This window comes from Salsipaludibacter albus, assembly GCF_019798055.1.
Lineage (GTDB): Bacteria > Actinomycetota > Nitriliruptoria > Nitriliruptorales > Nitriliruptoraceae > Salsipaludibacter > Salsipaludibacter albus.
Genome location: NZ_JAHOPH010000027.1, coordinates 1 through 50,266 on the forward strand (window position 1 = coordinate 1; position 50,266 = coordinate 50,266).

Genomic DNA, 50,266 nt, shown 5'->3' on the forward strand with positions numbered 1-50,266 from the left:
CTCCCACTCGTCCCCCGCCCACCGCGAGCAGCGCACCCACCGGCGCACCAGGAGCTTGCCATGGCCACCTCCCCGTCCACGGGCGACCCGCACCGTCCGGGTCGCCGCCACACGTCCCGCACCGCCCCGGTGATCCCACCGATCTACCAGACGACCACGTTCGAGCTGGACGACCGGGCCTATGCCGACATCCAGGGCACCGGCGGCCTGCACGAGACGTGGTACTCGCGCTTCTCGAACCCGACCGTGTCGGCGGCCGCCGAGGAGGTCGCACGGCTGAACGACGCGACCCACGGGCTCGCCACCGCCAGTGGGATGGCCGCCATCGCGACCACCCTGCTGACGCTGCTGCGGGCCGGCGACACGATCGTGGCGTCGCGCCAGGTCTACGGCGACACCGGCGACCTCCTCGAGCGCGACCTGACCGGACTGGGCATCACGGTGGTGCGGGTCGACACCTTCGACACCCCGGGCTGGCTCGCCGCGATCGCCGAGCATCGCCCCCGGGTCGTGTACGGCGAGACCCTGTCGAACCCCCAGCTGCGGGTGATGGACATCCCGACCGTGGCGGCCGCCGCACACGAGGCCGGCGCCACCGTGGTCGTCGACAACACCTTCGCGACGCCGTACTGCACGCGTCCGCTGGAGCTCGGCGCCGACGTCGTGGTCGAGTCGGCGACGAAGTTCCTGGCCGGCCACTCCGACGTGGTCGCCGGCACGATCGGGACGCGGGACGTCGCCCTGCACGAGAAGATCCAGCGCCGGATCATCACCTTCGGCGGGTCGCTGGACGCCCACGCCGCGTTCCTGGTCTGGCGTGGCCTGCGGACCTTCCGGGTGCGGCTGGCCGAGTCGGTCGCGGTCGCGACCCGGCTGGCCGACGACCTCGCCGGGATGGAGGACGTCACGGCCGTCATCCACCCCAGCCGGGCCGACCACCCCGACGCCGACGTGGTGCCGACCGTGCTGACGGGCGCGCCCGGGGCGATGCTGACCTTCGTCGTCGAGGGCGGCGACGAGCGCGCCCTGCGACTGGTGCGTGCCCTGGAGGTGGCGGTCGAGGCGACCAGCCTGGGCGGGGTCGAGACCCTGGCCAGCCTCCCCTTCAACTCCTCCCACTTCAACATGACCGACGACGAACGGCTCGCGGCCGGGATCCTGCCGGGGATGGTCCGGCTCGCGATCGGGCTCGAGGGCCACGACCTGCTGCTCGAGGACCTCACCCGCGCCATCAAGGCCAGTTCCTGAGCGTCGAGTGTGCGCATCGACCCCGCCCCGTGGAGCGGACGGCACACTCGACACCGATCGATGTCGTCCCGCCACCCGTCCCGGAGCCGTCCCGTGCCCGACGTCCCACGCTTCCACCTCGCCGTCCCGGTCGACGACCTGGACGCCGCCCGCGACTTCTACGGCGGCGTGCTGGGCTGCGATCCCGGGCGCAGCACCGACACGTGGGCGGACTGGGACTTCCACGGTCACCAGCTGGTGACGCACGTCGCCCCGCGCGGTGACGCGGCCCACAACCCCGTCGACGGCCACGACGTGCCGGTCCCCCACTTCGGGCTGTTGTTGGAGGTGGACACGTTCCACGAGCTGTCGGAGCGGCTGCGGGCCGCCGACACCACGTTCGTGATCGAGCCCTACCTGCGCTTCGCGGGCGAACCCGGCGAGCAGTGGACGATGTTCCTCCACGACCCGGCCGGCAACGCCATGGAGTTCAAGGCGTTCGCCGACGACGCGGACGTGTTCGCCACGTGACCCGCACCGCGGACCGACGCCCCGCCGCCGGCCCGTGCCCTCAGGCGCCGCGAGCCGTCCGGCGACGGGCGCGGTGGCACTCCACGACGTAGGGCATCGCGACCCTGGTCCGTCCGGCCAGCGACGGATGGTCCTCGGCGAGCCGGCGGATCGCGTCCAGCAGCACCGCCCGGCGCTCGTCGTCCAGCGCGATCGTCCACGACCGCGAGGCCGCCAGCGCCACCAGGTCGTCGGGCAGCGCGAGCTCGTGGCCGTGCTGGAAGGTGGCCGTCTGCCGGTCGGTGAAGGCCGACCCGAAGGTCGGACCATCGTCGGCGGTGAGCAGCTTGCGACCGGTCGGGTGGGCCTGCTCCTCGGCGATCGCGGACCACCGTTCGACCCAGTCGACCGACTCGTCACGCGAGTTCCACACGGCTGCGACCGTGCCGCCCGGACGCAGCACCCGGGCGACCTCGCGACCGACGGCCTCCTGGTCGAACCAGTGCCACGCCTGGCCCGCCACGACCGCGTCGAGACTGTCGTCCTCCAGTGGCAGGTCCTCGGCCGAGCCCCCGTGCACCTCCAGCGCCGGGTCGTCGCCGAGATGGTCGACCAGCCGGGCGAGCATGGACTCGTCGGGCTCCACGGCGACCACCCGGTGTCCGGCGGCCAGCAGCACGGCGGTGAGCTTGCCGGTCCCGGCGCCCAGGTCGGCGACGGTCAACGGTTCCGTGGGATCGTCCAGGCACCACGCGACGGCGTCGTCCGGGTACGTCGGGCGGGTGCGGTCGTAGACGTCGACCGCCTGCCCGAAGGCCTGCCGTCGTCGTGCGAACTCCTGGTCGTCCATGCCTGCGCCTTCCCACCCACGCGACGTCACCGCGACCTGCGGCGACGTCGGCCCCGACCGTACGCACCCACGTCCCGTACCGTCGCCCCATGGACGACATCCCCGACAACCATCCGCTCCGACTCGCCTTCGTGACGTCGGCCACCGACCACCACGACCTGCCTCCCACGCGGGCGGAGGTCGCCGTGGTCGGCCGTTCCAACGTCGGCAAGTCCTCGCTGCTCAACGCCGTGGCGGGCCAACGTGGGCTGGCGAGGACCTCCAAGACACCCGGCCGCACCCAGCTGCTCAACCTGTTCGCGGTCGACGACGGCGACAACGACCTGCAGCCGTCGAGCGCCGGCACCGTGGTCGACTGCCCGGGCTACGGCTACGCCAAGTCCTCGCGCGCCGACCGCAACCGGTGGCAGGACATGGTCGACCGGTACCTGCTCGACCGCGACGGCCTCGTCATGACGCTGGTGCTGGTCGACGGCGCCGTCGGGCCGACCGCCCTGGACGTCGAGATGCTCGACTGGTTGCGGGACTCGGGCATCCCGTTCACCGTGGTCGCGACCAAGCACGACAAGGTCAAGTCCTCGAAGCGGACCCGGCGCCGGCGTGACCTCGCAGCGGGCTGCGGCGTGGACGAGCGGGCCGTCGTGTGGACCTCCGCCGACCGCAACGTCAACGTCGGCATGCTCCGCGGGCTCGTCCGTGCCTGGCTGACCTGATCCGGTCCACCACGCGGGAGCCCTGGTCCGACCCTCGGCGAACCGGGACGTCGCCGATCGGGTCAGGCCGCGACCGGGGTCAGCCGTCCGCTCTCGACGTCCAGCACGAACCCGTGCACGTCGTCGGTGTGACGCAGGACCGCCGAGGCACGCAGCCGCTGCACGCCGGCCGCCACGCCGTCCTCGACCGTGGCCATCGAGCCCAGCGGGTAGTCCGGCCGGACCCCCCGCTGCTGCTCGACCCGTGCCAGGGTGGCGTCCTCGTCGTGACCCAGCAGGCCGCAGTCGGTGTGGCCGACCACCAGCACCGACGTGGTGCCCAGCGCGTACTGCGACAGCAGGACCGAACGCTCGACGTCGTCGGTGACGATCGCGCCGGCGTTGCGCACCACGTGCGCCTGGCCGACCTGCAGGCCGAGCTGGGCCGGCGCGTCGATCCGCGCGTCCATGCAGGTCACCACGGCCACCTGCCGGGTCGGCCGCTTCTCCGCGGGCACGTCCGGCCCCCGCAGCATCCACAGTTCGTTGTTGGCCAGCAGGTCCGTCACCAGGTCCGACATCGTCACTCCTCGATCGCGTCGGCCACGAGCCTACGAGGCGCTCCCGGGCCGCCACCCCCGCGTCCCGTCCCGCGCGCGCCCGGGGTCGCGGCGACCACGCGAGTGGCGACGACCGCCGGGCTCCGCCATCCTGTCGCACCGGCGGACGTCGTTCGACCTCCGTCCCCCGCGACCCGATCGGCGCCCCCGTGACCACCCGGATCCTGACCGTCTGCCTCGGCAACATCTGCCGCTCGCCGGTCGCCGAGGCGGCGATCCGGGAGGCCGCCGCGGCCGCCGACGTGGACGTCGAGGTCGACTCGGCCGGCACCGGCGCCTGGCACGTTGGCAACCCACCCGACGAACGCATGCAGGCGGCCGGGGCGGAGTCCGGGCTCGACGTCGGGGGCCGTGCCCGCCAGGTCACCCCGGCCGACCTCGACCACCACGACCTCGTGGTGGCGATGGACGCGTCCAACCTCGCGGACCTGCAGGCGATGGCGGACCAGCACGGCGCGAGCGCGACGATCCGGCTGTTCCGCAGCTTCGACCCCGACGCCGGGGACACCGACCTCGACGTGCCGGACCCCTACTACGGCGGGCCGGACGGGTTCTCGCGGGTGGTGGAGATGATGCGTCCGGCCGCAGCCGGGGTCGTCGACTGGGCGGCGAAACGCGACGGGGACTGACCCGCCCGGCGGTGCGCAGGCGCCCGTGCGGCCGGCGACCGGGCCGCGCCGAGGCCGGCTCGACGAGCGGGCACGACGCCTAGCGTGGCCGCGACCGACGACCCGGGAGCTCCCGTGCAGCCCGACGACATCCGCCACGTCCACACCCTCGACGACCCTCGGCTGCACCCGGACGGGGTCCGGGTCGTCTTCACCGTGTCACGACCCGACCTCGACGAGGACCACACGGACAGCCGGTTGTGGCTGTGGGACGGGCAGGCGGCGCGAACCTTCACCCACGGCCCCCACGACAGCCGCCCCCGGTGGTCGCCGGACGGCCGACACCTGGCCTTCCTGCGTCGTGAACCGGGCGACGACACCCATCCGCAGGTCATGGTCATGCCGGCCGACGGTGGCGAGGCCAGCGCCGTCACCGACTTCCCGTTGGGGGCCGGTGAGGCGGAGTGGTCCCCGGACTCGCGCCACCTGGCCGTCACCGGGTCCGAGTGGATCGACGCCCTCGCCGGCCTCGATGCCGACGAGCGCGCCCGACGCCCCCGCCGTCACACCACCTTCCCGTACCGCGAGGACGACCAGGGCTGGGTCGGCGACCGGCGGACCCACGTGTACGTCGTGGCACGCGACGGCTCCGACTCCCGACGTCTGACGCACGGCGACTTCCGCGACAGCACGGTGTCGTGGCATCCCGACGGCGCCTCGGTGGCGTTCCTCGCGGCGCGCCATCCCCGGGCCGGCCTGGAGGCGACCAGCCAGCCGCTGGCGGTCGACGTCGCCGACGGCGAGGTCCGCGAGCTCGGGCCACCCGGGATGTGGGACTGGCTGGGCCACGCACCGGACGGGACGGTGCTGCTGGGCGGACTGCGTGACCCGATGGACTGGCCGGCCCCGCTGCGGTACTGGCGACTGGACGACGGCGAGCCGGTCGACCTCCATCCCCGGCTGGACCGCACCACGACGGGGCTGCAACCACCCGCGCCGCTGTCCGTGGCCGACGGGATGCTGGTGGGACTGGAGGACCGCGGGACCGTGCGCCTGGTCGGCGTGCCCGGCCCCGACGTCGACGACGTGGGGCCCGAGGCCGCCCACGACATCGTCGCCGGGCACCTGGTGGTCACCGCGGCCACGGCCTCCGCCGACACCACCATCGACGGCTCCGACGGCGCGGTGTACGCGGTCGTCGCGGACCCGGGATCGCCGGGCGAGCTCGAACGGGTCGTCGCTGGTCGGCGCGAGCGGCTGACCGACCTCAACGCCGACCTGGCCGACGTCGGGCTGCGGCCGGTGGAGCGCTTCCCGGTCGCACGAGACGACGTCGAGCTGGACGCGTGGGCGGTGCTGCCGGACGGCGACGGTCCGTGGCCGGTGCTGCTCAACATCCACGGCGGGCCGACCGCGCAGTACACCAACGCCTTCTTCGACGAGTTCCAGGTGTACGCCAGCGCCGGCTACCTGGTCGTGGGCACGAACCCGCGGGGCTCGTCCGGTCGTGGCAGGGACTGGTGCCGTGCGGTCGTGGGGGCGTGGACGGACCCGGACTCGGTCGACATGCTCGACCTGCGCTCCGTGGTCGACGCTGCCCTGGAACGCTTCGACGCCGCCGACCCCGACCGGATCGGGATCATGGGCGGCTCCTACGGCGGGTTCTCGACCGCCCGGATCATCGCCCGCGACCACCGGTTCTCCTCGGCCGTCGTCGAGCGGGGGCTGCTGGCCTGGGCGTCGTTCGGTGGCACGTCCGACATCGGCCCGTTCTTCGACCGGATGTTCCTCCAGGCGACGCTGCCGCACGACTGGGAGGCGTTGCGTGCGGCCAGCCCGCTGGCGCTCGCCGACGACGTGACCACGCCGACGCTGGTGGTCCACTCCCAGGAGGACTGGCGCTGCCCGGTCGAGCAGGCCGAGCAGTACTGGGTCGCCCTGCTGCGGGCCGGGGTCGACACGGAGTTCCTCCGCTTCCCCGGCGAGGGCCACGAGCTCACCCGGTCCGGGTCGCCCCGACACCGGGTCGAGCGCTTCGAGGCGATCCTCGACTGGCACGCCCGCCACCTCGGCGGAGCGCCACCGGCCGGTCACGCGGCGGTCGGTGGGGAGGGGTCGGGAGGCGACGTCGACGGGCCCCCCGACCCGCAGCGTGCGCCATCGGCGCCGGGAGTGGGCTGAGGTGGCGATCGACAGCCATGCCCTGGTGCTGTGGCGTCGTCGCGGCGACACCGTCGAGGTCCTGGTCGGGCACATGGGTGGGCCCTTCTGGGCACGCAAGGACCTCGGGGCCTGGTCCTTCCCCAAGGGACTCGCGGAGGCCGGCGACGCCGACGGGCTGGCCACGGCCGAGCGCGAGTTCACCGAGGAGCTCGGCCAGCCACCTCCCCCGGCCGATCCGGACGTCCCCGACCTCGACCTGGGTTCCCACCGGGCCGGTGGCAAGCAGATCCACGCCCGTGCCCGCCACGGCGACCTCGACCCGGCAGCGGCCACCGGGGGGACGTTCACGATGGAGTGGCCACCCAGGTCGGGCCGTGAGCAGGAGTTCCCGGAGGTCGATCGTGCCGAGTGGATGCCCCTGCACGAAGCCCGCGAGGCACTGGCGAAGAACCAGCGGATCTTCCTCGACCGCCTCGCCGACGCCGCCACGTGACCGTCGAGTGTGCTGGTCGCGGCCACCCACGGCCGCGATGCGCACACTCGACGGTCAGGGGGTGATGGCGGCGCGGAGGAGCTCGTTGGTGGCCCGAGGGTCGGCCTGGCCCCGGGTCTCCTTCATGACCTGCCCGACCAGGGCGCCGATCGCCTTGGTGTTGCCGTCGCGGATGGTCGCGACGGTGTCGGGGTTGTCGGCGACGACCCGGTCGACGATGGCCTGCAGCTCGTCGGTGTCGGAGACCTGCTGGAGGCCCTCCTCCTGGGCGACGACGGCCGGCGAGCGACTCCCCCGGTCGGCGACCAGGTGCTCGACGACCTGCTTGGCGAGGTTGTTGGACAACGTCCCGTCGTCGACCAGGGCGACCAACTGGCCGACGTGCGCGCCGGTGATGCCCGAGTCCGCGAAGTCCACCTCGGCGGTGGACAGCTGGCCCGCGACGTCACCGACCAGCCAGTTCGCGACGGTGCGGGGGTCGGCCCCGGTCGCGACGGCCTCGTCGAAGGCGGCCAGCATGCCGGAGGTGCCGACCAGCGCGGCGGCCTGGGCCTCGTCGACGCCGGCGTCGGTCAACCGGGCGCGGGCCGCGGCCGGCAGCTCGGGCAGCTCGGCCCGGATCTCGTCGACCCAGTCGGCCGGGCAGTGCACCGGCACCAGGTCGGGGTCGGGGAAGTAGCGGTAGTCGGTGACCGTCTCCTTGACCCGCAGCGTCTCGGTCCGACCGGTCGACTCGTCCCAGTGGCGGGTCTGCATGACGATCTCGCCGCCGTCCTCGAGCACCTCGATCTGGCGCTGGGCCTCGTAGGCGATCGCGCGACCCAGCGACCGGACCGAGTTGAGGTTCTTGATCTCGGTGCGGATGCCCAGTGGCTCGCCGGGACGACGCACCGAGACGTTGGCGTCGACCCGCATGGAGCCCTGGTCCATCCGTGCGTCGGAGACACCCAGCGTCTCGACGATCCCCTGCAGCTCGCGGACGTAGGCCTGGGCCGTCTCCGCGTCGTGGATGTCGGGGTGCGACACGACTTCCATCAGGGGCACACCGGCACGGTTGTAGTCGATCAGGGAGGTGTCGGCGCCGTGCAGGCGGCCACTTCCCCCCAGGTGGGTCGACTTGCCGGTGTCCTCCTCCATGTGAAGTCGCTCGATGCCCACCGTCACGGGTGAACCCTCGACCTCTAGTTCAAGGTGACCCTCGGAGCAGATCGGGACGTCGTACTGCGAGATCTGGTAGTTCTTGACCAGGTCCGGGTAGAAGTAGTTCTTCCGGTGGAACTGGGAGGTCTCGTTCACCGAGCAATTGATCGCCAGGCCGATCAGGGCCGCCGCACGCACCGCCGCGCCGTTGACCACGGGCAGCGAACCCGGCTGGCCGGTGCAGACGGGACAGATGTTGGTGTTGGGCTCCTCCCCGAAGTGGGTGAGGCAGCCACACCACATCTTCGTGGTGGTGACGAGCTCGACGTGGACCTCGAGGCCCACGACCAGCTCCCAGCCCTCCTTGACGGTGGTCACCATGGTGGTCTCCTCTCAGGCCGGCGCGACGGCGTTGGCGCCGGACGGCACGGGGTCGAGCCCCAGGTCGGCCTCGAGCGCCCGCGCCACCCGGAAGCAGCGGTCGTCGCCCAGCAGCGGACCCATCACCTGCAGCCCGGTCGGCAGTCCCTCCGCGCCACGGCCGTTGGGCACCGAGACCGCCGGGACGCCGGCCAGCGACGCGGGCACCGTCGCGACGTCGTTGAGGTACATCGCGAGCGGGTCGTCGGTCTTGTCCCCCAGCGGGAACGCGACGCTCGGCGACGTCGGCGAGACCAGCACGTCGACCTGCTCGAAGGCGGTCGCGAAGTCGTTCGCGATGAGTCGTCGGACCCTCGACGCCTGGTTGTAGAACGCGTCGTAGTAGCCCGACGAGAGCGCGTGCGTGCCGATCATGATCCGGCGCCGCACCTCCGGACCGAACCCCGCCCCACGCGTGGCGGCGTTCATCTCCTCGGCGGTCGGCGCGTCGACCCGCAGGCCGTAGCGAACACCGTCGAACCGGGCGAGGTTGGACGACGCCTCGGACGGGGCCACCAGGTAGTAGGCCGGCAGGCCGTACGACGCGTGCGGGATCGACGCCTCGACGACCGTCGCCCCGAGGGCCTCGAACCGTCGCAGCGAGTCCTCGAAGGCCGCCAGCACGCCGGGCTCGTAGCCCTCGCCCTGCAGTTCGGTGACCACGCCGATGGTCAGCCCCTCGACGCCGGCATCGAGGTCGGCGAGCAGGTCGGGCAGGTCACGGCCGACCCGCACGGGGTCGATCGAGGTGGAGTCCCGCGGGTCGTGTCCCTGGATCACCGACTGCAGCAGGGCGGCGTCGGTCACGCTGCGCGCGAACGGTCCGGCCTGGTCCAGCGACGAGGCGAACGCGACCATCCCGTAGCGGGACACGGCGCCGTAGGTCGGCTTGGACCCCACCAGCCCGCACAGGGCGGCCGGCTGGCGGATCGAGCCACCGGTGTCGGTGCCCAGCGACAGCGGGGCCTGGAGGGCGGCGACGGCGGCCGCGGAGCCACCGGACGAACCTCCGGGAACGCGCCCGAGGTCCCACGGGTTGCGGGTCGGTCCGTAGGCCGAGTTCTCGGTCGACGAGCCCATCGCGAACTCGTCCATGTTGGTCTTGCCGAGCACGATCACGTCGGCGGCCCGGAGCTTCTCGGTGACGGTGGCGTCGTAGGGCGGGACCCAGCCCTCGAGGATCCGCGACCCGACCGTGGTCGGGGCGCCACGCATCGTGAACAGGTCCTTGAGTGCCAGCGGCACGCCCGCGAGCGGACCGAGGTCCCGACCCGTCACGCGCCGCTGGTCGACGTCGTCGGCGTGGCGGCGGGCGGTGTCGGCGACGACGGTCAGGAAGGCGTGGACGTCGGTGTCGGACGTCCCGTCACCGTCGGTCGCCTCGATCCGGTCGAGGTGGGCGTCCACGACCTCGCGCGCGGAGACCTCGCGCGCGGCCATCCGGGCGGCGAGCCCGGCAGCGGTGTCGGTGAGCAGGTCGGACGTCATCGGTGGGGTTCCTTCGACAGGTCGTGCCCGGGGCGGACGCGAGACGCGGCCGTGACGGGAGGTTCAGGCGTCCTCGGCGACGATCCGCGGCACGGCGAACCGGTCCTCGCGCGCGTCGGGTGCCTGGGACAGGACCTCGTCGCGAGGCAGGGACGCAGCCGGGTGGTCGTCGCGCATGACGTTGGTCACCGGGAACGGGTGGACCATCGGTTCGACGTCGTCGGCGGCGACCTCGCCGACCTGCTCGGCGTACTCCAGGATCTGGGACAGTTGCGGGGCCAGTTCGGCCACGTCGTCGTCGGACAGGTCGAGTCGGGCCAAGCGCGCGACGTGGCGGACCTCGGCTTCGGACAGGGCCATCTCGGACACCCTTCTGCGGGACGGACGGCGCACGACGGCGCCTCCGGGAAGGCTACCGAGCCGGGGCTGGGACCCACGAGCCGCCCCGGGGCACCTCGCCGTGCCCGCGTCGGTGTCCGGTGGGCGGACACGACCGGGGACCCCGCCCGCGGCGTCGCAGCACGTGGCTAGATTCCGGACCGGCAGCCCGCCGATCGTCGGCGCGGTCGCCAGGTCCCCCCGATCCCGTCCCACGAGGCACTCCGTGCACGCTTCCCCCCGATCCCTGCGCTCCCTCCTGCTCGTCGTGGCCGGCAGCGCCCTGCTGGCCGTCCCGGCCATCGGCGCCTCCGCCGCGCCACCGGGCCAGGCCGGCCCACCCGACGGCAGCCGCGGCCAGCAGGCCATCGCCGAGCTGGGTGACCGGCTGCCCGCCGTCGCCCGCGACAACGGCATGTCGGCCGCACGCCTGCGCACCCTGCTGCGGACCGACGACACCCTGTTCGTCGACGACACCGACCGCCTGTTCTACGTCCGTCCCGAGGCGCCCCGCGAGGTCCGTGCAGACGTCGGCGAGGCCCAGGCCGTCACCGCCCTCGCGCAGAGCTTCGAGCTGCACTCGCGCCCGGGCGCGAACCGGACGATCTTCCTCGACTTCGACGGCTACCAGTTGCCGGACGGCACGGCATGGTCCCGCAACGGCTACTTCGCCGACCCCTACGACACCAACAACAACCCCGGCACCTTCTCGTCCGCCGAACTGGCGGTCGTCCAGTCCGTGTGGGCACGGGTCGCCGAGGACTACGCCCCGTTCGACGTCGACGTGACCACCGAGGACCCCGGCATCGACGCCATCCGCCGCTCCAGCAGCGGTGACCAGGTCTACGGCACCCGGGTCGTCATCACCGACGAGGGCACCAACTGCGGGTGTGGCGGGGTCGCCTACCTCGGCGTGTTCGACGTGACCGGGTCGACCCACGACTACTACCAGCCGGCCTGGGTCTACACCCAGGGCGTCGGGGACGGCGCGCACAACATCGCCGAGGCCGCGTCGCACGAGGCCGGGCACAACCTCGGCCTGAACCACGACGGCACCTCGAACCAGGGCTACTACATCGGCCACGGCGCATGGGCCCCGATCATGGGCGTGGGCTACTACGAGCCCATCACCCAGTGGAGCCGCGGCGAGTACGCCGACGCCAACAACACCGAGAACGACTGGTCCGTGATGGCCAGCAACGGTGCACCGCCACTGTCCGACGACCACGGCACCCGGACCTCGCCGACCGACCTCGGTGGCAGCGGGACCATCGACGCCAGCGGGATGATCACCCCGCAGTACACCGGTTCGACGCCCAACGACGTCGACGCCTTCGCCTTCACTGCCGGCGCCGGGGCCGCGACGTTCACGGCCAGCCCGTCGGAGGTCCTGCCCAACCTCGACATCGCGCTGACCCTGCGCACCTCGTCCGGCACGGTCGTCGCCACGGCGGACCCGGTGTCCACCCAGGTCAGCGGGGACCGGGCCGATGGCCTGGCCGCATCGCTGTCGGTCGACCTTGCCGCGGGGAACTACGTGCTCGAGGTCGACGGCGTCGGGGCGCGCAACCCGTCCACGACCGGCTACAGCGACTACGGCAGCGTGGGCCCCTACACGCTGACCGGTTCGCACGTCGCCGGCGGCGGGGGGACCCCGGACAACCAGGCACCGACCGCGGCCGCGTCCGCCAGCCCCTCGTCCGGGACCGCCCCGTTGGCGGTGACCCTGTCCGCAGCCGGGTCCAGTGACCCGGACGGCTCGATCGTGTCGACGTCCTGGGACTTCGGCGACGGCTCGTCGGGCAGCGGCACGACCGTGTCGCACACCTACGGGGTCGGCACCTTCACCGCGACGGTCACCGTGACCGACGACGACGGTGCCACCGACACCGACAGCGTGACGATCACCGCGACCACGGGTTCCACCGGCCCACCGGCGGCGCCGTCGAACGTGACCGCCACCGAGTCGGGTCGTCGCGAGGCGACCGTCTCCTGGACCGACAACGCCACCAACGAGACCGGCTTCGTGGTCGAGCTGGAGAAGCAGCGTGGCAACGGGAGCTGGGGTGAGCAGGGCACGGTGCAGGTCGGCGCGAACACCACGTCGACCGTCGTGTCGGGTGGTCGCGGGACCTACCGCTTCGTCGTGCGCGCCGTGAACGGCGACGGCAGCTCCGCCGGGGTGACGTCCAACGTCGTCGAGTTGAGCTGAGCCGAACCGACCAGCACGTGCGGGCCGGGTCGACCATCGACCCGGCCCGCCGGCGTGCGGCGACGTTCAGGCGTCCGGACCCCTCTGCGATCGCAGGTCACCCGTCGCGGCGAAGGGACGGACCTCGATGGGCACCCCGAGGCACGACGTGACCCGATCGGCCCAGCCCAGCGCCTCGTCGAGGTCCGCGGCCTCGATCACGTAGAAGCCCGCGATGTGCTCCTTGGACTCCGCGAAGGGGCCGTCGGTGGTGACCAGCCGGCCGCTGTCGCGCCGCAGCACCGTGGCGTCGTCGGGGCCGGTCAGGCCACCGCTGAAGACCCACGTGCCGGTGACCTGCATGTCGTCCTCGACCTCCACGAGGGTGCGGAACCCGGCCTGGCGCTCCTCCGGGGACGGCTCGTGGTCCGAGGGTGGGTCGTCGGAGGTGTGGACGGCAAGCAGGTAGTGCGGCATGGGTTGCTCCTCGGGCGTCGGGCGGGCATCTCCCGCCTCACCATGGACGACGATCGACCCGGGGCCAGTCTCGACATTTCCATGGACGGCGACCGGTCGTGAGCGTCTGGCGCCCGCAGGTGCGCGCTGCGGCCCGGGGCCGAGCGGCGCAGGAACCGAGTGTCGCAGACCTATCCTCGCACGACGACCCGACCTCCGAGCACCGACGGGAGCACCCATGGCGTCCCCGCCGACCTCGTCCGCGGCCCCGTCCGACGAGGCGACCCTCCGCGAGCGGCTCCGCCGGATCATCTTCGAGGCGGACACCCCGGCCGGCAAGGCCTTCGACGTCGTCCTGCTGGTGTTGATCGTCGCCAGCGTGCTGTTGGTCATGTGGGAGACGGTCCCGGGGGTACGCGAGGAGAACCGCCAACTGATCGTGGCACTCGAGTGGGTCGTCACGGCACTGTTCACGCTCGAGTACCTGGCCCGGCTGTGGACCGCCCCGTCCGCACGCGGCTACGCGCGCAGTTTCTTCGGTGTCATCGACCTGCTGTCGGTCCTGCCGGTCTACCTCGCCCTGGTCGTGCCGGGTGCACAGTCCCTGCTGGTGGTGCGGTCGCTGCGGCTGATGCGGGTCTTCCGGGTCTTCAAGATGGCGCACTTCCTGCGCCAGGCCAACTTCCTGCTGGACGCGGTCCGGTCCTCGGCGCGCAAGATCGCGGTGTTCCTCCTGTCGGTCGTGCTGATCAACGTCATCGTCGGGTCGACCATGTACGTCATCGAGGGCGCCGCCAACGGTTTCGACTCGATGTTCCGCGGGGTGTACTGGTCGATCGTGACGATGAGCACGGTCGGCTTCGGCGACATCGCCCCCCAGACGGGCCTGGGCCAGGTGCTGGCGGCCGCACTGATGATCATGGGCTACAGCGTCATCGCCGTGCCGACCGGGATCGTTTCGGCCGAGGTGGCGTCGGCGCGGGCCCACGACGCGCCCCAGCCGACCTGCCCCGCCTGCGGGTGGGACGACCACGACGTCCGCGCAGTCCACTGCCAGCGCTGTGGTGCGGTGTTGCACACCGCACCAGCAGCGGACAGGTCACCAGCCGCCGACGACTAGAGACCGAAGAACTCCAGCAGGCTGGCACAGTCCGTCCACGGGACCCCGGGGAACGGCGCGACCGGCACCACCGCGTGGCCTCCCTTGTCGCCCAGCGCCGCGCCGGCAGTCCCGAAGTGCAGGTGGTCGTGCTGGGCGTTCAACCGCAGGGCCTGGTTGGCGGCGAGGTCGACGCATCGATCGACGCTGATCGGCGTCTCCGTCTCCTCGTCGAACTCCAGCCCGATGACCAGCACGTGCGGATGCTTCGGCAACTCGTGCTCGTCGGCTCCGGCAACCGTGCCCAGGAACATCAGCACGAGCGCGCCGAGCAGTATCGTGAACTTCTTCATGGTTGGACCCCTCACGAGACGCGCCTCGTCCCCCCGACCCCCTGTCGACGGCGGTACCCGCTCGTCGGACCACCCTGCCACGGTCCGGAGCCCGTTGTCAATAGCACGTGACACCCAGCCCGGATGGGCCACTCAGGTCCGGGCGAGCTTGGCGCGGATGTGGTCCCGGACCGTCGCGAGGTCGGCCGGGAGCACGGCCAGTCGCTCCTCCCGGTCGTACAGGTCCGACAGGTGCGGCGGCAGGGCCGGTCGCACGCCGGTGGCCCGCTCGACCGCCGTGGGGAACTTCGCGGGATGGGCCGGGCCGAGCACGACCATCGGCACCCCCGGGTCGGGTCGACCCTGTCGGTCCTCCCGAGCCGCGTGGAAGCCCACTGCCGTGTGGGGGTCGACCTGGAAGCCGGTCTCGTCGAACACCGCACGGATGGCGGCCAGCGTCTGGGCCTCGTCCGCACGGTGGGCCCCGAACAGGGATCGCACGTCGTCCAGCAACGCTTCGTCGACGGTGAACACGCCGTCGCGCGCCAGGGCCTCCATGTCGGCCGTGACGCGGTCGCCGTCACGTCCGTGGATGTCGAACAGGAGCCGCTCGAAGTTCGACGACACCTGGATGTCCATCGACGGCGAGATGGTCGGGGTGACGTCCTCGAGCTCGTGGCGGCCGGTGGCCAGGAACCGCGCCAGGATGTCGTTGTCGTTCGTGGCGATCACCAGCCGGCGGATCGGCACACCGATCTGGCGGGCGACGTACCCGGCGAAGATGTCCCCGAAGTTGCCGGTCGGGACGCTGAAGCTGACCTCGACGTCGGGCGCACCCAGCGACGACGCCGCCGTGGCGTAGTAGACGACCTGGGGCAGGACCCGGGCCCAGTTGATCGAGTTGACCCCGCTCAACGCGACCTCGTCGCGGAACTGCCCGTCGTTGAACAGCTCCTTGAGGATCCGCTGGCAGTCGTCGAAGGTGCCCTCGATCGCGATGTTGTGGACGTTGGGTGCCTGCACCGTCGTCATCTGGCGACGCTGCACCTCGGTGGTGCGCCCGTGCGGGTGCATGATGAAGATGCTGGAGCGGGTCGAGCGGCGCACCGCCTCGATGGCCGCCGACCCCGTGTCGCCGGAGGTCGCACCGATCAGGGTGATGTGGCGATCGTGGAACCGCAGCACGTGCTCGTACATCCGCCCGAGCACCTGCATCGCGACGTCCTTGAACGCCAGCGTCGGCCCGTGGTAGAGCTCCAGCAGCCACTCGTCGGGCCCGGTCTGGAACAGCGGGGCGACCGAGTGGTGCACGAAGCTGGCGTAGGCCTCGTCGAGCAGGGTGTGGAGGGTCGCGTCGCTGATGCCGCGGTCACCGGCGTCCCCGGCGGACCCCCCGTGGACGAACGGGCGCATGACCTCCCACGCCGCCTGGCTGTAGGGCATGGACCGCAGGCTGCGGATCAGGTCGGGTGACAGCGTCGGCCACTCGTCGGGCACGTACAGGCCACCGTCGTGGGCCAGGCCCGTCATCAGGGCACCGAAGAAGTCGGTCGGTTCTGCGCGACCCCGCGTGCTGACGTACTGCATGATCAACTTCCGGGTGAACGATTCCGGGCCCGTGACGAGCACCGTCACGCCGCGACGACGCTACCGGCTCCGCGCACCGCCAACGCCCCCGCCAGGGGTGGCTCACCGCGGGGCGTCGTCTTCCGGGTGACCCGACGGCCCCGGATCGACCAGCCGCGCGGCGTGCCGGGCGATGGTGTCGGCCTCCTCGGCCGCCTCGGGCGGGTGGAAGCCGTAGTTGATGCCCAGCCACGCGGTCTTGGCCCAGCCGTAGCCCAGCACCGGGACGGCGGCGTTGACCACGATCCCCGCCACGGTCACGCCCACCCAGGGCACGTCGGGCCAGAAGGCCATGATCCCCCCGACCGAGACCACCGCGAAGACGACCAGGACCACGAACACGATCACCGTGACCGAGCCGAGCCAGTAGCCCTCCTCGCGCTCGAAGTGGAGTCCACAGCTCGGGCAGTCCTCGCGGATGTCCAGTGGCGAGACGAACAGGCCGCCGCCCCCGCAGCGGGGGCAGTGGCCGATCAGCCCACGGCCGATCACGTCCCAGTGCGGGAGCTGCTCGTCGGCCGACACGCTGCACTCCTCGGGGCGTCCTCGAGGCGACCCCACGCCCGGCCAGCCTATCCCCGGGACCTACACTTCCGACCTGTACCGACCGTCGTCCAGGCCCTCGTCCGGAGCACCCCCATGACCACTGCCTTCCTCGCCGTCGACGTCCAGAACGACTTCTGCGAGGGGGGGTCGCTGCCCGTCGACGGTGGCGGGGACGTCGCCCGGGCGATCAGCCGCCACCTCGCCGAGGCGGACTACGACCTGGTGGTCGCCACGCGCGACTTCCACGTCGATCCGGGTGGGCACTTCTCCGACGACCCCGACTTCGTCGACTCGTGGCCACCGCACTGCCGGGTCGACACGGCCGGGGCCTCGTTCCATCCCGGGCTGGACGTGCTGGCACTGGACGCGATCGTGTCCAAGGGCGAGCACGAGGCCGCCTACAGCGGCTTCGAGGGCACGACCGACGACGGCACGACGCTGGCCGACCTGCTCGACCACCACGGGATCGACCGGGTGGTCATCGGCGGGCTGGCCACGGACCACTGCGTGCGTGCCACCGCCCTGGACGCCGCCGCCCACGACCTCGACACGACCGTCGACCTGTCGCTGGCCGCCGGGGTCGCCCCCGACACCACGGCCAAGGCCCTGGACCAGCTCCGCGCCGCCGGCGTCACCCTCCTCCACGCCTGACGTCCGTCCACCCCCACCGCTCCTGCGACCACGTCGAGTGTGCGCATCGGGGCCACCGGTGACCGCGAACCGCACACTCGACGCATCGGGGTCCGGCGGCATGGTGCGCGTCAGTCGCCGCCCCAGGCGTCCAGCGAGCCGTCCTCGCGCTCGGTGGCGGTCGAGGTCCACGACGCGATCCGGCCGCCTGCCAACACCACCCGGGACGTGCCGTCCCGGCGGTAGCTGGTCGAGTCCGCCCGCAGCCACAGGGTCCAGTCGACCTCCCAGTGATCCCTGTCGGGCCCGTCGTCGGCCGGACGCGCAGCCTGCACCTCGAACACCTCGCGCCAGCCACCGTGGGCCAGGAAGTGGCCCACGACCTCGTCGACGCCGTCCAGCCGCTCGTCGTCGTCCACCCAGGCGACGTCGTCGGTGACCACGTCCTCGATGGCGTCGGCGTCCCCCTCGAAGGCACGACCGACCCCCGCCAGCAGGCCTGCCAGCGGGGGTGGGATCGGCGGATCGGAGGAGGTCACCGGAGCTTGTCGGCCTCGCTGGCCACGTCGTCGACGACCTCGTCCCAGGAGGTGATGAACTTCTCGACGCCCTCGCGCTCGAGCACCACCATGACGTCGTCGTAGTCGACGCCGACGGCCTCCATGCGCTCGAGGGTCTGGTGGGCCTCGGCGATCTCCTCGGGTCCGAAGGCGACCGGGAAGTCCCCGTGGTCCTGGTAGGCCTCGATCGTCTCGAGCGGCATCGTGTTGACCGTGTTCGGCGCGACGAAGGCGTCGACGTAGAGGGTGTCCGGGTAGTCCGGGTCCTTGGTCGACGTCGATGCCCACAGCGGACGCTGTGCACGGGCGCCGGCGGCGGCCAGCTCCTGCCACTGCTCCCCGCGGTAGGTCTCGAGGTAGGCCTCGTAGGCCAGGCGGCCGTTGGCGATCGCGGTCGTGCCGCGCAGTGCCATGGCCTCGTCGGTCCCGATCTCGTCCAGGCGGCCGTCGACCTCGACGTCCATCCGCGAGATGAAGAACGACCCCACCGAGGCGATGGTCGACAGGTCGAGCCCGTCGGCGTGCGCGCGCGCAAGGCCGGCCAGGTGGGCCTGCATCACGGCGCGGTAGCGCTGGAGCGAGAAGATCAGGGTCACGTTGACCGAGATCCCCTCGGCGATGAGCTGCTCGATCGCGGGCAGCCCCTCCTCGGTGGCAGGGATCTTGACCAGCAGGTTGGGGCGGTCGATCGTCTTGGCCCAGTGCCGGGCCTCCTCGATCGAGGCCTCGGTCTCGTGGGCCAGGGTCGGCGTGACCTCGACCGACACGAACCCGTCCCGACCGTCGGACTGGTCGTACAGCGGGCGCAGCACGTCGCAGGCCCGGCGCAGGTCGTCGGCCATGAGCGTCTGGATCAGCTCGGTGGGCTCGGCGCCACGACCGGCCAGCTCGGACACCTGGTCGTCGTAGTCGCTGGAGCCGGTGATGGCCTTGGCGAAGATGGAGGGGTTGGACGTCACCCCACGGATGGCGTCCTCGGAGACGTGTCGTTCCAGGTCACCCGCGTCGAGCATGCGACGCGAGATCTGGTCGACCCAGGGCGAGACCCCGGCGGTGTGCAGGCGGTGGAGCGGAGAAGTGTTCATGCCCACAACGGTAGCCGGACGATGCGGGGCGTCGACCCGCCCCGACGGCGGGGGCCGTGTCGTGCGCACCCGGACGTGTCGTCGGTCAGGACGCTGCCGAGGGCTCCGCCGTGGTCGGCAGGTCGGCCAGCGTGAACCAGCCGAGGAACAGCTGTGCCAGCGGTCCGATCGCGAGGGCGAACGCGACCGTGCCGATGCCGACCGTGCCGCCGAGCAGCCATCCGCAGGCCAGCACCACCAGCTCGATGCCGGTGCGCACGGTCGACACCGGGTACCCGCGTGCGGCCAGTCCGGTCATCAGCCCGTCACGTGGTCCCGGCCCGAGTCCGGCCCCGATGTACAGGCCCGTCGCGAGGCCGTTGAGGACGACCCCGCTGACCATCAACGACCACTGGGAGGCAGTCGTGGTGGCGGGCGGCAGGACCTGCAGCGTGGCGTCGACGACCAGCCCGATGACGATCGCGTTGGCGATGGTCCCGATCCCGGGTCGTTCCCGCAGCGGGATCCACAACAGCAGCACCGCGACGCTGGCCACGATGACGATCGTGCCGAACGACCACGCCGTGCGCAGCGCCAGTCCCTGGTGGAGGACGTCCCACGGCCCGACCCCGAGCCCGGCCTGGACCATCATCCCCAGGCTGATGCCGAACAGCAGCAGCCCGACGAACAGCAGCACCAGCCGGCGACCCATGCGGTCGCGCAGGAACGGCCGCGGTGCGGGCCGTGGCGGCGTGGAGGTGGGGGTGGACACGACGTTCCGGGGTCGACGTGGCCGCAGTGTGACCACGTACGGCCGACGACGTCCATCCGGGGCGGGAAAACCTCACCTCGTCACCGCCAAACGGTCGCCGACCGCACGACCAGGCCCAGGTTCGCCCCACCGGCATGGCCGGCTACGTGGGGAGCGTGCCGCTGTCGAGGAGCTCGACGAACTGGGCCTCGTCGAGGATCGGGACGTCGAGGTCGCGTGCCTTGTCGGCCTTGGAGCCGGGCGAGTCGCCCACGACGACCGCGCTGGTGCGGCCGGACACGCTGGATGTCGCCTTGCCGCCGCGGGACTCGATCGCGTCCTTGGCCTCGGTCCGGCTGAACCCCTCGAGCGTGCCCGTGACCACGATCGACAGGCCGTCCAGCACGTCGGAGGTGGTGGCCTCCTCCTCGGCGGTCATGCGCATGCCCAGGTCACGCATCTTGTCGACCAGTTCGCGGTTGCGGTCGATGGCGAAGAAGGACGCCACGGCCTCGGCGATGACGGGACCGATGCCGTCGATCGCCGCCATGTCCTCGACCGATGCGGTCGCCAGTGCCGACATGTCGCCGAAGGATCGGGCGAGCAGCTTGGCGACGGTCGGGCCCAGGTGGCGGATGTTGAGGCCGACCAGCAGGCGGTCCAGCGGCTGCGCGCGGGCCCGGTCGATCCCGGCCAGCAGGTTGTCGACCGACTTCTCCTTCCACCCCTCCAGGGCCAGCAGGTCCTCGCGGCGCCGGTCGAGGGCGAACACGTCGGCGAGGTCGGCGACGAGGCCCTCGTCCAGGAGGAGCTTGGCGGTCTTGTAGCCCAGCCCCTCGATGTCGAGTGCCTTGCGACCGCCGAAGTGGCTCAGCGACTCCAGGATCCGGTTGGGACAGTCGACGTTCTCGCAGAAGTGGTGCGCCTCGCCCTCGGGTCGGACCAGCGGGGTGCCGCACGACGGGCACTCGGCCGGCATGTGCCACGTCCGGGCGTCGTCGGGGCGCTCGGACAGGACCGGGCCGACGACCTCGGGGATCACGTCGCCGGCGCGCCGGACGCTGACCGTGTCGCCGATCCGGACGTCCTTGGCATGGACCTGGATCTCGTTGTGCAGGGTGGCGTAGGTGATCGTCACGCCGGACACGGTCACCGGCTCGACCACGGCGAACGGGGTGACCCGACCCGTGCGTCCGGTGTTGATCTCGATGTCGCGCAGCAGCGTCGTCGCCTCGATCGGGGGCATCTTGTAGGCGATGGCCCAACGGGGCGCGCGCGACGTCGAGCCCAGTTGCCGGCGCTGGGCGAGGTCGTCGACCTTCACCACGACCCCGTCGATCTCGTAGGTGGGCTCGTGGCGGTGGGTGGTCCAGTGGTCGACGAAGTCCCAGACCTCGTCGGCGTCGTCGGTGACCAGGGTCTCGGCGGCCACGGGCAGACCCACCCGCGCGCACCAGTCGAGGAACCCGGCGTGGGTGGCGAACGCCGCGGCCCCCGGGCCGGACCCCAGCGCCTCGTCGGTCGGGTCCGGCGTCGCCTCGCCGGCGTCGGGGTCCTCGGGGTCGGGAGCCGTGCCACCCAGCTGCAGCGCGCCCATCCCGTGGATCCACAGCGACAGCGGCCGGGTGGCCGTGACGGCCGGATCCTTCTGGCGCAGGGCCCCGGAGGCGGCGTTGCGGGGGTTGGCGAAGGCGGCCTCGCCCGCCTCGACGCGCTCGGCGTTCATCGCCTCGAACGCCTCAAGCGGGTAGTAGATCTCGCCCCGGACCTCGACCAGCGACGGGATGTCGGCGTCGTCGCCGACGAGCCGGTACGGCACGTCGTCGAGCGTCAGGACCTGTTGGGTGACGGTCTCGCCGGTGACCCCGTCGCCCCGGGTCGCGGCGGTGGCGAGCACCCCGTCGACGTAGGTCAACGAGATCGCGACGCCGTCGATCTTGAGCTCGCAGACCCACCGGGGGTCGTCGTCGAGCGGACCGGCCGCGCGCTCCCGCCAGGCTGCGAGGTCCTCGCGTGAGAACACGTTGTCCAGCGACAGCATCGGCTCGAGGTGGCGGTGCGGGGGGAACGCACTGTCCACCGGGGCACCGACCTCGGCCGTCGGGGACGTCGACGTGGCCAGGGTGGGGTGAGCCTCCTCCAGTGCGAGCAGCTCCCGCCACAACAGGTCGAACTCGGCGTCGGTCATCGGGGGGTCCGACAGCACGTAGTACCGGTACCGGGCGTCGCGCAGGACCGGGGCGAGCTGGTCGTGGCGCGCCCGGGCAGCCGCGCGGTCCCGGGGGACGTCGGGCAGGTCGGGATCGCTCACGGGGTCACTCCCAGCGTGCGGGGGCGGGTCGGCCGTGGCGAGCCTAACCGTCGCCCGCGACCGTCCGGTCGGCCGTCCGTGGAGCGACGAGGTCGCGGCGCAGGAACACCTCGCACGAACCCGGGGGTGGGGTGGCAGGCTCCCGGTCGCGTCGGAAGCCGTGCCGGTCGTACAGGCGGCGCGCACCGTCGTTGCCGTCCATGACCCACAGCCCCACGTGGTCGTGGCCGGTCTCGCGCGCCCACGTCAGCACCTCGACGACCAGCGCGTCGGCCAGCCCGGTCCCGCGCCACACCGGGTGCACCCACAGCCCGTACAGCTGGGGTCGGTCCGGGCCGTCCCCCAGGTGGGCGCCGACCAGGCCGACGTCGCCGCCGAGCACGCGGGCGACGACCCGCGGCCCGCCGGTCAGGCGCTGCCGCCAGCGGGCCTCGTCGAACGCCTCCTCGACCTCCAGCGACGACGAGAACGCCTCCGGTGCGTCTGCGAGTGCGGCCAACCGGACCGACGACCATCGCCGCCAGTCGTCGGGACCGACCCGGTCGAGCTCCCAGCGACGTCCCAGGTCCACGGCGGTGCTCCTTCCCCCGAGCGCCGTGTCGGTCCGGGACCGCCTGCCCACTCCCGGAAACCACCGACGACATCCTGCCCGGTCGGCCGCCGGTGTGCCAGCAGGTGCGACGACTGCCGGATGGGCTGCGGGGTGACGGACGGCCGCCGACCGCCGGCCGCGGCCCTACCGTGCACCACCCGATCGACGACCGACCGGCAGGTTCGCGTGACCACCCACGACCTCATCATCATCGGGTCCGGCTCCGGCAACTCGCTGCTGACCCCCGACTACGACGATTGGCACGTCGCCCTGGTCGAGGACGGGCCGCTCGGAGGCACCTGCCTCAACCGGGGCTGCATCCCGTCCAAGATGCTCGTGCACACCGCGGACCGGGCGCGGATCGCCGCGACCTCGGACCGGTTCGGGATCGACACGAGCTTCGCGGGGGCGGACTGGCCGGCCATCCGCGACCGGATCTTCGGGCGCATCGACCCGATCGCCGCGTCCGGCGAGGTCTACCGCGAGCAGGCCGACAACGTCGACCTGTTCAAGACCCACGGACGCTTCGTCGGCCACAAGGACCTGGCCGTCGACGACCAGGTCATCAGTGCCGACACGATCGTCCTCGCGGCCGGAGCCCACGTGCACGTGCCGGCGATCCCCGGCCTGGCCGACGTCGACTTCCACACCTCCGACACGATCATGCGTGCCGACGAGCTTCCCGCCCGCACGACGATCATCGGCGGCGGCTTCGTCGGGGTCGAGATGGGCCACGTCCTGGCGGCACTGGGCAGCGAGGTGACGATGCTGGTCCGACGTGCGGGCCTGGTGACCGACGAGGATCCGGAGGTGAGTCGTCGGATCACCGCTGCCTACGGCCGCCGGCTCGACCTCCGACTGGGCACGTCCCTGGTGGAGGTGGAGCAGCGCGGCGACGAGGTCGTCGTGATCACGGGTGACGGGGAGGTCGTGGGCGACGCGCTGCTGGTCGCCACTGGTCGCACGCCCAACGGCCGGGACCTGGGAGTGGAGCGGACCGGGGTCGAGCTGGACGGCGAGGGCTACGTGGTGGTCGACGACCACGGGCGGACCACCGCGGACGGGATCTGGGCACTGGGCGACATCTCCAGTCCCCAGCAGCTCAAGCACAAGGCCAACGCGGACGCGCGACTGGTGGCCCACAACATCGTCCACCCCGAGGACCTACGGTCGCTGGACCTGGGCCCGGTCCCCCACGCCGTCTTCGGCGACCCGCAGGTGGCGTCGGTGGGGATGACCGAGCCCGAGGCGCGCGCCGCCGGGATCGACTGTGCCATCGTGGTGCACGACTACGCCAGCACGGCCTACGGCTGGGCGATGGAGGACACGAGCAGCATCGTCAAGCTGCTCGCCGACCGTGACACGCACCTGCTGGTCGGGGCCCACGTGATCGGTCCGCAGGCGTCGACCCTGATCCAGCAACTGATCCAGGGGATGCGGTTCGGCCAGACCGTCGAGCAACTGGCCCGCGACCAGTGGTGGATCCATCCGGCCCTGCCCGAGGTCGTCGAGCAGGCCCTGCTGGCCTTCGACTGGTGAGACCAGGCGATCCGTGCGGACCGTGACAGATGTCACGGGGCAGAGGTGACGGGCTGGACTGTGCCACGACGGCGTGGTCGGCCACGGTGGTGATCGACCCACCGAGGAACCGATCATGCACACCCCGCTCCACGTCCACGGGCTGTCCCACCGCTACCCCGGGGCCACACGCCGAGCACTCGACGACGTCGACCTGTCGGTGCGACCCGGGGAGTGCCTGGCGCTCCTGGGTCCCAACGGCGCCGGCAAGACCACCCTGATCCGGGCGGCGACGGGACTGCTCGTCCCCGACGGCGGCACCGTGACCGTCGCCGGTGGGGACCCTCGCCATGCCGACGTCCGGGCACGCCTGGGGGTCATGCTCCAGGCCACGGCCTTCCCGAGCCACCTGACCGTGCGGGAACTGGTCGTCGGTGCCGCGCTGCGGGCCGGTCGCACCACGGCCGATGCGGACCGGATGCTGGCCGACCTCGGCATCGATGACCTGGCGGGGCGCCGGACCCGGACGTTGTCCGGCGGCCAGCAGCGTCGACTCCAGCTCGCCCGGGCGCTGGTGACCGACCCGGACCTGCTGGTCCTGGACGAGCCGACCGAGGGGCTCGACCTGGCGAGTCGGCGTGCCACCTGGGAGCACCTGGCCGCGCGTCGGGAGCGCGGGACCGCGATCCTGCTGACCACCCACCTGGTGGCCGAGGCCGGGACCGTGGCCGACCGGGTGGCGGTCCTGTCGGCCGGCCGGATCGTGGCCGACGCCACCCCGACGGTCCTGACCGACCAGTTGCCGGACCGCACCATCCACGTGCACACGACCGTGGCCACCGCCAGCCTGGCGGCCCTCCCCGGCGTGCTCACGATCGACCGCGCGCCGGCCGACGACCCGGACCCGGCACGGCGTGATCGCACCAGCATCGTGACCCGCCGACCCGAGGACGTCCTGCGCCAACTGCTGGTCCTCGACCCGGCCGCACATGGCCTGCGTGTCGTCGGGGCCAGCCTCGAGGACGCCGTCGCCACGCTCGGCGGCGCCGGGGACGCGCGCGGCCCACGTCCGACCTCCACCACCCACCACGACCGGAAGGACGCGGCATGACCGCGACGACCACCCCCATGGTCGGGTCCGGCGCCACGGCGCGTTCCCGACCGTCCCTGCCCACCATGCTGGCCCTGGAGGTCCGCGACGAGATGCGGATGATCCGACGCGAGCCGGCCACGCTGTTCTTCAGCATCGTGATGCCGGTGGCCTTCTTCGCCCTGTTCGTCGGCATGTTCGGCGCCGAGACGACCGGTGACGGCCTGCCCGCCGGCACGGTCATGCTCGCGACGTTCGGTGCCTACGGCGCCATCGCCGCGACGATGTCGACCCCGGGCATCGGGCTGGCGACGATCCGCGAGAACGGCTGGCTGGAGGCCGTGAAGGTCTCGCCGGTCCCGGTGGGTGTCAGCCTCGCCGCCAAGGTGATCGCGACGGTGCCCTACGTCGTCGGGATCCTCGGTGCCATGACCGTGACCTCCGCGGCCATGGGCGTGCTCGACATCACGCTCGGCCAGTGGCTCCTGCTGGTGGTTGCACTGATCGTCGGGTGCCAGGTGTTCGCCCTGCTCGGCCTGGCGGTCGGCGCGATCGCGTCGCCCAACGCCACGACCGCCATCCTCAACGCGATCCTGCTGCCGTTGGCGATCGCCGGCGGTCTGTGGTTCCCCCTGGAGTCACTGCCGGACTTCGTCGCCACGATCGCGCCCTGGCTGCCGACCTACCATCTTGCGAAGTTGGCGGCCGCACCCCTGGGAGGTGGACCATGGCTGGGTCACCTGGTCGTGCTCGTGGTCGCCACCGGGATCGCCGGGCTGGTCGCGAGGTGGACCTGGACCCGGTCGCACCGGTGACCGACGCGCAGCACACGACGTCACCCTCGGCAGCGGTCGCTGTCGGGGGTGGCGACATGACGCACCATCGGCGCCCCACGCCCCCGATGTCGACGTGGATGCCGGCGGGCGAGTACGTCCACCTCCTGTACCTGTTCAACCTGCTGTGGCAACCGTTCTTCGACGAGAGCGCCGACTGGGTCGACTGGCTCGTGGTCGTTGGCGTGGTCGTGCTGTTCGTGCCGATCTACGTCCTGGCCCACCACCCCGATCCCCGCTTCAAGCGGATCGCCCTGGCCGCCACGATCGCGCTCGGCACGGTCGCGACGATGTTCAACATCGGCGCATCCGTCCTGTTCGTGTACGCGATCGCCAACGTCGCGTGGGTCGACCGTCGCCGGGTCGTGTGGTGGCAGGCCGGCCTCACCGGGCTGTGCGGCCTGCTGGTGCTGGTGTCGCCCGTGCCGTGGCCGTTCCGCCTCTACGGCATCCTGCCCTCGGTGGTGTTCATCTGGGTCATCGGGTGGCTCGTGACGGCCGACGCGCGCCGCCACGACGAGGCCCAGCGACTGCGCATCGACAACGTCCGCATCGAGCAGCTCGCCACCGCCGACGAGCGCGAACGCATCGCGCGGGACCTCCACGACCTGGTCGGCCAGAGCCTCACCGGCCTGGTCGTCAAGGCGCAACTGGTGCAGAGCCTGCTGCCGAGCGATCCCGACACCGCCACGGCCCAGGCGGCCGACCTCGAGACCAGTGCGCGTGATGCACTGGCCCAGGTCCGCGCGGCCATCGACGGACTGGGGCAGGTGTCACTGGTCGACGAGGTCGACACGGCGGCACGGACGCTGGGCGCCGCCGGCGTCGACCTGTCGGCAGACGTCACCGCCGCCGGCCAGCCGGGCCCGCTCGTCGAGCGCATCCTGGCCCTGGCCCTCCGCGAGGCGACGACCAACGTCGTCCGCCATGCCCGCGCGTCGCGGTGCACCGTCACCCTCGACCGCGTCACGGACCAGTGGGTGCTGGTGGTCGTCGACGACGGCGTCGGTGGCGGGACCGAGGAGGGCAACGGCCTGCGTGGCATGCGCGAACGGGTGCTGGCGGTCGGTGGCGTCGTGCACCGCGACGTGACCAACGGCACCCGGCTGACCGTGGAGGTACCGGCATGAGCGTCGTCCGCGTGGTGGTGGTCGAGGACGAACGGATGATCCGCGACGCCTTCGCGCAGCTGCTCGACCTGCAGCCCGACGTCGAGGTCGTGGGTCGCGCGCCCGATGGCCGGGCGGGACTGGACATGGTCCGCGAGTTGGGGCCCGACGTCGTGGTCACCGACGTCGAGATGCCCCACATGTCCGGCCTCGAACTGGCCACCGCGATCCGCGACGAGGGACTGCCCAGCCGCGTGCTGGTGGTGTCGACCTTCGCCCGCACCGGCTACCTGCGACGCGCGATGGAGGCAGGCGTCGCCGGGTACGTGCTCAAGGCCGCCCCGGTCGCGGAGCTCGTCGACGCCCTGCGCACGGTCCGCGACGGCGGTCGGGTCGTCGCGCCGGAGCTGGCCGTGCAGGCGTGGGACACCCCCGCCGGGCTGACGGAACGCGAGCGCCAGGTCCTCGCGCTGGCCGGCGACGGCCTGCCCAACCGCGACATCGCCGCACGGCTCCACCTCGCCGAGGGCACCGTGCGCAACTACCTGTCGTCGGCCATGACCAAGCTGCACGCCCGCAACCGCACCGAGGCGGCCGCCACGGCCCGCGACCGCGGCCTCCTGTGACTCCAACCCAGGCTCTACGGTCTGGCGTACGGCCGCCCTGGCTGCCCGACGCGACGACGGGCGGAGACCGCCGGACCGGGCGGAGGAGAACATGGACGACTGCACGTTCTGCCGGATCACGGAGGGGTCGCTGACGGCCCACATCGTCCACGAGGACGCCGTGGTGATGGCCTTCCTCGACACCACGCCGATCAATCCCGGACACACCCTCGTCGTCCCCAGGGTCCATGAACCGGACTTCCACCACCTGCCGCCCGCCTCGTACCGGGCGCTGATGGACGTGGTGAGGACGATCGCCACCGTGATCGACGAGGTCCACCGGCCGACGAAGGTGGGACTGGTCGTCGCCGGTTGGGACCAGCCGCACGCCCACGTCCACGTCGTGCCGATGCACGACTACCACGACATCACGTCGCGGGCCCTCCTCGACGGCCACCGAAACCGCACAACTCCCCGGGAGCTGGAGCGGGTGGCCACACACCTGCGTGGAAGTCTCGCCACCCGCGACGCGTCGGGTGATGCCTGATTGCCCCCAGGCCGTCTCGTGGCGCAACGGACATGCTGCCAGTTGACCGGGACGGTGATCGCATGTTCAGTGGTCGTTCACGGCGACGAGGATTTGCGATGCCGGCTCCTGAGAAGCGCCTCCCAGGTCAGCGGAACGCCGACCACGACGGGCCAACGCCAGACCCGAACGCGGACTTCGCCGGGACAGCCTCCCTGTATGGCGGCGGTGATCCGACGTGGGCATGCGATTGGTCCGGGTGATCAAGGACTGGTCGAGTCGGCGGCGAGGAAGGTGACCGACCCGGGCGAGCAACCGAGGGCGAGACGTCGTGGGGAATGAAGCCCACCCATCCGACCTGGCGGCGATGGCTCGCGAGGTGCTGGACGAGGTCCGCTACGTGGTGCTCGGCACGATCGACGAGGACGGGCAGACCCGCACCTCACCGGTGTACTTCGTGCCACACGGCTACCAGGACCTCTACTGGGTGTCGGACCCGAACACGCACCATTCACGCAACCTCGAGCGCGACGACCGGGTCAGCGGGGTGGTCTTCGACTCGACCGTGCCCCCGGGACCCCGACAGCGAGCGGTCTACGTGACCGGCACCGCGAAGGAAGTCCAGGCCGACGAGATCGCGCAGCACCTGCCCAAGGCCTTCGACCCGGGACGAGGAGGCCGAGCCTTCGCCGCCGAGGAACTGACGGGCGACGCCGACCTCCGACTGTGGGTGCTCAACGTCCACACGTGGGAGGTGCACATCAGGGCCGGTGACCCGATCCATGGTTCCGGCACGGACCGGCGGGTGGCCGTCGACCCACGGGCATGAGACGAGGACCCTGATCGCCCAGAGCCCCCCGGGCTCGCCGCTGCCGCGGAAGCGCCGGAACCATGTCGTGTGCTCTTCTCGTGCGCTCATGCGCGGGACCAGCACACGACCGGGGCACCGGCGACCGCCACGTGGAGTCGACCCGCTCACCAGAGTGGATGTCTGGGTCGCCTGCCGATGAGCCGTCGAGACGGGAGCCTCAAGACCAGCACTCATGCTGCCTGTTGGCCCGATGGTGCAGGATCACCACGGTCATTCGGTGGTCACGGCCACCACCCATTCCGCCTGGGTGCCTGGTCCATCGATCACCGGGACGACCTCCAGCGAACTCGGGCTCGTCGCGAACGAACGTTGGAGGTCGTGCTGGCGGCCATCGCAGACAAGCGCCTCGGTTTCATCGTCGGGCATGCCCTGCTCCTCGATGAGCGCGATGTCCGCGTCGCCGAGGCAACGGACGTGGATGGTGACATCGGTACCAAGCCCGGTCGACGACGACACCCTGCCTGGGAGACCGTCTCCGCCTGCCGCGACCACCAGCGTCCCGGAGCCAAGATCCAGGTTGGCTTCGGGTGGACCGTCGAGGTCGATCGTCTCGGCTTCGGTGGGACCGGTCGACGCAGCGGGCGTCGCGGACGGTGCCGTGCAGCCCGTAGCCACCAGCACGAGCACGATGAGTGGCGAGAAGAGCCCCCTTCGGACCTGCACCAGTCGTCCTTCACCATTGCGTACGAGGACCACCGTAGGCCCACGTCATGCAAGCTTCCGGTTCGCGCCCGCCAGGTGTCCAAGAACCGAAGGAACGAGTGCAGCGCGCCTGCTGACCTCTCGCCAGTGTTTGCCGGATCGACCGGCTACCACTGGCTCTCGGCGATGTACTGAGCCACGGTCACCTCGCGGGACTTCCATGGCACGCGCTGGCGGAGCGTTCGTCCGTCGCCGTAGAAGTCCGGATCGTCGACAGCGATGCCGAGCGCAGCCAGGTAGTCGACCAGGAGTTCGCGGTCGAAGCGATCACGGATGCGACGCGCGTCGTAGCGCTCCACCTGCTCCCATGGCTGTGGGTCGCCGCTGGCGTGCCAGCTCCATCGGCCGTCGGTGGTGACAGCCGACAACGTGCGGATGTACGCAGCGGTGGCTCACCGGACGGGCCGTGCAGCCAGAGCTGGGTGCTTGCCTCGGCCAGCCCATGGCGCGGGTGGTGGCCGACGGTGACGTGGCGGGCGTCCAGGCGTTCGGCCAGGACCGACGCAGACGCCGTCGGGTCGCCCCCGCCGATGAAGTTGTTCAGGTAGGCCGTCCAGCTCCCACAATCGACCACCACCTCGACCGTCCACGGAGCCTGCATCGGGTCCAGGTCATCCAGGCACTGACGGAGTGGTTGCATGGCGGTCAACGAGTAGTCCCTCGCCCCGACCTGCGAACGAAACGTGGACAAGACCTCGACAACGTCATCCAGAGGTTTGTCGATGAAGTCCACCCAACACCCGATCGGGCGCGCTGACCCGCCGAGGAGCACCGGCCAGGACAGACCGTGCATCGGATCTGTCGTCATGGTCATCCACCACTCGGCCCAGCAGCGAGACTGCGACGGGTAGCGCCTCGTCCTGTAGGAGCACGCCGCTTGACATCTGCAGCCAGGCAAGCACGTCACTGGTGTCTCTCGCTGACAGACAAGATCCACCGTAGGGGAGCCGTGGTCGGGCACGTACCAGGACGAGGCCACCGGCGGGGCACTGCGACTGTAGGAGTGTCGAGATCCGGTGGCTACCGCATGGTCGGGGAGCGACTCGACCGGGCGTCGTGGATGCTCACGACCACGACCCGGTCGGATGATTCGTCGTGGGTGCAGACAATGATCATCCAGCGCCACGGGCCGAGCACGAAACGCATGCCGTTCCAGCGGCCTGCCAGTTCCGGGCCCAGGCGAGGGAACTCGACCAGGGGAGCCAGCGTGACCCGCACCCGTCGCCGAGTGTCGGCCGGGAGGCTGTGAGTGGCGATCAGCCTGTCGAGGTCTTCGACCGCGGTCTTGGCGAGTTCGACGGTGGCCACTCCGTCACAGGTCCTCGAGGGCGACGGTGTCCCCGGTACGGGCTTGGTCGATGCCCTGCTGGGCCCGTTCCCAGGCCCCGTCGATGCCGTCGAGCACGGCGACGACGTTGTCGGGATCAGGGTCGGCGTCGTCGATGGCCGACGACAGCAGGGACCGGGCGAGCGTGCCCTCGTTGACGTGCACGCGCGCCGCGAGCTGCGCCAGCTTCGAGGCGTGCTCGCCGTCCAGGGTGATGTTGAGGCGTTGGCTGCTCATTCCGCGAGACTACACGCTGCGACACGATTCGTGCACTTCATGCTCAACGGCGGTTTCGACCGACTCAGTCCGGTCCCCTGCCCATGCGAGAAAGGTGGTTTCAAAGATCCCGAGCGGTACTCGGTCGGACTCCGATGTTGCTCGGCTGAGTAGGGTGCGCGTGCTGGTGCGGCCGGTCAGGTCGCCGCTGCTGGAGTCGCCTTGTCCACGGCCAGATTCGTTGCTGCGGCCACCATGAGTGCGATGTTGTCGGCGACGGCGATGTTGTCGGCGTGCGCGCCCCAGCCAGGTACCGGTGTGGCACTGCGAGAGCCGCCGCCTCACGGCTGGTCGATCGCCGTCGAGGTCGACCAGCCCTTCACCGACGGATTGGAAGTGCTGACCATCGCCGACAACGGCGGGCCGGTGACGCTGGACCGTGTCGACATCATCGGGAGTGAGAATCTCGAAGTGGTCGGGTTCCAACTGGCGCTGCCAGAACGCGAACTGGGGGCGGTGCAGTTCTTCGAGGCGTTCCCACCCGAGCTGGTCACCAACGCCGAGGACCGACAGTCCCTGGCGTCGATCGAGCCGATCGACGTCGAGCCACCGATGGTCGTGCCGGATCACCCCGACGGTGCCGAGCTGCTGTTGGGGCTGGTCGCCACCACCACGGGCCGCCTGGAGCGATCGGCGATCCGTGTGGTGTACACCCGCGAGGGGGTGACCCAGCAGCAGATCTACCCGGCCGAACTCATCGTGTGTGCGAGCCCACGGGTCGACTCACGCACCGACTGCCCGCTCGAAGGCTCTCCGACGCCGACGGCGAGCTGACATCGGGCCACGCCCGTCGCCACCTCCAGGAGGTGTCGGGACCGGTGGGTCTCCGAGGGCTTCGCCAGCGTCCTCGAGGGTGGCGAGTGCGGGTGTTCTCCGATGCCCCGTCAGCGGGCGGGTTCCGGTTCCCGGGGCGGTGATTCGGACAGTTCCTGGTCGACTGTCGTGTCTGCTGCCGGGGCGGCAGCATCGATGTGTACGCGATGATGTACATTGCCCCCATGCCAAAGACCGTGCCTGTCCGAGAGTTCCGTAGCCACCTCGCTGACCTCCTCGACGAGGTGGCTGATCGCCGCGAGCACGTGACCATCACCCGCCACGGTCGGCCGTCGGCCGTTGTCGTCCCGGTGGACGAATACCACGCGCTGGAAGAGACCGCCGAGATCCTTTCTGACGACGTCACCCTCGCGGCGATCCAACAGGGGTTGGAGGACCTGGCAGCCGACGATGTCGTGGCCCTCGAACAGGTCCGTCAGGAGCACGTGACCCGCGAGTCACAGTAGTGGCAAAGGTCGTCCTTGCGCGCACGACCCGCGATGCCCTCGGCCAGTTGGACTACCTGCTGGCGGCGGCCATCCTCGACGCCCTCGGTGTGCTGGAACGCGATCCAACGGTGGGGTACCGACTGCGCGGGCGCCTCACGGGCCTGTGGTCGTATCGGGTCGGCGTCTACCGGATCATCTATGAGTTCCGCGACGACACGACAGTCCGGGTCGTCGCGATCCGGCACCGAAGTCAGGCCTACGGCACGGATCCTCGATAGGGCCAGGGCGGGGGATCGACCCAGGCGCTGAGGCCATTCGCCAGCGGCTCCGCAGAGTGGCGAGAACGGTGGATAGCAGAGGGCGCCAGTTGCTGATCAGTCCGCTACGGAACGATCGTTGCGACGTCGAGGAGGACTCGGACCCACCGTCGTGCGGGCCCGAGACAAGGGCTCTCACAACCGATCATGGGGTCGCCACTTCATCAGGACCGCACCAGCCAACCCGGCCCTCCGCCTCCCTCGCTCCATGAGGAACCGTCGTTGTCGCCTGCGCTGCCATGGCGCAGGTGGCGCAGATGCAGGCCCGAGCCACGTGGAGCTACACCGGGTTCAGGTTTCGCCCGCGGCTCGTTCGCCTTGCTGTTGCTCCTCGACCAAGGTGTCGTGGCGGGCCTGTGATGCATCGTGCGCGTCATCGCCCGAGGCCCCCGCCTGTCGACGATCGAGCTCATCGATGGTGCGGTCCTGTCCGTAGAGAAGCACCGTGTCGCCGGGGTGCAGGCGCGTGCTGGGCCTCGGTGCCCCGACGTAGCGGCCGTCGGCGCGTTGCACGCCCAGCACCACGACCCCTTCCTCGGGCAGGTCGAGGTCCTCGAGGGGCACGCCGACGATCCAGTCGCCTTCCTCGATGTGCAGCTCGCCGACCTTCCAGTCGTCCGACAGGTGCAGCAGATGTTCGTAGTCGCGGACCTCCAGCTCGGTGAACCGGTCCAGCAGCCACTCGATGAGCCGCGAGACCCAACGGTCGACCACGCGACTACCACCGATGGCCCACAACGCCGCGACCCCACCGACGAGCGCGACCGGGACGGCCCCGGCGGCGCCCTGCTCGAGACGGGACAACGACACCACCAACGTTGCGAGCGAGGTGACCAGCCCGGCACCGCCCAGCAGGATCAGCAGCATCACGATCCGGCGACGCACCGGGTGGTTGACCACCCACTCGGCCTCGCCTGTCGTGAACCCCGCACCCGAAAACGCCGACCGTGCCTGGAACCGCGCTGCCTGGCGGGACAGGCCCGTCATCGTCAGCGCAACGGTCGCGGTCCGGGTCACCACCATGGACAACGCCACTGCCGTGAGGAAGTACATGACCGTCCGCATCGCCATCCCTTCGATCCACCACTAGACCGGCACGCTAGAAGCGCACAGAGCCCCAGGTCACCAGCTCACGTCCGTCACACGCCGCACACCCGACCGTGGCTGAAACCACCGAGGGTCCTGGCATGTCGAACGTGGTCGCAAAGCACTGGGCACGTCACGGCCGCTTCGGAGTGCTCATCCTGAACGGCCAAGAGGGTCGGGAGCGGGTGGATCTCCGAGGTCACGCCTACGATTCGAGACTGTTCAGAGCGGGTTGCTCTCCGAGGTTTCGGCCCTACCGCCGAAAGTGTCGAGAGCGGTGGTTACCCGACGCTTGTGGGTGTCGCGGAAACCGTCCGCTGGGACGACCGCCCGGGGTCGCGGGGCGCTACAGCCAGCCGGTTCGCTTGAAGGCCCGGTACAGGCCGAACGCGATCGCGACCATCAGGCCCAGCGCCACGAAGTACCCGTAGCGCCACTCGAGCTCCGGCATGTGCTCGAAGTTCATGCCGTAGATCCCGGCGACCATCGTCGGGACGGCCACGATCCCCACCCAGGCCGAGATCTTGCGCATGTCCTCGTTCTGGCGCAGGCCGATCTGGGCCACGTTGGTCGCCAGCGCGTCCGACAGCAAGTCGTCCAGGACCGTCAGGCGTTCGTGCGAGCGGAGGACGTGGTCGTGCACGTCGCGCATGTAGGGCCGCAGTGCCGGGTCCACGTGCAACGGTGGTTCCCTGCCGGCGAGCTGGCTGGAGACGTCGCCGAGTGGGGCCACCGCGCGGCGGATCGTCTGGACCTCTCGCTTGGCGTGGTAGAGCCGCTCGGCGAGGTCGTGGCGGCCGGGCGCGAACACCTGCCGCTCGATGTCCTGCACGTCGGGTGCCAGGTCGTCGAGGACGACCTCGTAGGCGTCCACGACACGGTCGGCGACGCTGTGCAGCACGGCTCCGGCTCCCGTGCGCAGCATCCGTGGCTCGTCCTCGAGTCGCTGCCGGATGTCGCTCAGCCCGGTGAAGGACCCATGCCGAACCGTGACGATGAACCCGTCCCCGAGGAACACCATGATCTCGCCGATGTGGAGTTCGTCGTCCTGGGCCTGCTCGAAACCCACGGTCTTCATCACGAGGAAGATCGAGTCGCCGTAGCGTTCGAGCTTGGGCCGCTGGTGGGCCTTGACGGCGTCCTCGACTGCGAGGGGGTGCAGCTCGAAGACCCGCGCGATCTCCTCGAACTCGGCGTCCTCGGGCTCGAACAGGCCGACCCAGACGAACGCGTCGGGGTTGTCGCGACCACGCTCGACCATCTCCGCCAGGTCGGGCTCACCCTGAACCCGACGCCCGTCGTCGTAGAGCGCAGCATCGATGATCACGTGGGCGTCCAACACTCGGCAGACCTCGGAGACTAGGTGCTACCCCGTGGCCAGGCGCCCCACGATTTCAAGCACCCACCCCCGCGGATCCGACCACGGCCCCAGGGTCGCGGGATCGGAGAGATCTCCTCGGTTCAACATCCCCGACGGTTCAGTCCGCCACTTCCCGAGTCCGCGGCGTTCGGATGTGGTGGTCGTCACCGCTGCAGCCATGACGATGTTGGGTCCGTACCGGGGCGCGCGCAGTGTTGGTGTGGATTGGATGTGAACCTGGTGGGGTCGTCGTGCGTCGTTGTGGGTGAGGACGCCGATGAGCAGGGGCGCCGTCCTGATGCCCAGGGCACGGCGATCGACGAGCGGAGGCTGGATGCGGACTGATCCGGCGCTGGAGCGGTTCGTGGAGGATCGGTATGCCACCGTGGTCGGGATGTTGACGTTGTACGTCGGGCAGCGCCACGTTGCGGAAGAGCTCGCACAGGATGCCTTGGTCAAACTCGTCCGTCACTGGGATGAGGTCGCCGCGATGGACAATCCCGAGGGGTGGCTGACGACGGTGGCGTTCAACACGGCACGGTCGTGGTGGCGGCGCCGCTACGCCGAGCAACGCGCACGTCGGCGTCATGGTGCCTCGGACAGCGTTGATGTTGCGCCCGACACCTCGACGGCGGTGGTGGTGCGTGAGGCGGTGGGTGACCTGCCGCCCCGACAGCGCCAGGTGGTGGTCCTGCGCTATTTCGTGGGCTGTTCGGTGGCCGAGACCGCCGAGGTGATGGGCTGTGCCGAGGGCACGGTCAAGTCGTTGAGCAGTCGTGCCCGCCAGGCGCTGCGGCGTCGGGACCTGGGGATCCCCGACGTCGATGTCCGCCGGCCTGGGCACGGACATCGGGGCACGACCGGGTCCCCACGACGACGCCTCGACGGACCGGTCGCCGATGACACGGACCAGACCGGCCACGGTTCGACCCGACCGGGAGCTGACCAATGATCGACCTGCGAGATGCCCTGCACGAAGCCAGCTCGACCGACGACCTGACCATGCCGGACGTCCGCGACCTGCAGCGGCGCGCCGACCGAGCCGATCGCGTGCGCCGGATCGGGATGGGCGCCACCGTGACGGCGGTCGCGGCAATGGTCGCGCTGGTGGCCCTGCAGCTGGCCGACGACGCCACGCCCACGGTCGACATCGCTGCCGAACCTCCCGCCACGACCGATGCCGGGCCGGACACGGCCGCGGCGTCGCCGGACGACCCGGCAGGCTACGCCGCGTGGCGTGCCCGCTGGCAGGAGCGGCTCGAGGCCGACCTCGAGGCCGCCACCGACGCACAGCAGCCCGCCCTGGCCGACGGAACCATCACCGAACAGGAATGGTTGACGGCCAGCGCCGACTGGCAGGGCTGTGTCCAGGCGGCGGGCTATGACTTCGACCTGCACCGCGAGGACCCTCCGCCCGGCGCACCCCCCGCATGGTCCTACGACTACCCCGCCATCCCCGAACAGGACATGGCCGCGTTCGACGCGACCGTCGCGGACTGCTTCCACGACCACCTTCGCGCCATCGAAGCACTGTGGCGCGAACAACAGACCAACCACGTCACCTGGTGGAACACCCTGCAACGCTGGGAAGCCGACCAAGGCGACACCCCGACCGAGGAAACCCCATGACACCATGGATCATCATCACCCTGTTCGTTGCCGCCGTCATCTGCCTCGCCTGGGTGCTGGGTCGCCGGGAAACCGACGGTTCGTTCGACGTCGGACCAGGCTCAGCGTCACGACCCGGACTCAAGCGCCTGTTCGACTTCGGGCCCGGCGGCTGGTCCGACGACGGCATCCGCCAACGGCCCGCCCCCCCCGACGACGAATGAACCCACCGGCCTGACGTACATCCAGGACGTCGCACCACCCGTCGGCACTGACGCTGACCGGGCATGGCTGATGTTCCGAGCCCCGTGTGCTCCTGCCGTGCGCTCGCGCACGGGATCGGTCCACGAGCACGATCAAGTCATCAGGAACGCTCGGTTCCCGCGCCTCCTCGACGCCTGGACCGGCCGCCCCGCGGCCACAGAAGATCCCGTAGCTCCCAGGAGTCTTGACGCCGGCAACGAAAGTGGCGCTATCCCGTCCTCCCAGAGGGTTCGTGGCCGTTCGTGGAAGTGTCTAGATCCTCCCGCCGGAATCGGTAAGCGGGCGTCGCCGATCAGGAAGTGGTGAGTCTCGGGATGTCCGAATTCCATGACCGTCCGTCGCTGTGCTGGTCACTCGCGATTCACGGGGGTTCAGGATCCCGGCGCCGGCGTCGGCCCTGCCCGGCAAGGGTTCGCCACCGCTGCAGGAGCAGCGACACGAGCATGCGCTGCCCGACGTCGACACGGCGCTGGCCGATGCCGGGTCAGCGGATGCTGGTGCACGGCCGCCAGCGCACGGCGTCGCGCGCGGGCCCGTCTCGGAGGCTCCGTGGGGGCGGTCCTCGTCGCTCCCGGACATGCGGCCGCATCGGACTTGGGCGTGACGCGTACATCCTCGACCGCGGCCACCACCTCGTCGCCGCCAGCATGGCCCGAGCAGGTCCCGTCCGCCCATCCCTGCACGGACGGTGCCCATGACGGCGCGCTCCGGACCGTGACCGCAGCGCGGTCGCGGGCGACGCCCCACTCACCCGGCGGCGGCAATGGTGGGAGCGGCCGGTGGCCGCGACCCGACAACCGCCAGCCGGCGCCGCCAGAACGTCGTGTCGAACCGCCGCTCCGTCGCGTAGAGGGCGGCTCGCTCGGCGAGGTGGACGGTGGTGTCGGCGTCGAGTGCCCGTTCGTGGGCAACCAGTGCGGACTCGCGGCCGTCGTGACCGTCGTCCCCGGCGGCGCCCAGCAGGCGCAGCACGACGTCCGCGCCGGCCATCCCGGTTCGCAGCGCGCGCACGATGCCGCTGCCGGCGATCGGGTCGACCGCCAGGGCGGCGTCCCCGACGGCCAGCCATGGTCGCCAGTCGCCGCGACGGTCCGACCGATGCGTCGCGGCTGTCACGGTGGACGGCCCCCATGCCGGATCGGCGGCCGACCCGCTCGGTGCGATCCACCTGGTCGCCGCGACGGCGTCGGACCATGCGGGCAGCCGACTCAAGCCCATGCGCGCACACACGTCGGCGTCCGTCAGCAGGACGACGGCGTCACGTGACCTGCCGGCGGGGGCCCGGTACCACCAACCGTCCGGCGCGGTCTCCACCAGCACGGCACCGGCCTCCGCGGGCGCGCGTCGGGGCACGTGGGAGGCCACCGCCACGAGCCGGTCGAAAGCCCGACGGGTCGCGCCGAGGCGGCGGCCGACCAGGGCACGACGGCCGGTCGCGTCCACGACGACGTCCGCCGCGACTCGTGACGTTCGCCCGCGGCCGGAACCGGCACGCACGGCCACGTCCCAGCCGCCGCTTCCGCCGACCACGTCCGTGACGCCACGGCCGCAGACGACGGTGGCCCCGGCGTCGGACGCCCAGGACCGCAACATCCGGTCGAAGGCGCCCCGGTCGACGTGCCAGCCCCGTCCGGTCGGAGTCACCAGGTGGGAGTGGCGCAGGATCTCCGGCCCACCCCACGCACTGGCCGTGCCGCCGGACGGAACCGGGTCGAGCGCGCGGAAGCCCGTCCAGGCACCCAGTTCGACGAGCAGCGGTTCGACCTCGGGCGCCAGCGACTCCCCGACACGCGGCCGCGGGCCCCCGTCCCGCTCGAGCACCACCACGTCGGCCCCGGCCCGTGTGAGCAGGCACGCCGTGACGGCACCGGCCGGGCCGCCGCCGGCCACCACCACGTCGAACCGGCCATCAGCCATCGCCGAGCCGCACTGTCGCCTCACGTGCGAAGGGCGTTCCGACCGGCGACACGCCGGTGAGGCGGAGCCTGCCGACCACGGCCGGCGCGGCGCCCGCAGGGACTCGGGCCTCGAACGTGGCGTCGTCGACCGGTTCGAGATCGTGCTCGACGACGCGGCCGGCACGGCCGCGCCACGCAAGCCACGCGTCCGGCCGCGGCGCCCCGGCGGGCAGGTCGACCGCGAGCCGGATCGTGGCCGACGTGCCGTGCCGGTCGACCGCCACGGCAGGTGTCGGGCCGCCGGCCACGACGGCGACCACGTCACATCCGAGCGCGGGTCCGTCGGTCGGATCGCCCCTCGACGGTTGCAGTGCCATCCTGCCGATGCCGCCGTCACCCATGCCTTCCAGGACGGTCGGGTCGGTCCCGTCCTCGGACCCGTCCGTCCGTGCGTCGCACGGGCGCCCCTGCCGGACCAGCACGTGCCACACGCCACGACGTTCCTCGCGGCCCTCCGGCCCGAACGGCAGGCGAATACCAAAACGCGTGGACTCGGCGTCGCGACGATGCAAGAGGCGATCGTCGGCCGCTGCGGCCCAGGGTTCGAGCAGGCGGCCGAGCGGGGACTGGACCCGGACGTCGAAGCGCTCCGGGTCGGCACTGCGAACGACCACCTCCACGTGGTCGTCGAGTTCGGTCACGAACACCGGAAGGCGCTGCAGGACACCCACCGGCACGCGACCCCGCACGATCGTGGCCACCGGGCGTCCGTCGGCCAGGCGCGACACCCAGCGATGCAGCGCCAGGTCGTCGGCTGGAGCGCCTTCCTCGGGCACGGACCCGGGCGTGGGCCCCGACGCTGACGGCACGGCGACGGTGACGGGCCATCGGGTCCGGCTGCCGCGGTCCACGACGACCACCGTCTCGGTCCTGGCACGACCGCCACGATCCACCTCCACCGGCACGACCACGCGCCGCACCGCACCGGACCAGCCCTGCACCATCCGGGCCCGGCGGCCTCGGACGCGCCGGGTGCGCTCGATCTCCAACGTCACGCGATGGTCGCCGCCGTCGGCGGCGATGACGTCGAACGCCACGGTTGTTTCGGCAGGTCCCCCGGTGTCGCCGCCCAGTGCAAGCAGGTGGGAGGAGTGCGGGAAGAGGATCGGCTGCGTGCACACCTCCCGCTCCACGTGGGCGTCGCCCTCGTGGAGCACGAAGCCTCGCCGGTCCCACGTCCGCAGCATGTGGCCGTAGTCGTTGACGGGCACCCAGGGATGGGACGTCGTCGCGCCCGGGGCACGGACGTCGTCGGGACGGGGTACCGGCCACCAACTGCCGGCACAGGCGGCGAAGTCGGCCTGCCACGGCAGCGCCATGCCGCGGATGAGGTCGCCGGGGACGAGCGCACGGACGTCCAGGCGGAACGGTTCGACGTACTTGGTGTCGTCCACGACAGGGGCGAGTCCGTGATCGGGCAGCCCGCCTGCCTCAATCCCCGGGAAGAAGGGTCCTCCGACGCAGGCCTCGAGCGCAGCGCGGGTCAGCCCGTCCGGCGTGACGGGCCACTGCGCCTCCGGCGGGCCCTGCCAGTCGTCGACGAACTGGCCGGCGTGCCAGCGCTCGAGGTGGGTGTACTGCACCTGGGTCACCCTCGCATCGCGCTTGGACAACTTCGGCATCACGTTGAACGACGCCGGGCTCGACGGCGCCGTGATCCACGAGAAGACGTGGTTGCGCTGGTCGAGGCTCGTCATCGGCTCCACCCACCACGTCGGGTCGCTGTGGTGGTCCCCGATGTCGTGGACCCAGGCGATGTCGCGGGCGCGCTGCAGGATCGGGTGCACGTCGCGGGTGTACGACGTGGTGGCGGGCATCGGCACCATGCCGCAGGCGACCATCTCGGCCAGGACACGGTCGTACAGGGTCGTAATGCTGTCCTGGTCCGGCGCGAACTTCGGCGGCCCGACGATCACCCAGGCAGGGGCGGCAGCGGTCCAGTCGGTCGTGCCCTTGCGCCGGAGCCGCGCGCTCACCGGGCCGTCGCTGACGTCGTCCCACCAGCACGAGTTGTACCAATAGCTGCCCATCCCCTCGTGTGCCGGCGAACCGGCCGCGCCGCGCCCCCCGAGTACGTACAGACGTGCGACGCCGTCCGTGAGCAACTGGCCCAGCGACACGGGCACCGTCGGCTGGCCGTCGAACGTGATCTGCCCGCCGTCCAGCGGCACCTGGCCGGCCGGCCCGTCGATCCGCTTGCGCCCGGGGTCGATGGTCAGGTCGGCCGCGGACCCCGCGTTGCCGCGTGCCGGGTGGGCGGCCTTGGCGTTGGCCACGTGCACCGACCATTGGATGTCGTGGTCCGCGCCGGACACCTCCACGGCCGTTCCGTCGTCGAAGTGTTCGAAGATGCGGAACCTTGCGGCCTGGCGCTTGACCCGGCACTTGTCGTCCTTGAACCCGCCTTGGGGGTTTGGGCGACCGCCCACGAGTTCGGGCCCCACGAACCACTCCGGGCTGTTGCCGACCCGCGCGATGCCGATCGCGGGATGGATCCGGAAGGTGCTGGCCACGACGCTCCCTCCTCTGACGCGGGCCAAGGGGCCCAGCACGCACCCTAGGTGGCCGGGACCGGGTGCAAGTCGGGTCGCGGCCGGCGATCTGCGGACGACAGACAGGTCGCGTGCGGACCCTTCAGGCCGTGTCGACGAGGAGTCGTGATCGTCGTGGAAGGCGAACTGGACTTCCGACTCGGGGACGAGCGTGGGAGGCTTCAGCCCGGTGGCTGCTGTGGATGCCCAGGCAACTGCCGCATGCGGTCGCGAACCTGTCCGAAGGAGCCTGCAGGTTCTTCACGATCGTCACGACGGCAGGCATCCAAGACTTCTTCCGTGCCCAGCGTGACTACCTGGAGTCGCTTCCGGTGGGCCAGGCGCCCGATCCTGTGGAGCTCGCGAGTGTGCCCGGAGCCCGACAACGACGAGTGGTCGGCCTGCCTCTGTCCTGACTGGCGGCGGTGCTTGGCCGAGGGTCGCAGCCGCGAAACGTCGTGGAACGCGGCTTCCGCCATGACGCATACGTCGCACCCCTGCAGCCCAGGGCCGGCCCCGGGTATTCAGATCGGACCCTCTCTCTGTCAAGACCGGGTCTCGCTGTCTGATTCGCTGGGCATGGAAGGACTGTCCGTCGCCGATGGATCCGGTGCGGACTAGGGTTGAGGGCGGCGGTTCGGGATGTGACTTGAACCAAGCGCCGGTGTCAGGGATGCAAGCCGGTCACGCGGCCTTCGGGCTCGTTCCCTGGTGTCCATCCCGGACCGTCTCACGTCGAGCGTCGGCGACCATGCGCCGATGGCTCACGTCCGACAGCTGCCGTTTGAGCGACCGGACCGCTTCGCCGTGGCTCTTGTGCTGGGCGATCTTGCGGTCGTAGTGGGCCCGACCCTTGGCGCCGTGACGAATCTGGCTGATCGCGGCGGCGTGGATGACCTTGTTGAGCTGACGGTTGCCGCCCCGGTTCAACCGATGGCGGTGCTGGTCGCCAGACGAGGCGTCCAGCGGCGCGGTGCCGTTGAACGACGCGAAGTGACCCCGGGTGGGGAACCGTCCGATGTCATCGACAATCGCGACGATGGTGGCCGCGCCCGTTTCGGCGATCCCAAAGACTTCGGTCAGGCTGGACCCGTGGACGCCAAGCGCCTGGCGGACCCGCGCCTCGGCGGTCCTGATCCGGCTGTTGAGCCAGCGCCATTCCGCCAGCAGGTCCTTGACGGCCTGACGACGCGCGGCATCCGCGGGGTTGTCGGTGCGGATACGGCGCAACGCCGCCGAGGCCCGTTTGACCGTCAGGGCCTTCTTGGCGCCGCCTTCGGACAGTTCGGTGAGCCGGACGTGGAGCCGGCAGATCACCTGCTGGCGGCGTGACACCAGATGCCAGCGGCTATCCAGCAGCACCCGCAGCTCCGCCGGCGCGTCGTCGCGGCAGACCTGCCGGAGCCGGGCGTGGGTGGCGCCGACGATCGCGACCGCGCGGGCATCGAAGCCCTCGGTCTTGCGACCCGAATGGCCCGACAGCCGCCGCGTCCGGGCGGTCATCGTGGCCGGAACGTCCACCACGGTCTCGCCGGCGGCGACCAACTGTTGGCCCAGCAGCCGACCCAACCCGCTGACGTTCTCGATCGCGAAGATCCGGTCCGGCCACCGGTCGGCCCAGGCCAGCAGCCGGACCAGTTGTCGCCGGTCCGCAGCCAGACGCAGTTGATCGTGGATCTCGTCGTGGGCATCGAGCACCACCGCGGTGTGGGACCGTTTGTGGGCATCGATGCCGATGATGGTTGCAGCCATGTCGACCTCCTCGTCGAGGGCAAGGGACGTCGCGGTCGACAGACCTGATGTGAGCCAGCGCTCCGCAATCCTCTCTCGAGTCAGACCGCGACCAGGACAGGCCCTGCCGGGCGACATTCCGATCCGGAGTCAGCCCTCACGAGGGCGACAGGTGGATACAGAGTCAGCCCGACAGGACCCCGAGCACAACGAGTCGCGAACCCGCTGCACCTACCCCCACCTAACCATCAGGTGGCTATCCGAGGCAGTTGGCGGATGATCACGAGAGGCGTCGGTCAATGGGCGAGGTTCACGCAGGTTGATGTACCCATCATGTCCTGTTGAGTCCCCTCCGTCTCGGAGGCACGCCCTGGGAGCAGTCCGTTGTGGGCGCGCGCGAATAGCCGTTCAGCGCGCGGATGTCTGGGCGACAGGTGGTGTGAGCGCTGCGAAGGTGTGTCTTCTCCTGACTGATCGAGTCCAATAGCCTCGGTTGTGTGGCTGACGACGTGCCGAGGTGGGGGACGACGACGGTGTACCGACGCTTTTCCGGCCACGCAGAGACCATGGGTATCGTCCGGTTCGAAGGGCGCGCGGTCCTCGGCTGGGGGGCGCTGCTGCTCGGAGCCGGGCCGTTCCTCTTGCTCTGGTTGTTGGTGGAGGCGTGGCCGCCCATGGCTCGTCTGGACGAACGTGTCGCGGATGGCCTCAATGCGGCTGTCAGCGGCAGTGGCGTGGTCGTGTCGGCGTTGTCTGCGGTCACCGATCTCGGTGGAACGGGCACGGCCGTCCTGCTGATGACGCTCGCCACCGTGTTCCTGTTGATCCGTCGGCGGCGGCGTCTGGCGACGTTCGTCGTCACCACGGGTCTCGGGCTCGCGGCGCTGGGGCCCGCGACAAAGGCGATCGTCGACCGGGCACGTCCGATGGTGGACGTGCCGATCGTGCAGACGCCTTCGAACGCGAGCTTTCCGAGCGGGCACTCGATGACCGCCGTGGTCGTGTACGGGGCGCTGCTGTTGGTGGCGCTGCCCTCCGTGCGCCGTCGTGTGCGCCCGTGGTTGATCGCTGGCGCCGTCCTGGTGATGGTCGCGGTCGGCCTGACCCGCCTGGCGCTGGGTGTGCACTTCGTCTCCGACGTCCTGGCCGGATGGGCGCTGGGCGTGGGGTGGCTCGCGATCACGGGCGGGGCCTTCCGAGCATGGCAGCACGATCTCGACCAGGAGTCCGACGAGCCGCTCGACCCGCTGGACGGGGCACCGGGCGAGGTGGCGCGCCCAACGACCGGAGCCGGGTCGGCGCTGCCGGGCTGGCAGAGTGCCGGGCGGCCGCTGCTGGTCGCCGCGGGGACGCTGTTCGCCGGGTTCACCGGGCTCGGGCTGCTGGTCACGGCCGTCCTCGGGCAGGGCTGGCTCGCGAGCGCGGACCGCGGCGTGGTCCGGTGGCTGCTAGAGCGCCGGACATCCGAGCTGACCACCGTCCTGGACACGGTCGGCATGGTGTCGGGCACACCTGGCTTCATCGCTGCGACGCTGACGATGGTCGTTGTGGGACGGGCGTTCACGGCGACCTGGCGGCCAGCGCTGTTCGCCGTGGTCGCCGTCATCGGCGAACTTGCGCTGTACCTCGCCACGTCGCAGGTGGTCAGCCGCGCCCGCCCGGCCATCGCCGACCTGACGGCGGGCCTGCCCACCGCTGCCAGCTTCCCGAGCGGGCACGCGGCCGGCGCAGCGGTCCTCTACGGCGCTGTGGCGGCGCTGGTGGTGGTCTACACCCGACCCCGGCGGCGGTGGCTGATCCTGTCCCTGCCGCTGCTGACAGCCCTGGCCGTCAGCGTGTCCCGGCTGTACGTCGCGGCGCACTACCCCACCGACGTGCTGGCCGGCATGCTGCTGGGCAGTCTCTGGGTGCTCGCGTGCGCCCGCTACCTGCTGCCGGATCCCGACGCCGAACCATCCTTGGCCGGCGAGGTCCGCGCCGCGGCCGTCGGGGACGAGTTGGACCCATGACCGTGCGGTGGACAGTCAGCGCGGTCTTGGGCGCGGTCGCGGCTGCCGGAGTCGGCGTCGCGGCTCGGCTGTCCTGGGCTCGGCGTCGCGCACGGGCGGTGACCGGCGAGCGACCGGCGGTGACCACCGACGACGGGGTGCAGCTGCACGTGGAGGTGGACGGGCCGACCGACGCGACGACCACGGTCGCGTTCGTCCATGGCTTCGCCGCCGATGCCGGGATGTACGAACCGCAGTGGACGGCCCTGCGCAGCCGGTGCCGCGTCGTGCGGTTCGACCAGCGCGGCCACGGTCGCAGCGGTTGGGCCGGCTTCCGCTCGGCGACGTTCCAGCGCCTCGGCCGCGACCTCGAGCAGGTGATCGACCGGGCGACGGACCGGGGACCGGTCGTCCTGGTCGGTCACTCGATGGGCGCGATGGGACTGCTGGCGTTGGCCGGACAACGGCCGGAGCTGTTCGGTGCACGGGTGGCGGGCGTCGCGCTGATGTCGACCGAGGCCGGGCCACTTGTCGGGCAAGGGTCCGGTGTGGTCCCCAGGGTGCGCCAGCTCGCGGCGGTCGCGGGCGCTGGTCTGCTCTGGCTGGCCGCGCCGCTGCTCCATGCCCTGCACCCGTTCGAGACCGCACCGGTGCGGCGGCTCCTGCTGCGGCGCCTCTTCGACACCGACCCGCCCGACGCAGCCGTACGCAGCGTCATCCGCACGTGGCAGCGCACGCCCGCCGCCGTCATGACCGCCTACCTGCCGGATCTGACCCAGGTCGACCAGCGGGCCGCGGCCGCGGCACTGCGCGACGTCCCCGTGCTGGTGCTGGCCGGCGACGCCGACGAGACCATCGACCCGGGCGCGGCACGGCGTCTGGCCGAGCGGATCGGTCCCTCCGCCCGGTTGGTCGTGGTCGACGGCGCCGGCCACATGGTCACGCTCACCCACGCCGAGGAGGTCAACGCAGCGCTGCTGGACCTGGTCGCCGTCCTCGACCGGACCGAACGTTCGAGCGACGCAGGCCCACGCCAGGACTGGCAGACGAAGGGATAGGCCGTGAAGCACTGGCTCGCCCGCATCGCGATCGCGATCGGCACCCTTGTCGTCGTGGTCCTGGCCTACGGGATCCTGGTCGAGCCGCGACTGATCCTCGACGAGGAGCACCTCGAGGTAGCGCTGCCCAACCTCGACCCCGAGGCGGCGGGCACCCGGGTCGCAGTGCTGTCGGACTTCCAGTTGGGCATGCGATTCGCCAACGAGGGCATGGTCGCACGCGCCGTCGAGACCGCCGTGGCGGCCGACCCGGACCTCGTGCTGCTGGGCGGTGACTTCCTCTACAGCACGACACCGGACGTCGACGCACAGGTCGACAGGGTGCTCGAGCTGCTGGACCCGCTGCTGGCCTCTGGTATCCCGACCTACGCGGTGCTCGGCAACCACGACTACGCCGCCGGCGGCGCCGACGAGGTCGCCCGGGCCCTGGAGGGCGTCGGTGTCCAGGTGCTGCGCAACCAGGCCGTGGCCGTGCCCGGCCCGACACCCGATGCCGACCAGCAGCTGTACGTCGTCGGGGTCGGTCCCGACCGGCCGGACCTGGTCGACATCGACGCCGCGCTGGCGGACGTCCCCGACACCGCCCCGCGGATCGTCCTGATGCACAACCCCACCGTCTTCAACCGCATGCCGGCCGGCACGGCCCCCCTCACGATGGCCGGCCACACCCACTGCGGTCAAGTGGCGATGCCCCTGATGCCGCACTGGTCCTACCTGGGACTGACCGCGGAGGAGGCGATCGTCGCCGACGGCTGGGCACCGGACGACCTCGGTGCCACGGGCAACCGCCTGTTCGTGACCTGCGGCATCGGCTTCAGCATGATGCCCCTGCGCATAAATGCGCCGCCGCAGGTAGCGTTCTTCGACCTCCGACCGGCCACGTAGCCGGACTGGGTCGACGGGCCGCCGTCGTCGGCGGGTGCCCGTGCTGTCCGCGGTCGGCCAGCAGGGCTTGGACCTCGACCGCACGGTCCTCGACCGTCGGCGAGAGAACTCGACAGGCATCGACGCGGGCGGCGGCGTCCGGAGCCCTGGCGGAGCTCGTCTCCGGAGCTGTATCCGACTCCAGTCGGGTCGCCGTAGAGATGCATGGCCCGCCATCGGTATCCCGTAGTTGTCCGAGGTCCCTGGGGCGCCGCGAAGGGTCCTGAACCGGTGGACACCCGAAGACCAGGGCCTTGGGCCGACAGATTCGAGATCGTCGAGTTTGAGCATCGTCAGGGCTTGCTGCGATGCGGCGGTGACCGGTCAGTCCCGGAGGTCGTGGTGGACCCAGACGTTGGGCTCGATGTAGGTCACGCGGTCGGCCTCGAGATCGACCATGACGGGAGCCAGTGCCTCCGGCACCTCGACCTCGCCGTCATGGTCGAAGTCCACCCCGGTCCACTCGTGCCACTGCTCGGGCGTCCCCTCGATCACCATCGACTCGGGGGCGACCTTGACGATCGTGGCCCCTGCACGAGCATGCACGCGCAGCCACGGATCGGCGGGCAGCCCTTCGTCGGTCCGTCGAGCCAGGTAGTCCGCCATCGACTCGCGCTGGTGGGCGTGCTTGCCCGAGGGCCGGACCGGCGCGACGAGGTCCACCAGTCCCAGCTCGGCCACCGCGCGACGCATGTGATCGAGCATGACCGTGCTGAGGCCCAGCCCACGAGCGGCCGGGGCCACCATGATCTCCAGCGCCGACGCCATCGTCGGCGCACGGCCCGCATCGTGGTCGGCGATCCCTCGCTCGACGATCGCGTCCCAGCCGCGGTCGGGCAGGTCGTCGACGGAGCCGGTCACCGGCAGGAAGCACGCCTTCGCGATCACCTCGTCACCGGGCGTGATCGCCATCAGGCACAGGTCCCCCAGGTCACGCTCGAGCCGGGGGTAGTACAGGTTCCCGACAGGATCGTGCATCATGAAGGCCGGCCAGCCCTCGTCCGTGGCGGCCCACATGGGATCGGCCAGGTCCGGCCGGTCCGACAGGCGCACGACCTGCAGTGACGACACGTCCATGGCTCAGGCCCCTCGTCCGGACGACGCGTGCCACGACAACGGCTCGCCGCGACCCTGCAACATCACCGCGCCCGGCATGACGCGCAACCTGGTCGGCGCCAGCCGCAGACCGGCGAACGTGGCGGCGGTGGGCTCGGTCCACGCCGGCACGACCGAGGGGTCGTAGCCGACCGGTGCCGGCGCTGTCGCGAACCGCTCCCACAGGTCCTCTCGGCCCTGGTCGTCGAGCACCCAGGCCGTGTCGCACTCGGCGGTGCAGGTGTCCTGGGTGTCGTCCCAGTACGTCACCGACACCGCCGGCGTGGCATCGAGGTCGGCACGCTTGGGGGACTGCGGGCTGGTCGCGATCCACCCGACCAGCGAGGACCCGTCCCACTCCCAGTACGGGTGCAGGATGCGCGTACGTGGCCGTCCTTCAGGTGTGACCGTCGCCACCGTCGCCCACACGATCCGGTGGGCGATCTCGACGAAGGCCGGTGCGACGCGGTCGAGGTCGTGCACGTCTGGCTCCTGGGTTGGGGGACACCTGGGCGCCGAAGGTCGTCGGCGCGCAGAGGTCGGCGGCGCGCATTCGGGACGATCATGCCACGGATCGGCCATCCGCGTGCGGCGCCACCTCGACCCGGCCGTCGGACACCAGCCACGTCGTGGTCGTCGTCGCGGCCGCCAGCGCCCGGTCGTGGGTCACCAGCAGCAGGGCCCCCTCGTAGTCGACCAGGGCCTCCTCCAGGCGCTCGATGGCCTCGACATCCAGGTGGTTCGTGGGTTCGTCGAGCACCACCAGCGGACGCGGCCGGACGAGCAGTTCGGCCAGGACGAGCTTGCGGGTCTCCCCCGGCGACAGGTCGTCGCTGTGCAGCACCCGGTCGGGGTCGACCCCGAGGTGGTCCACGACGGCCAGGGTCCGCGAGCGGTCGTCACCCGCCAGCAACTCGGCTCGCCGCTCCGGGTCGACGCGCTCCTCCTGGGCCAGCAGCCCGACTCGCTGGCGCAGGTCGCGATCCATGGACTCGAGCACGGCGCGGACGAGCGTGGACTTGCCCGCCCCGTTGTCGCCGTGCACCCGCACCCGGTCGTGGGGGCCGAGCACGAGGTCGACGTCGACCAGCACCGGATGGCTGCCCGCCCGCACGACGTCACGACGGACCTCCGCCAGCACGTCACGGCGGCTGGCGGACCCGGCGACGGACACGGCATCGCCGCGACGGCGGTGCACCGCGGTCTCGGCCACGGCGCGCTCGGCCCGGTCCCGTGCGCTCGTCCTGGCCCCGACCTGGCCGCCCAGGCTCTTCGCCGCGTCCATGGCATGGGTCTTGGCCGCCATCGACGCGGCGTCGTGGTCCTTCGGGCCGGCGTCGCGGCGGGTCGCGGCGGCACCCCGCTCGATCCCGCGCTGGCGGGTGCGCACGTCGGCCAGCAGGTGATCTGCCGGCTCCACGTCCGGCTCACCGAACTGTCCGAAGGCGGCGCCAAGAAGGCCCTGACGGTCAAACGGGCC

The 50,266-nt window shown here is 71.3% G+C and carries 51 protein-coding genes; 25 read left to right on the plus strand and 26 right to left on the minus strand.

Features of this window, described 5'->3' with window-relative positions; translation table 11 throughout:
* Positions 1-60: 60 nt before the first annotated feature.
* Together KR546_RS14405 and KR546_RS14410 are read left to right on the plus strand one after the other, a co-directional pair.
* On the plus strand, positions 61-1,248 hold the full coding sequence (locus KR546_RS14405) for a trans-sulfuration enzyme family protein (RefSeq protein ID WP_238445418.1): 1,188 nt from the start codon (positions 61-63) through the stop codon (positions 1,246-1,248).
* A 60-nt stretch (positions 1,249-1,308) separates the two neighbouring features.
* Positions 1,309-1,758 carry a VOC family protein gene (locus KR546_RS14410; protein WP_238445419.1) on the plus strand — a complete coding sequence of 150 codons (450 nt, stop codon included), beginning with the start codon at positions 1,309-1,311 and terminating at the stop codon, positions 1,756-1,758.
* A gap of 40 nt (positions 1,759-1,798) precedes the next feature.
* Here KR546_RS14410 and KR546_RS14415 read toward each other — a convergent pair whose 3' ends face one another.
* Positions 1,799-2,587 (minus strand): class I SAM-dependent methyltransferase, encoded by a 789-nt coding sequence (locus KR546_RS14415; protein WP_238445420.1) that lies wholly within the window; start codon positions 2,585-2,587, stop codon positions 1,799-1,801.
* An 89-nt stretch (positions 2,588-2,676) separates the two neighbouring features.
* Between KR546_RS14415 and yihA the strand changes: the two genes are divergently transcribed.
* Positions 2,677-3,300, plus strand: coding sequence for a ribosome biogenesis GTP-binding protein YihA/YsxC (gene yihA / locus KR546_RS14420; RefSeq protein ID WP_238445421.1), 624 nt, complete (start codon positions 2,677-2,679; stop codon positions 3,298-3,300).
* Positions 3,301-3,362: 62 nt separating this feature from the next.
* Here yihA and KR546_RS14425 read toward each other — a convergent pair whose 3' ends face one another.
* On the minus strand, positions 3,363-3,860 hold the full coding sequence (locus tag KR546_RS14425; protein WP_238445422.1) for a beta-class carbonic anhydrase: 498 nt from the start codon (positions 3,858-3,860) through the stop codon (positions 3,363-3,365).
* A 188-nt stretch (positions 3,861-4,048) separates the two neighbouring features.
* On the opposite strand from KR546_RS14425, the gene KR546_RS14430 reads away from it, so the two are divergent.
* The 3 genes from KR546_RS14430 to KR546_RS14440 all read left to right on the plus strand — a co-directional run bounded on the left by KR546_RS14430 (position 4,049) and on the right by KR546_RS14440 (position 7,163).
* Positions 4,049-4,528 (plus strand): low molecular weight protein-tyrosine-phosphatase, encoded by a 480-nt coding sequence (locus tag KR546_RS14430; RefSeq protein ID WP_238445423.1) that lies wholly within the window; start codon positions 4,049-4,051, stop codon positions 4,526-4,528.
* Positions 4,529-4,612: 84 nt separating this feature from the next.
* Entirely contained in the window at positions 4,613-6,688 is a 2,076-nt protein-coding gene (locus KR546_RS19775; RefSeq protein WP_238445424.1) for a S9 family peptidase, read from the plus strand.
* Position 6,689: 1 nt separating this feature from the next.
* The gene (locus KR546_RS14440) at positions 6,690-7,163 is read left to right on the plus strand and encodes an NUDIX hydrolase (protein WP_238445425.1); all 474 of its coding nucleotides are present in this window, start codon (positions 6,690-6,692) and stop codon (positions 7,161-7,163) included.
* Positions 7,164-7,217: 54 nt separating this feature from the next.
* Here KR546_RS14440 and gatB read toward each other — a convergent pair whose 3' ends face one another.
* The 3 genes from gatB to gatC form a co-directional block, all read right to left on the minus strand.
* The gene (gatB, locus tag KR546_RS14445) at positions 7,218-8,684 is read right to left on the minus strand and encodes an Asp-tRNA(Asn)/Glu-tRNA(Gln) amidotransferase subunit GatB (RefSeq protein WP_238445426.1); all 1,467 of its coding nucleotides are present in this window, start codon (positions 8,682-8,684) and stop codon (positions 7,218-7,220) included.
* A 12-nt stretch (positions 8,685-8,696) separates the two neighbouring features.
* Positions 8,697-10,211: an Asp-tRNA(Asn)/Glu-tRNA(Gln) amidotransferase subunit GatA gene (gene gatA, locus KR546_RS14450; RefSeq protein WP_238445427.1), complete on the minus strand. Its 1,515-nt coding sequence runs from the start codon at positions 10,209-10,211 to the stop codon at positions 8,697-8,699.
* Positions 10,212-10,274: 63 nt separating this feature from the next.
* On the minus strand, positions 10,275-10,571 hold the full coding sequence (gene gatC, locus KR546_RS14455) for an Asp-tRNA(Asn)/Glu-tRNA(Gln) amidotransferase subunit GatC (RefSeq protein ID WP_238445428.1): 297 nt from the start codon (positions 10,569-10,571) through the stop codon (positions 10,275-10,277).
* A 244-nt stretch (positions 10,572-10,815) separates the two neighbouring features.
* On the opposite strand from gatC, the gene KR546_RS14460 reads away from it, so the two are divergent.
* Positions 10,816-12,801 (plus strand): PKD domain-containing protein, encoded by a 1,986-nt coding sequence (locus tag KR546_RS14460; protein WP_238445429.1) that lies wholly within the window; start codon positions 10,816-10,818, stop codon positions 12,799-12,801.
* Positions 12,802-12,867: 66 nt separating this feature from the next.
* On the opposite strand, the gene KR546_RS14465 is transcribed toward KR546_RS14460, so the two are convergent.
* Complete coding sequence (locus tag KR546_RS14465) at positions 12,868-13,257, minus strand: YciI family protein (protein WP_238445430.1); 390 nt, start codon at positions 13,255-13,257, stop codon at positions 12,868-12,870.
* A gap of 217 nt (positions 13,258-13,474) precedes the next feature.
* Between KR546_RS14465 and KR546_RS14470 the strand changes: the two genes are divergently transcribed.
* Positions 13,475-14,356 carry an ion transporter gene (locus KR546_RS14470; RefSeq protein WP_238445431.1) on the plus strand — a complete coding sequence of 294 codons (882 nt, stop codon included), beginning with the start codon at positions 13,475-13,477 and terminating at the stop codon, positions 14,354-14,356.
* Here the strand turns inward: KR546_RS14470 and KR546_RS14475 are convergent.
* The 3 genes from KR546_RS14475 to KR546_RS14485 all read right to left on the minus strand — a co-directional run bounded on the left by KR546_RS14475 (position 14,353) and on the right by KR546_RS14485 (position 16,818).
* Positions 14,353-14,688: a hypothetical protein gene (locus KR546_RS14475; RefSeq protein ID WP_238445432.1), complete on the minus strand. Its 336-nt coding sequence runs from the start codon at positions 14,686-14,688 to the stop codon at positions 14,353-14,355. The genes KR546_RS14470 and KR546_RS14475 overlap by 4 nt on opposite strands.
* A 132-nt stretch (positions 14,689-14,820) precedes the next feature.
* Positions 14,821-16,254 carry a threonine synthase gene (thrC, locus tag KR546_RS14480; protein ID WP_238445433.1) on the minus strand — a complete coding sequence of 478 codons (1,434 nt, stop codon included), beginning with the start codon at positions 16,252-16,254 and terminating at the stop codon, positions 14,821-14,823.
* Positions 16,255-16,356: 102 nt separating this feature from the next.
* Positions 16,357-16,818: a DUF983 domain-containing protein gene (locus KR546_RS14485; protein ID WP_238445434.1), complete on the minus strand. Its 462-nt coding sequence runs from the start codon at positions 16,816-16,818 to the stop codon at positions 16,357-16,359.
* 114 nt (positions 16,819-16,932) lie between these two features.
* On the opposite strand from KR546_RS14485, the gene KR546_RS14490 reads away from it, so the two are divergent.
* Positions 16,933-17,490, plus strand: coding sequence for an isochorismatase family protein (locus tag KR546_RS14490; RefSeq protein ID WP_238445435.1), 558 nt, complete (start codon positions 16,933-16,935; stop codon positions 17,488-17,490).
* Positions 17,491-17,600: 110 nt separating this feature from the next.
* Here the strand turns inward: KR546_RS14490 and KR546_RS14495 are convergent, their stop codons facing one another.
* From KR546_RS14495 to KR546_RS14515, 5 genes are all read right to left on the minus strand, one after another.
* Positions 17,601-18,008, minus strand: a complete 408-nt coding sequence (locus KR546_RS14495; protein ID WP_238445436.1) for a nuclear transport factor 2 family protein — start codon at positions 18,006-18,008, stop codon at positions 17,601-17,603.
* Positions 18,005-19,114: a transaldolase gene (tal, locus tag KR546_RS14500; RefSeq protein WP_238445437.1), complete on the minus strand. Its 1,110-nt coding sequence runs from the start codon at positions 19,112-19,114 to the stop codon at positions 18,005-18,007. The genes KR546_RS14495 and tal overlap by 4 nt, the downstream gene beginning before the upstream one ends.
* An 85-nt stretch (positions 19,115-19,199) precedes the next feature.
* Positions 19,200-19,805 (minus strand): membrane protein YczE, encoded by a 606-nt coding sequence (yczE, locus tag KR546_RS14505; protein WP_238445466.1) that lies wholly within the window; start codon positions 19,803-19,805, stop codon positions 19,200-19,202.
* Positions 19,806-20,007: 202 nt separating this feature from the next.
* The gene (gene ligA, locus KR546_RS14510) at positions 20,008-22,155 is read right to left on the minus strand and encodes an NAD-dependent DNA ligase LigA (RefSeq protein WP_238445438.1); all 2,148 of its coding nucleotides are present in this window, start codon (positions 22,153-22,155) and stop codon (positions 20,008-20,010) included.
* Positions 22,156-22,198: 43 nt separating this feature from the next.
* Positions 22,199-22,726, minus strand: coding sequence for a GNAT family N-acetyltransferase (locus KR546_RS14515; RefSeq protein ID WP_238445439.1), 528 nt, complete (start codon positions 22,724-22,726; stop codon positions 22,199-22,201).
* A gap of 207 nt (positions 22,727-22,933) precedes the next feature.
* Between KR546_RS14515 and KR546_RS14520 the strand changes: the two genes are divergently transcribed.
* The 7 genes from KR546_RS14520 to KR546_RS14550 all read left to right on the plus strand — a co-directional run bounded on the left by KR546_RS14520 (position 22,934) and on the right by KR546_RS14550 (position 29,257).
* Positions 22,934-24,286, plus strand: coding sequence for a mycothione reductase (locus tag KR546_RS14520; protein WP_238445440.1), 1,353 nt, complete (start codon positions 22,934-22,936; stop codon positions 24,284-24,286).
* Between the two features lie 115 nt (positions 24,287-24,401).
* Complete coding sequence (locus tag KR546_RS14525; protein WP_238445441.1) at positions 24,402-25,376, plus strand: ABC transporter ATP-binding protein; 975 nt, start codon at positions 24,402-24,404, stop codon at positions 25,374-25,376.
* Positions 25,373-26,170 carry an ABC transporter permease gene (locus KR546_RS14530; RefSeq protein ID WP_238445442.1) on the plus strand — a complete coding sequence of 266 codons (798 nt, stop codon included), beginning with the start codon at positions 25,373-25,375 and terminating at the stop codon, positions 26,168-26,170. The genes KR546_RS14525 and KR546_RS14530 overlap by 4 nt, the downstream gene beginning before the upstream one ends.
* 56 nt (positions 26,171-26,226) lie before the next feature.
* Positions 26,227-27,318 (plus strand): sensor histidine kinase, encoded by a 1,092-nt coding sequence (locus tag KR546_RS14535; RefSeq protein ID WP_238445443.1) that lies wholly within the window; start codon positions 26,227-26,229, stop codon positions 27,316-27,318.
* Complete coding sequence (locus KR546_RS14540; protein ID WP_238445444.1) at positions 27,315-27,923, plus strand: response regulator transcription factor; 609 nt, start codon at positions 27,315-27,317, stop codon at positions 27,921-27,923. The genes KR546_RS14535 and KR546_RS14540 overlap by 4 nt, the downstream gene beginning before the upstream one ends.
* Positions 27,924-28,014: 91 nt before the next feature.
* A complete protein-coding gene (locus tag KR546_RS14545) occupies positions 28,015-28,449 on the plus strand; it encodes an HIT family protein (RefSeq protein ID WP_238445445.1) in 435 nt (144 codons plus the stop codon).
* A 310-nt stretch (positions 28,450-28,759) separates the two neighbouring features.
* The gene (locus KR546_RS14550) at positions 28,760-29,257 is read left to right on the plus strand and encodes a pyridoxamine 5'-phosphate oxidase family protein (RefSeq protein ID WP_238445446.1); all 498 of its coding nucleotides are present in this window, start codon (positions 28,760-28,762) and stop codon (positions 29,255-29,257) included.
* 252 nt (positions 29,258-29,509) lie between these two features.
* Here the strand turns inward: KR546_RS14550 and KR546_RS14555 are convergent, their stop codons facing one another.
* The 4 genes from KR546_RS14555 to KR546_RS14570 form a co-directional block, all read right to left on the minus strand.
* The gene (locus KR546_RS14555; RefSeq protein ID WP_238445447.1) at positions 29,510-29,962 is read right to left on the minus strand and encodes a hypothetical protein; all 453 of its coding nucleotides are present in this window, start codon (positions 29,960-29,962) and stop codon (positions 29,510-29,512) included.
* A 146-nt stretch (positions 29,963-30,108) separates the two neighbouring features.
* Positions 30,109-30,300: a hypothetical protein gene (locus KR546_RS14560; RefSeq protein WP_238445448.1), complete on the minus strand. Its 192-nt coding sequence runs from the start codon at positions 30,298-30,300 to the stop codon at positions 30,109-30,111.
* A gap of 721 nt (positions 30,301-31,021) precedes the next feature.
* Positions 31,022-31,309, minus strand: a complete 288-nt coding sequence (locus KR546_RS14565) for a type II toxin-antitoxin system RelE/ParE family toxin (protein ID WP_238445449.1) — start codon at positions 31,307-31,309, stop codon at positions 31,022-31,024.
* 4 nt (positions 31,310-31,313) lie between these two features.
* Positions 31,314-31,565, minus strand: a complete 252-nt coding sequence (locus tag KR546_RS14570) for a hypothetical protein (protein ID WP_238445450.1) — start codon at positions 31,563-31,565, stop codon at positions 31,314-31,316.
* Positions 31,566-31,862: 297 nt separating this feature from the next.
* Here KR546_RS14570 and KR546_RS14575 point away from each other — a divergent pair, with 297 nt between their 5' ends.
* The 3 genes from KR546_RS14575 to KR546_RS14585 all read left to right on the plus strand — a co-directional run bounded on the left by KR546_RS14575 (position 31,863) and on the right by KR546_RS14585 (position 33,144).
* Positions 31,863-32,378, plus strand: a complete 516-nt coding sequence (locus KR546_RS14575) for a hypothetical protein (protein WP_238445451.1) — start codon at positions 31,863-31,865, stop codon at positions 32,376-32,378.
* Between the two features lie 206 nt (positions 32,379-32,584).
* Positions 32,585-32,884 (plus strand): type II toxin-antitoxin system Phd/YefM family antitoxin, encoded by a 300-nt coding sequence (locus KR546_RS14580; protein WP_238445467.1) that lies wholly within the window; start codon positions 32,585-32,587, stop codon positions 32,882-32,884.
* Positions 32,884-33,144, plus strand: a complete 261-nt coding sequence (locus KR546_RS14585; RefSeq protein ID WP_238445452.1) for a type II toxin-antitoxin system RelE family toxin — start codon at positions 32,884-32,886, stop codon at positions 33,142-33,144. Before KR546_RS14580 ends, KR546_RS14585 begins: the two co-directional genes overlap by 1 nt.
* Before the next feature lie 330 nt (positions 33,145-33,474).
* Here the strand turns inward: KR546_RS14585 and KR546_RS14590 are convergent, their stop codons facing one another.
* Both KR546_RS14590 and corA read right to left on the minus strand, forming a co-directional pair.
* A complete protein-coding gene (locus tag KR546_RS14590) occupies positions 33,475-34,254 on the minus strand; it encodes a TrkA C-terminal domain-containing protein (RefSeq protein WP_238445453.1) in 780 nt (259 codons plus the stop codon).
* A 361-nt stretch (positions 34,255-34,615) separates the two neighbouring features.
* Positions 34,616-35,596: a magnesium/cobalt transporter CorA gene (corA, locus tag KR546_RS14595; protein WP_238445468.1), complete on the minus strand. Its 981-nt coding sequence runs from the start codon at positions 35,594-35,596 to the stop codon at positions 34,616-34,618.
* Positions 35,597-35,963: 367 nt separating this feature from the next.
* Between corA and KR546_RS14600 the strand changes: the two genes are divergently transcribed.
* Genes KR546_RS14600 through KR546_RS14610 form a run of 3 tightly spaced genes read left to right on the plus strand, consistent with a single transcriptional unit; the run spans position 35,964 to position 37,461 of the window.
* Entirely contained in the window at positions 35,964-36,581 is a 618-nt protein-coding gene (locus KR546_RS14600) for an RNA polymerase sigma factor (RefSeq protein WP_238445454.1), read from the plus strand.
* Positions 36,578-37,258, plus strand: a complete 681-nt coding sequence (locus tag KR546_RS14605; RefSeq protein WP_238445455.1) for a hypothetical protein — start codon at positions 36,578-36,580, stop codon at positions 37,256-37,258. The genes KR546_RS14600 and KR546_RS14605 overlap by 4 nt, the downstream gene beginning before the upstream one ends.
* Positions 37,255-37,461, plus strand: coding sequence for a hypothetical protein (locus tag KR546_RS14610; protein WP_238445456.1), 207 nt, complete (start codon positions 37,255-37,257; stop codon positions 37,459-37,461). The genes KR546_RS14605 and KR546_RS14610 overlap by 4 nt, the downstream gene beginning before the upstream one ends.
* Before the next feature lie 787 nt (positions 37,462-38,248).
* Here the strand turns inward: KR546_RS14610 and KR546_RS14615 are convergent.
* The 3 genes from KR546_RS14615 to KR546_RS14625 form a co-directional block, all read right to left on the minus strand.
* Positions 38,249-39,418, minus strand: a complete 1,170-nt coding sequence (locus KR546_RS14615) for an NAD(P)/FAD-dependent oxidoreductase (RefSeq protein WP_238445457.1) — start codon at positions 39,416-39,418, stop codon at positions 38,249-38,251.
* Positions 39,411-41,972 (minus strand): LodA/GoxA family CTQ-dependent oxidase, encoded by a 2,562-nt coding sequence (locus tag KR546_RS14620; protein ID WP_238445458.1) that lies wholly within the window; start codon positions 41,970-41,972, stop codon positions 39,411-39,413. The genes KR546_RS14615 and KR546_RS14620 overlap by 8 nt, the downstream gene beginning before the upstream one ends.
* 702 nt (positions 41,973-42,674) lie before the next feature.
* A complete protein-coding gene (locus tag KR546_RS14625; RefSeq protein WP_238445459.1) occupies positions 42,675-43,742 on the minus strand; it encodes an IS110 family RNA-guided transposase in 1,068 nt (355 codons plus the stop codon).
* 545 nt (positions 43,743-44,287) lie between these two features.
* On the opposite strand from KR546_RS14625, the gene KR546_RS14630 reads away from it, so the two are divergent.
* The 3 genes from KR546_RS14630 to KR546_RS14640 all read left to right on the plus strand — a co-directional run bounded on the left by KR546_RS14630 (position 44,288) and on the right by KR546_RS14640 (position 47,652).
* Complete coding sequence (locus tag KR546_RS14630) at positions 44,288-45,730, plus strand: phosphatase PAP2 family protein (protein ID WP_238445460.1); 1,443 nt, start codon at positions 44,288-44,290, stop codon at positions 45,728-45,730.
* A gap of 119 nt (positions 45,731-45,849) precedes the next feature.
* Complete coding sequence (locus KR546_RS14635) at positions 45,850-46,767, plus strand: alpha/beta fold hydrolase (protein ID WP_238445461.1); 918 nt, start codon at positions 45,850-45,852, stop codon at positions 46,765-46,767.
* 3 nt (positions 46,768-46,770) lie between these two features.
* Complete coding sequence (locus KR546_RS14640; RefSeq protein WP_238445462.1) at positions 46,771-47,652, plus strand: metallophosphoesterase; 882 nt, start codon at positions 46,771-46,773, stop codon at positions 47,650-47,652.
* 363 nt (positions 47,653-48,015) lie between these two features.
* Here KR546_RS14640 and KR546_RS14645 read toward each other — a convergent pair whose 3' ends face one another.
* The 3 genes from KR546_RS14645 to KR546_RS14655 form a co-directional block, all read right to left on the minus strand.
* Positions 48,016-48,768, minus strand: coding sequence for an N-acetyltransferase (locus KR546_RS14645; RefSeq protein WP_238445463.1), 753 nt, complete (start codon positions 48,766-48,768; stop codon positions 48,016-48,018).
* Positions 48,769-48,771: 3 nt separating this feature from the next.
* Entirely contained in the window at positions 48,772-49,269 is a 498-nt protein-coding gene (locus tag KR546_RS14650; protein ID WP_238445464.1) for a pyridoxamine 5'-phosphate oxidase family protein, read from the minus strand.
* Between the two features lie 79 nt (positions 49,270-49,348).
* Positions 49,349-50,266, minus strand: a 918-nt coding sequence (locus tag KR546_RS14655) for an ATP-binding cassette domain-containing protein (RefSeq protein WP_238445465.1), incomplete at its 5' end; no start/stop codon positions are given.

Bases quoted from the DNA above. Each gene is read 5' to 3' on its own strand.
- KR546_RS14405 (WP_238445418.1), top strand. From the start codon at position 61: ATGGCCACCTCCCCGTCCACGGGCGACCCGCACCGTCCGGGTCGCCGC.
- KR546_RS14410 (WP_238445419.1), top strand. From the start codon at position 1,309: ATGTCGTCCCGCCACCCGTCCCGGAGCCGTCCCGTGCCCGACGTCCCA.
- KR546_RS14415 (WP_238445420.1), bottom strand. From the start codon at position 2,587: ATGGACGACCAGGAGTTCGCACGACGACGGCAGGCCTTCGGGCAGGCG.
- yihA (WP_238445421.1), top strand. From the start codon at position 2,677: ATGGACGACATCCCCGACAACCATCCGCTCCGACTCGCCTTCGTGACG.
- KR546_RS14425 (WP_238445422.1), bottom strand. From the start codon at position 3,860: ATGTCGGACCTGGTGACGGACCTGCTGGCCAACAACGAACTGTGGATG.
- gatB (WP_238445426.1), bottom strand. From the start codon at position 8,684: ATGGTGACCACCGTCAAGGAGGGCTGGGAGCTGGTCGTGGGCCTCGAG.
- gatA (WP_238445427.1), bottom strand. From the start codon at position 10,211: ATGACGTCCGACCTGCTCACCGACACCGCTGCCGGGCTCGCCGCCCGG.
- gatC (WP_238445428.1), bottom strand. From the start codon at position 10,571: ATGGCCCTGTCCGAAGCCGAGGTCCGCCACGTCGCGCGCTTGGCCCGA.
- KR546_RS14465 (WP_238445430.1), bottom strand. From the start codon at position 13,257: ATGCCGCACTACCTGCTTGCCGTCCACACCTCCGACGACCCACCCTCG.
- KR546_RS14470 (WP_238445431.1), top strand. From the start codon at position 13,475: ATGGCGTCCCCGCCGACCTCGTCCGCGGCCCCGTCCGACGAGGCGACC.
- KR546_RS14475 (WP_238445432.1), bottom strand. From the start codon at position 14,688: ATGAAGAAGTTCACGATACTGCTCGGCGCGCTCGTGCTGATGTTCCTG.
- thrC (WP_238445433.1), bottom strand. From the start codon at position 16,254: ATGCAGTACGTCAGCACGCGGGGTCGCGCAGAACCGACCGACTTCTTC.
- KR546_RS14490 (WP_238445435.1), top strand. From the start codon at position 16,933: ATGACCACTGCCTTCCTCGCCGTCGACGTCCAGAACGACTTCTGCGAG.
- tal (WP_238445437.1), bottom strand. From the start codon at position 19,114: ATGAACACTTCTCCGCTCCACCGCCTGCACACCGCCGGGGTCTCGCCC.
- yczE (WP_238445466.1), bottom strand. From the start codon at position 19,805: ATGGGTCGCCGGCTGGTGCTGCTGTTCGTCGGGCTGCTGCTGTTCGGC.
- KR546_RS14525 (WP_238445441.1), top strand. From the start codon at position 24,402: ATGCACACCCCGCTCCACGTCCACGGGCTGTCCCACCGCTACCCCGGG.
- KR546_RS14530 (WP_238445442.1), top strand. From the start codon at position 25,373: ATGACCGCGACGACCACCCCCATGGTCGGGTCCGGCGCCACGGCGCGT.
- KR546_RS14535 (WP_238445443.1), top strand. From the start codon at position 26,227: ATGACGCACCATCGGCGCCCCACGCCCCCGATGTCGACGTGGATGCCG.
- KR546_RS14540 (WP_238445444.1), top strand. From the start codon at position 27,315: ATGAGCGTCGTCCGCGTGGTGGTGGTCGAGGACGAACGGATGATCCGC.
- KR546_RS14545 (WP_238445445.1), top strand. From the start codon at position 28,015: ATGGACGACTGCACGTTCTGCCGGATCACGGAGGGGTCGCTGACGGCC.
- KR546_RS14570 (WP_238445450.1), bottom strand. From the start codon at position 31,565: ATGAGCAGCCAACGCCTCAACATCACCCTGGACGGCGAGCACGCCTCG.
- KR546_RS14580 (WP_238445467.1), top strand. From the start codon at position 32,585: ATGATGTACATTGCCCCCATGCCAAAGACCGTGCCTGTCCGAGAGTTC.
- KR546_RS14590 (WP_238445453.1), bottom strand. From the start codon at position 34,254: ATGGCGATGCGGACGGTCATGTACTTCCTCACGGCAGTGGCGTTGTCC.
- KR546_RS14600 (WP_238445454.1), top strand. From the start codon at position 35,964: ATGCGGACTGATCCGGCGCTGGAGCGGTTCGTGGAGGATCGGTATGCC.
- KR546_RS14605 (WP_238445455.1), top strand. From the start codon at position 36,578: ATGATCGACCTGCGAGATGCCCTGCACGAAGCCAGCTCGACCGACGAC.
- KR546_RS14610 (WP_238445456.1), top strand. From the start codon at position 37,255: ATGACACCATGGATCATCATCACCCTGTTCGTTGCCGCCGTCATCTGC.
- KR546_RS14615 (WP_238445457.1), bottom strand. From the start codon at position 39,418: ATGGCTGATGGCCGGTTCGACGTGGTGGTGGCCGGCGGCGGCCCGGCC.
- KR546_RS14625 (WP_238445459.1), bottom strand. From the start codon at position 43,742: ATGGCTGCAACCATCATCGGCATCGATGCCCACAAACGGTCCCACACC.
- KR546_RS14630 (WP_238445460.1), top strand. From the start codon at position 44,288: ATGGGTATCGTCCGGTTCGAAGGGCGCGCGGTCCTCGGCTGGGGGGCG.
- KR546_RS14645 (WP_238445463.1), bottom strand. From the start codon at position 48,768: ATGGACGTGTCGTCACTGCAGGTCGTGCGCCTGTCGGACCGGCCGGAC.